This is a genomic window from Catalinimonas locisalis, assembly GCF_038039535.1.
In the GTDB taxonomy this organism is placed as follows: domain Bacteria; phylum Bacteroidota; class Bacteroidia; order Cytophagales; family Cyclobacteriaceae; genus Catalinimonas.
Window position 1 is genome coordinate 1 of the sequence record NZ_JBBPHP010000002.1, and the last position, 57,671, is coordinate 57,671.

The window sequence follows — 57,671 nt, forward strand, 5'->3', positions numbered from 1 at the left end:
ATCATTGCTTTTGAAATCGCTTTCTTTTACATCAACTTTGGTTACGTTTGATCTTTCATACTTTGTGTAACACCACCGATATTTTAAATCCATAAATCAATCATATACTCAAATCATGAAGTCAATCATTGTAAATTTTAAACTTTTAGCCCTCGGACTAATCATTTTTGGCGTGAGTGCCTGCTCTGGTTCACAGGAAAGCGAGTCTGATACGGCCAGCGAGCAAACCACAGATGAAGTAGGAGGGGTGAAAAAAGTAGGGAGTGTGGTAGCTGGTTATCTCAAACTCAAAGATGCTTTGGTAGCTTCTAATCCTGAAGAGGCCAAAGAGTATGCGGTAGCTACGCTGGAAGTGGTAGATGCCGTTGCCATGCCAGAGGTACAGCAGTCAGTTAAAGAAATAGCCGCCACTACCGATATTGAGGAGCAGCGCAGGGTTTTTGAAAACTTCTCAATACACCTTTATAGAAACCTGAAAGCTTCTAATGTCATAGAGCAGACACTTTATAAGCAGTACTGTCCTATGGCTTTTGATGATCAGGGAGCGTATTGGCTGAGTGCACAGGAAGAAATTCGTAATCCTTACTTTGGTGATCGTATGCTGAAATGCGGAAGAGTAGAAGAAGAACTGTCTGTTGATAACTGATCACTCTGCCGATATTTTCAATTGACCTCTCACTAATGATGAGAGGTCTTTATTCTTTTGAAAATAAACTATTTCTACATATACCAGCCTAAAGCCTAAACATGAGTCCCCATTCCACCTGTTCAGCTCTTCCGAGGTAAACCTTCAATCCACCACTTACAGCAATCTTGGGATGGACATAGATTCGTAAACTATACCTTTGAAAAAAATCTCTATACAAGTCATTGTACGGACGGTATACATAATAGCCTAATTGAGTGACGAAAGATATTTTATTGATCATCAGTTCATGCCCTCCTGTAATCGCCACACTTTTATGGTCAATGTTTTCCTCAGGTTTTCTCTGTGCAATCCAATCTTTCATAGCAATATCGTAGCAAGCATCTACCCCAAAATTTAAAGTGCTAATGTGAGAAATTGGTTTATTAATATGTATTCCCAAATTATAAGAGGGTAAAACAGAACTTCCCAAGCCTAGTTCTTTAAAACTTATACTGGGTAAGATAGTGAGGTAGGGCTTCTTTTGTACAAACTCTATTTTGTCCCATTGGTGATATGTCGTATTAGCTCTTGATTTAAGATCGTGATTAATAAAAATTCCCCCCTGAATCAAATTAATACCTGAGTTGGGCTTTTTAAAACCTCCGTTAGAATAGTGCTCAAGGTGAACAAACAATCCGCTGGAGAGAGCCTCATTAATTTTGATTTGATACTTCAGCGCAGCATTTAAGGAGAAGGATAGATGGGAGCCTAAAACTACATTTTCAGTGTTTTTTGTGCTATGGTAGGGATTGGTATGATAAGCCAAACCGATACCAACATGAGCTAAAACACTAGAGATTTCACCCCTATGCATATACAATTGCATAAAAGGCATCAAACCCAGGGATCTTCCAAGTATTGGGTTACGATAATCCTGATAGCTAAAGCTAATCCCAATATCTGGATAAGCATATAATTTTTGCCAGTGATTTTTTCCGTTTGTATGTAACATATAGCTTGCTCTAAAGCCTTGGGGGTGACTTTTGACCAGATGCCCCATACGCTCGTTATTCCTGATGATCATACCCTGATAGAGAGAAATTTCCAGAGCAGAAGTATATGGGGTATCATATTCGTTTACCGATGTTTGTGACTTAACCGGAAAAGGAAAATTTAGCAATATGACAAATACAATAAGAAAAGAAAAGGCGTATAATCTCATAACTCCCTGAAGCCTAAATCATTGATTCTGCTAATGTAGCTATTTGTTTATGAAGTTAAGATCAAGATTTCTTTACAAAATTACAATACCAATTTACTTACGTTCATCATATATTATCATGCTTTTAAGACAGGGCTGCTACTTTCAAAGAATGATATTGAAGAGGTTTTTATACTATTTGCATCAAGTGTAAAACCTCTTTACAAACCTTATAATGTTGTATTTTCAGCCTAACATTTCATTAAAATTAACAGGGCTACACCTCAGACCGAATGGATAATAATTACTATCAGGCAAAAACATGTAATATTTATAATTATAAATACTTAATATATTAGTAATATTTGTTTAACTTAATCAGGTATAATCCTCTGTATTTTTACAGCATTAAATAAAAGTATATTGAAGTTAAAAGACGTGCCATATTGTTTTTTTGAAAAAATAGAACCTCATAAAGCCATATTAATTAAGCTTTGTTTGCAGGATAGCAAGTATGAAGTTTTAACATTTTTCAGAGAGTATGAGTATCTTAATACGGATAACAGAAAACCTAATTTTTACTTATCCGATTTACAAAAATGTACTCAGGAAACCATTTTGCTCAAAGAGGTGAGTTATAATGATTTTTTGCAGGTCTTACAAAAGATGAATTTCAAAGAAAGTTCAAAAGAACGTTTTGAAGTAATAGCTTCGTTTACAGAATAGTTGATTTCATCTTTTTACCTTATTTTAAACCTTACACTAAAGGTCAGTATTCAGATTTCTTTTCCTACTTTAAGCATCAGACTTAAATTGATATCCCCATTAAGATAAGGCTGCATCATAGCTTTCAGGCCCAGTAAAAAACCATTTTTGAGACTGAACTCATTTTCTACGATGGCACTCATTCCCAGGCTAACTTTATGTTCTTCTCTATCACTGTCAATATTATCATATACATAAATTAAAGAAGCGCCAGTGCCAATTTTCAGGTTGTAAATTTTATCATTTCTGAAAGGTGATGCAAAGACATTGGCATCCAGATGTGTAAGAAAGCTTGGGTTAAATTCTCTTTCTCTGTATGTTACATGAGTTGGATCATTTGTAGGTTGAGGAACCATTCTAGAATAAAAATCTCCATAGCCTACTCCCAGTAAAATAGAATTGCTGAGAATCCTGTTCCATTTTCTGGAGACTTCTCCTTCTAATTTTCCAACCAACTTATCACCAGTGCCTAAGTTGGATGCTCCAAAGCCTAATTTGAAATCCATACTGGATTGAGCATAGGCAGTTACTGAAGTAACACTGATGAGTAGTATTATGATTATTTTTCGCATAATAGTTTTTCCTAAACTCATCAAGAATCCTTCCATGTGAAGTTCTTGTAAAAGTAAATTTGGCAAATTGAGTACTTACACTTTAGTATAGTTTTATCAGGCTGTTTTATGAAGCTTTAAATGTCAGTTCATTGACACTATCTGGAAATTTTGCTCTATCTCAATTTATGTCAAAACTACTTACTAACAGAAGCCGTACATTGTAAAAAGCAAAACCCCATAAGAAATGGCAAAAGGTATTTTATATGGAATTTCATTGTTGTTAGCCATGAGCGCATGCGTACAATCGGAAAGCAGCGCTTCAGCCAACAATGCTTCACTTACAGTGTTAGAAACAATAAACGATAATATGGAAATAGCAACTTTTGGAAACGGATGCTTCTGGTGTACAGAAGCTATATTTCAAAACTTAAATGGAGTAGAAAAAGCAGTCTCAGGATATTCTGGTGGACATGTGGAGAATCCGACGTATAAACAGGTTTGTACCGGCACTACCGGTCATGCAGAAGTAATACAGATTACCTACGATCCTTCTATCATAACTTATGATGAGCTTTTGGAGGTATTCTGGAAAACACATGATCCTACTACCCCTAACCGGCAGGGCAATGATGTGGGACCACAATACCGCTCAGCGGTTTTCTACCATAATGAAGAGCAAAAAGAGAAAGCAGAAAAGTATAAAAAGGAGTTAAACGAAGCTGGTGCTTATGACAATCCGATTGTCACTGAAATTACTGCTTTTGAGAAGTTTTATCCGGCAGAAGATTATCATCAGAATTATTATAATCTGAATGGTAGTCAGCCTTACTGCTCCTTTGTGATTCGTCCTAAGGTGGAGAAATTTGAAAAAGTCTTTAAAGACAAACTCAAGAAAGTAAATAATTAGAATTGAGTAGTAGAAAAAGCAAAAGCCACTGGCTAATCTTAGTCAGTGGCTTTTTTATTGTTGAACAAAGTTAATCTTAATCTATTCAGGTACTTCTTCAGCCATCAGGCGGATACGAATACCGTCCATCTCTTCTGTGATGGGCATCTGACAGGCCAGCCGACTACTATCACTGACCACCGGAAGGGTATCCAGCATATCCATTTCGGCATCATTGGCTTCTTCGTTGTAAGTATTGTCCAGTACTTCAATATGACAAGAAGCACAAAGCGCCATACCCCCACAAGTAGCAGCAACCGGGTAATCGGATGCTTTAAGAATTTCCATTAGGCTCAATGCCATATCAGTGGGGGCTTCAATAGTATTAAATTTTCCCTCAGCTTCTTCAATGTGAATTTTGATATCCATATTTTAAAAACTTTGAATTCCGTTTACTGTAGTATATTTCAGACTGGCTTTCTTACCTCCACTAACTACTCTGTAAGCACTTTGTGCCATGAGGGCAGCTTCGTGGAAACCACTTAATATTAGTTTTAGCTTACCCGGATATTGGTTGATATCACCGATAGCGTAAACGCCAGGTACATTAGTAGAATAATCTTCTAAGTTAACATTGATGGCATTACGATCCAGGTTAAGTTTCCAGTTGGCGATAGGTCCCAACTTAGGGCTTAGCCCAAAAAGTGGAACAAAGTAATCACTGGCTACCAGTTCGGCTTTACCTTCTTTGTCTGTGATCAGACACTCTTTAAGGACTCCATTACCATTAAGCGCAGTGACCTGGCTGTTCAGTTTCAGATTAAGCTTACCTTCTTCTGCCAGTTTCAACACTTTCTCAGCGGAGTCGGGAGCACCTCTAAAGCTGCTGCCACGGTGGACAAGCGTCAGTTCCTCCACCAGGTCAGCCAGATAGATCGTCCAGTCCAGCGCAGAGTCTCCTCCACCGGCGACTACTACTTTTTTATTGGTATATTTTTCAGGATTACGTACCATGTAGTCAATACCTTTTCCCTCATAGTTCTCCAGGTTTTCCAGAGCGGGCTTACGAGGTTCAAAACAACCTAAACCTCCGGCAATCACAACTGCTTTGGCATGACATTGTGTACCTTCATTGGTTTCCAGGATAAATGACTCATCTTCCTGTCTCTCAATTTTTTCTACCTTCTCTCCGAGCGTGAAGGTAGGATTAAAAGGTTCTATCTGCTTTGCCAGATTATCTACCAGCTCCTGAGCTAACACCACCGGGTATCCGGGTATATCATAGATCGGCTTCTTAGGGTAAATTTCGGATAACTGACCACCAATCTGAGGTAAGACGTCCATCACATGACATCGCATTTTGAGCAATCCAGCTTCAAAGACGGCAAATAAACCAACAGGTCCGGCTCCAATAATGCAAAGGTCTGTGTGTATCATATTTTTAAGTTTTTATGAGTAAACGAAGTAAGCAATAAAATAGTTGTTATACTAATTATTTGTATACGACTTAATTACATAAATTTTTTTAAGGCTTTAAGTTATCGTAGATAGTATTCAATATTCTGACAAACTGTTTAAAGTCATCTCCAGTAAGATGTTGCCAGGCGTGCATACGAATTTTTCTTACCTCGGGTAGCATTTTAGCTACCGTTTCCTGACCTAATGCTGTTAAACATACATTGACTCTTCGCCTGTCTGTTTCATCATGCTGCCGTAGAATGAGCTCCTTCTGACTTAATAAATCAAGAATCCTGGTAAGGGTAGGGGTATCTTTATGAATCAGCTGAGCGAGACCCACCTGGTTCAATTCCTTGTGCTCTGCCAGTATTTTGAGTACTGCCCACTGGTCAACTGTAACCTCAAAGCCTAAAGCTCTAAACTGCTGTTTAGCATACTGCTTTATCTTCTTATTGGTCTTCTCCAAGAGAAAAGAGTAGTTGCTGTAAATGTCATCTTCGGGTATAGCCATAGCGGCTAAAATAGACTTTTGAGCTGACTAAATAAAATGTGGGGAATATTTGGGGAATTTACTCCCCGGTACACGGGGAATATGTTAGACAGTAGTGTGGAAAATAAGATGATTCTATACCCTCATCCATACTGGCATGGTATTGTTACTTGTATCTGTGTATTCGATTATTTTTTAAACTAAGATTGATATAAATTTTTTAAACTTTACGTGGGGTTACATAAGCGTGAGGGCTGTACTACAGCCCTTTTGCTTTTTGTACCTATTATAGAAAACACGATTTACCCATCATTGTTTTTCCATTCCTTTTTTTATTTTCTTGTCTACGGTATCTTGTTCTTTTGCACTGGTAGGTTCGAGGGGTTCCTGTTCTTCTGTTTCAGTAGGCTGGTAACTTAATGAAAAATAAACAGGAAAATGGTCTGAACCTATATAAGGTAATACCTCTAAAGCATTAAGTTGGAAAGCTTCGGTATGAAACACATGGTCCAGTGACCAACGCATCATAGGTAATTCTGCATTAAAAGTATTATAAAAGCCTCTGCCAATCCGGGGATCAAGCATCTGGCTTGATTTGAGGAACAGACGGGTGGTATAAGACCAGGCCACATCATTGAGGTCACCCATCAGGATAGCAGGTTCCTTGTTTTTCTTTACCAACTCTCCGGCAAGCAAAAGCTCAGCATCTCTCTTGGTACTGCTTTCGCTTTCGGGAGGTACTGGCGGCTTGGGGTGTAGACAGTAAAGCCTTACAAGATGGCCGGAGCGTAGTTTGGCATAAGCATGAATAGAAGGTATGCTGTCTTCCATCATATATCTGACCTCCGTATCTTCAAGTGACAGTTGAGAGTACAAGATCATACCGTAGGTATTGTCTAGCGGTTTGCTTACGATATGGGGATAATCGTTCTTTAAAGTATCCATCTTATCAGCCCACCACTCATCAGTTTCCAGTAGCAGCACCATGTCAGGATTTTTCTGCTCAATGAGTTTGAGCAGCGTCTGATACTCCTGGTTTTTCATATATACATTGGAAACAATAGCGCTGAGATTGGTAGTTGTATCCTGACCCTGGGCTAAATCCGTTTGTATCCCGGAAAAGATAGTGTAGGGAAATATGCGAAAAACCTGGTAGAAAAAAGATGCGCTCAGCAGGATAACCATGATCATATTCAGACCTTTGGGAAACCAGAAAAAAAAGAGCCACAAAACGATCAATAAGATAATGATTATACTGATCTGGATTCTTGGGAACACAAATATTTGTACCCACCATGTATCCATCGGAAGCAGGGGAAGTAATGTTCCAATGATAGAGAATACACTTAAGGCAATCAGAATCGCTTTAAAGATTCGCATGGATAAAAAGTACTAATGATCAGGTTAAAAAATATGAATGTATCTAGGTGATAAATGCCATACAGCCATCAATTGTTTGACTTCTGTGTAAAATTATAGCAGCTGCTTTTAAATTAATAGGAATAACCCTTTCAAGAAAGAATGAAGTCCCGGACAAACTCTTCAAATTTATTCGGGACTTATAAACAAGATGATGCTTATCAAATACTAAGGACGTACCGGAGTGCCATCGGGCTTTCTTAATTGCGTCCAGTTGTAATCAAATTTGTCAGGGAATGGATATTTGAGCGCCAGCTCTTCATTTACATCTACTCCCAGCCCGGGTACTTCATTGATGTGCATATATCCATTCTTCATCTCCGGGCTGCCGGGGAAGATCTCCCTGAGCAAATCAGAGAAATTAACTGACTCCTGTATACCGAAGTTCCACACGGCCAGATCAATATGGGCGTTGGCAGCGTGACCTACCGGAGAGACATCCCCCGGACCATGCCAGGCCGTTTTAACATTAAACCATTCACCCAGTCTGGCCACTTTCATGGCCGGCGTAATCCCACCAATTTGAGATATATGAATCCTGATATAATCTATCAGACGGTCCTTCATAATGTCTACCCACTCATGCTGATTATTGAAAAGTTCGCCCATCGCGATAGGCACGGTGGTATGGTTGCGTAGGGTTTCAAAGTAGCCGATATTCTCCGGTGAAAAAGGGTCTTCAATGAAGAAAGGCCGGTACTCTTCTAATTGCTCTATCATGCGAATCGCCTCCATAGGTTGTACCCGCTCATGGATATCGTGCAGTAGTTCTACCACTTCACCACAGCTTTTGCGCACTTCAGCAAACATATCTACCACACTCTTGGTATAGGCCAGGGTATTCATCACATTATCTTCAGGAGTACCAAAACCGGCCGCTTTAAAGTCGGGTTGCTGATCCCTGTTAGCCCCTTCTCCATAGCCGCCTAATAGCTGTGCCGCCCCGTAGCCCCCCATTTGAATCCGCACATGGCGGAAGCCCTGGTCAATATAACTTTGTACACTTTCGGCTACCTCCTGGGGGCTACTGCCGCTGGCGTGGGCATAACAGTCTACCGCAAAGCGTAGCTTTCCGCCCAGCAACTGGTACACCGGCATACCGGCTCTTTTGCCTTTGATATCCCAGAGGGCCTGATCCAGTCCGCTCAGGGCATTGTTAAGCACCGGGCCATTGCGCCAGTAGGAGCTTACATAGGCCGTCTGCCAGATGTCTTCAATGTTGTCTACGTCTTTGCCCTGGCAGAAGTCGTTCAGGTAGTCATCCACTGCCGAGACCACCGCATGGCCTCGCTGCCTGAAGGTGGCGCAGCCTACACCGTAGAGGCCGGGTTCGGAGGTTTCTACCTTGACTACGATCAGTTCAATACCGTGAGGGCAGGTAGGTATTGCTTTTACTTTGGTGATCTTAACGGGAGGCAAGCCGTTTTTGTAGTTAGGCGTAGCTTGTACTGTGGCAGTGGGTAGTGCAGTTCCCATCAGCCCTGCGGACAGTCCCATGCCCATGTTCTTGAGCAGATTTCTTCGGTTCATGTAGTAGTAGGTTATTGTCAGAAAAACGTTTCCCTGTAAGTTAAAGAAAAATGGGGAAATCTCAGGGCAGGAAAAGATGAGCTGTTTGTATTCCCATTAAAGGGTAAAAGCTTAATGGGATTGATTATTATAATCAAGTGAAAATACAGTTTGCATATACTTTATTATTTGCTGAATTATTTAAAATTGCAAGAGTTTACTGCTGGTAGACTGGAGATTCAAAGGCCGCGACGGCAGATTTGATGTTCATTCATTGTCGGTTAAAGGCCACGACAGCGGACGCGGACCTGAAACAAGACCGTTTACGCGCTGCGCCTGGGGATTTCGTGCCAAACCGAAGTCGGTTAAGGGCTGCGGCGGCGGTCGTGGGGGTAAAACGAAGTCGTTTATGCTCCGCGCCTGGGAATTTCATGTTCAAACGATGTCGTTTACAGGTGGCGACTATGGTCGTGCGTAAGAAACGTGTATGGTTTTGCATTGCGCCCAAAGTTTTCATGCTTATCCGATTTTTGCATAGGTTGCAGTAATGGATTAGGTAGTATGTGAACCAATATTGAAAGTTGAGAGAAGAGCGTTATTAACGTATAGAACTCATCCTGGAGGTATTCCGGTGTGGAGTACTTATCCGCATTCAAAGTCTTTGGTTACAAGGGTGTAGAAGATTCCTCTTTTTTTTGGAAGATGGGTGCTACGGAACGCAGGTTTCGTATAGTTAACGCCTAAAATTACGCTTACCGGGTCTTCCCAACTGGGTCTTCCTGACTGGGTCTTCCTGACCGGGTTTTGTCTGGCGACCTCAAGATTACTCATATTCATTAGGATAGTCTAGCATAAAGGCCTAATGGAATGCGCAGGGTTGGGAATAACTTATTCTTACTATTGACCTTACTTTACCGTCAACTGAATGTCTTCAAAAGTTACTTTGCCTTCTGTTCCTGCCATGAGGCGGAGGAATAAAACGATGAAAGTAGTTTTTCTGCTGTAGCAGGGGATGGTGAGTTCTTCTATATAGTCATTTAATTGCCCCGCAACCGGAGCATCCGTGGTAGTCAGATATAGATATTCTTCACTCTGTGCTCCGTTTCTACCTGCCGGAGCATGGAAGGCCCTGATAGAAATAGCTGCACCCGTTCCGATGAGCTGCTCGGAATTCATCTTTACGCTTAGTGTAACATCTGTACATTCGGGAATATTGGGATTGTCAATCCTCCTGAACCATCTGCCACTTTCGTCCGTAGTGCTTCCCGAACTTAGCTCAAGGGTAATTGCTTCTCCTTCCAGATTGTCTGTCGCACTACTTGTTCCTATATAATTTCCGTCCTGAGCATCAAATACCCAGGAGGTATCCGCTGCTGTATACTGATAAAAAACACTATCATTCACCCAGTCTCTTTCATAATCAATGCATTGATCCAGAGCAGCCATCCTATCAATGAGTTCACTGATATAGTAATCCTTCTTTTCCTCTTCTGTTTCATCATAAATTCCCCAGACATTGGTAGTAGAATTCATGAGGGAGAGGGGAGAACCATCACAGAGTCTGCTTTCATCATGTCCGCGATTAAAAAAAGCATGCCCTATCTCGTGAAAGAAGAAGTTCTCTCTTTCAGTCTCGCTACGTGCTTCCCAATTACAAGAAGCTGAGGTTGAGATCTCAATTCTTCTTATGCCGGTACCTCTGTAGTTTGAATATCCATAGCCACAGTAAGTTTGTCCTCCTACTTTCAGCTCATCCATATAGGCTGTTTCTACACCGGATAAGTCAAAATCATAGCCCCTCAGGCGGGCTTCTTCTTCAAAGCGTTCAAGATAGGTATCAAGGTCAGGTAAGGAAGGTTCTTCACTATCTTCCTGACAAGCCAGCATGAGCAGGCTTAAAAGAGAGAAAATGCATATTACTGTATTACTGTGCGTGTACCAGGACCTGGTGGAGAGGCTTTGTGGCCAGAGGTTTATCAACTTACCCATAGGTTGCTTTAGTATGTTTGCAGGAAGCTTGTTTTCATAATATACCTTTATTTGAAAAGCTTAACAAACCATAAAGCAGGATTGGGTATAAAGACCCTACCACTTTACATTTCCCGGTACTTGCTAATGCAAAAGAAATGACGTGCCAGCATTACCTATTTCCCCAACATTGGAAAAAGCTGCCTGATCATGGCCTCAGTGGGTTGGGTACCGTACTCACAGACTTCAAATGCTTCAGCATGGCTTACCTGCTCGGCTCTTTCCTTTCCGTACCAGCGTACCAATGCTTTTCGCATGCTGGGCGTAATTCTGGTGGTACGAGATGCCTTCAGCCAGGCCTCACGCTGTGCCGGATCATCAGGAACTTCCTGTCGGCCATAAATCCAGGGTAGCCATTCATAAAACTGTGACTCATGGGCATCCAGGGCATGAACCTTCTGGTCAAACACCTCATCTATTGCCACGACGATGTCCGGCTGAAAGGGGTAGGGCTTATCAAATCCATCCTGTAAGTACATGAATACCGGGTTCTTTTCCAGAGGAGGCGTATCCGGACAGATGTTAGGCACAGTTACCATAAAGGCGGCATCCTGCACCAGCACGCCAGTATAGCGGTGGTCAGGGTGGTAGTCATTGGTACGGTGGGAGATCACCAGGTCGGCATCCCACTTTCTGATCTCCCGGATGATCTGCTTACGTACATCCAGGCTGGGTACCAGTTCCCCATCATGATTGTCCAGGACTACATAAGCGTCTATATCCATGCGCTTGGCCGATTCACGGGCTTCCTGCATACGTCGGATAGCCAGCGCGCCACCACCTTCGGTCTGGTGACCGGCATCGCCATTAGTAACAGCTACAAACTTTACGTCATGCCCCATCTTGGCCCAGAGAATGGCAGTACCTCCCGCTTTGATATCGGCATCATCGGGGTGTCCACCGATCACTACCACACGTAGTATATCAGATTGCGCCCATAGCTGACTTGTAGAGCAGATGAAGAGTAGATAGATTAAGGAAACTAGCTTTTGCATGTTATTATAAGGTTGAACATTTAAATATAAAGGCTTTGACACAATTTACTAGTGAATAAGTTATATTGTGTAGATGTTCATTAAGAAAAACCTTAAGAGATGTATATGAGGTGTCTTTGCGTTCTAATCTTTTTATATTGCTTAAGTATTATGAAAGTATTTGCACAGGCAGAGTGGGATTTATTATTTAAAGGGGATTATGATGAGGCGATAGAAGCTTATAATTACCACTTTCAGAATAAAGAATACAAGAAAGCGCTCCCATATTTGGAGTGGATGCTTAGCGAACATCCGGATGCCAATGCTGCGCAGTATACGATGGGTATTGAATTGTATGAAAAGCTAGCAGAAGAAGAAACAAATACTGAAAAAGCTTTTGGCTACGTGCAGTCAGCTCTTAATCTATACGATCAGCGGCTTGAATATTTTGGAGATACGATAAACACACTCAACAGAAAGTTTAATACTGCCTTTAAGCTCCTATATAAAGATAGTAGCAGATATGAATATCTTTACTCATTAAATAATGATGTTTTGGAACGTACAGAGATGCAGTATGCTTATTACAACTTTATGCCCTATGCAATCATCCTTCAGAGTCTAAGCAAAAATGAGGATGTTTTGAAAATTGAAGAAGTCCAAGCTGAACTGCAAAAGTTAGCTAATATTACTGCTTATCATTCACTGTCAAAAGAGAATACTCCTTACGAGAGAGCTTTTCAAAAAGTAAAAATGATACTTAAAGAAGCACAACTACATTAATCATTCGTCATTATTCACCAATCATTCCTCATCCATCATTCGTTAAAACTCATACTGATCCAGAAAGGCTTTGATCTCATGCTGGGTAGGTGCTGAGGGTTGCGCGCCCAGCTTGGTAGTAGATAGGGCAGCTGCGGCATTAGCATATTTGATAGCCTCTGCTAACTTCTTGTTCTGCACAAGTTGGGAGGCCAGCACACCACAAAACACATCTCCGGCAGCGGTAGTATCCACCGGCTTCACCGGATAAGCTTCCACCATCTTTTGTTCTCTTTTGGTCATGTAGAAGACCCCACGGGAGCCCAGGGTGATGACGACCATTTCCGGCCCCATTTCCAGCAGTCTTTTAGCTGCTTCTGTTACCTGCTCGGGCGTTTCTACCGGCAGGCCACTGATCATTGCCGCCTCAGTTTCATTAACAGTCAGGTTGAAAAGCGGTTTCAGGTGTTTTCTTTCCAGAGGACGGGCGGGGGCAGGATTGAGCATAACCTTTTTACCCAGGCTGGCCGCCAGATCAATGACGTATTCTACCGTTTCAAAAGGAATTTCCAGTTGGAGAAGGATAAGCTCCGCCCTGGATAGCAGTATTCTGCATTCGTCAATGTAAGCCGGACTTAGTTTATAATTGGCTCCGGGAGCTACGGCAATGCTGTTTTCTCCCTGCTGGTCTACCCAGATCAGGGCAGTGCCGGTAGGGGTGTTTTTATTCTCTAGTATGTAATCGGTATTGATGCCGCTACGTTTAAAATCCTGTAGCATATTTTGTCCAAAAGCGTCATCCCCCAGGGAAGAAATGAAGCTTACTTCAGCTCCTGCCCGGGCAGCAGCTACTGCCTGATTGGCTCCCTTGCCTCCGTGTGCCTGGCTGAACTCGGCGTCTCCTACCGTTTCCCCCGGTTTAGGCAGGTGACTGAGTTTGGCAATTAAATCTATGTTGGAACTGCCGACTACGACAACTTGCTTGCCCATATAATTTCATCTTTAGGTTGTGAGATGGTAGCAAAATAAGAAAATCGTATCAATCATTTAGTCCATTCGTGAGTTTATTGCTTAATTGCATGTCATGTCAGAAGTATTGCAGGGAAATATAGCCACATACATCCTCAAGCAGTCGGGAGTATTGCTGCTGGGGGTACTGCTGATGGCTTCTTTCATGCTGATAGATGTATACTTTATCAGTCAGCTGGGAAGTGAGGCACTAACGGCCATCAGTTATGCCACTCCGGTCATGACTTTGCTGGTGAGTATGCTGCTTGGAGTAGGAGCAGGCATGGTAGTGGTGGTGTCCAATGCGGTTGGAAGAAACAAAGCCGATCAGCTACATTCACTAATCATCAGTTGTTTGACCTTTGCGCTTAGCTTTGGGTTATTGATGTGGGGCGTACTTGTCTTAGGGGATCGCTTTCTTTTTGAGCAATTAGGAGCTAGAAAAGAAGTACTCACACTGCTATTGGAGTATTTTGAGGTACTGATTCCCGGTATGTTTTTCCTATGCCTGCTTGTAGCCGTAACCAGCCTCGCCCGCGCCCTGGGTAATCATAAACTGCTGACCTATACCATGCTGCTGCTGGTTTCCATCAATGCCCTGCTTGATCCACTGTTGATTTTTGGTTATCTGGGTTTTCCTGAACTGGGTATTGCCGGAGCGGCCTGGGCTACCAGCATTGCGATCTTTATTAGTATGTGGCTTCCACTTCCTTACCTGTGGAAGACTCTGAAAGTAGATAATAACATCAACTGGAAGAAGGTACAGGCTTTTCGCTGGAGGCCAGTAGTGGTCATGGCTTTTCCTATCGCGCTTACCAATGTTATGGTGCCCCTGGGCAATACACTTTTTGTCAAATTACTGAGCCATTTCGGGAATGCGGCAGTGTCAGCTTATGGCGCTGGCTCACGGATAGATATGCTGGTGGTGCTTTCATTTACCTCCTTAACAGCGGTGCTGGCTCCCTTTATCGGGCAGAACCTGGGTGCGGAAAAGACACAAAGAGCTCATAAGGGCTTGCAATACGGTATTACCTATGCTTTTGTGCTGGGCCTGATCGCAGCCGGGCTCATTAGCCTTTTTAAAGAGAATATCAGTAATATTTTCGCTACTGACCCTGCTACCTTCAGGGCATTGAATAATTACCTGGCTATAGTTCCCTGGGGCTATGCAGTCAATGGCTTTGTCATGATCAGCCTGACGGTACTCAATGTTTATCAGCGTCCTTGGTGGGCTACTGCGTTGGGGTTAAGCCATTTGTTTATATTTTACCTGCCCATTGCTTATGCCGCGGTATTAATGGATAGCTTTGATGCTATCCTTTCTGCCTATCCGGTATCCCATTTACTGGCTACCATATTGTCCTACATTCTGGTCAACAAAGTGAGCGCAGTTAAAATGTTGGAGGTAGAAGTTTCCGGGTAAAGGTATTTAATGTATTTTGGTGAACTTTCTGTCTAATAATTGTTTAAGATAAACCGCTCGTGCTTCAACCTTGGAAGCACCTCATTGTAGAGTTGAAGATCTATATGATACATAAATTAGTAAGACAAGCTGAGACTAAATTACCTACTAGCTTTGGTACTTTTAAAATGATTGGATACGCCGGAGAAGCAGACAACCCAATGCCTCACCTGGCAATGGTGAGCGAACAAACGGATTTTACTAAGCCTGTCTTGGTGCGCATACATTCTGAATGCATGACAGGAGATGTTTTTAGTTCCCTCCGCTGCGACTGTGGTGAGCAACTGGATCAGTCTATGAAGATGACTGGTAAAGATGGAGGCGTAGTAATTTACCTGAGGCAGGAGGGCCGAGGTATTGGCCTGATCAATAAGATGAAAGCCTATAACCTGCAGGATCAGGGGTTGAATACTGCTGAAGCCAATGTGCATCTGGGCTTTGAGATAGACGAAAGAGACTACAGCATCGCTATTGAAATTTTAAGGGATCTGCAGATTACCTCGGTGCTGCTTATGACTAACAATCCTGATAAGCTGGAAAGCCTCAAAAAGTCTGGAGTAGAAGTGCTGGGTAGAGTGCCTATTGAGATCAAACCTCATGAGGAGAACCTGGACTACTTGCAAACCAAACAAAATCTTATGGGACACCTTTTAGATATAAGCAAGTAAGTTTAAAGTTGAAGGTTAAAGGTTGAAAGTATGTCCATCTTCAACCTTTAACTTTTAGCCTCCAACCTTTAACTTTATATGGAAATAGACGACTATTGGTCAGGTTTACTTTTACTTTCTGAAGCCATCAAAAATTCAGAAGAAACTATTGACTATTGCTTTTTGCAAGTAGGTGCAGAGCCGGAAGTAAGAATTAATCATCTTCCGGTACCGGTCAAAGGAAGCTTGCTCCTCATGGTTATCACCAATCCTGAACTGGAAATCACTCACGAACAGGCCAATATATTTAGGCTGAATGCCTATTCCGTACATTTGGTCCAGAATATGAGCCTGCCAGATGGTATTCTTGATTTCATCAAAGCCTATTTGCCTTACTGCTTTTTGTCTTTACGAGCGAGGCAGATGCAACGCGCGGTTGCCATCACGCATTTTGCACAGAGTCTGGATGGTAAGATCGCGACGCAGAATGGCGACTCTAAGTGGATTGGTAATCAGGAGAACCTGACCCATGCTCACCGGATGCGAGCCCTGAGCGACAGTATACTGATAGGCGCCAACACATTGAATTATGATCAGCCAGCCCTAACAGTGAGGTTGGTAGAAGGTAAGAACCCCCAAAGAATCGTTATTTGCTCGTCGGATGCTGATTACAGCAGCTTACAAAAACATTGTGAGGATGATGTGATCATCGTAGGTACCTGTGAAGACCCTCAGATTCCTCAAACCGAATATTTCCCTTTTACGCCCAATGCCAATGGCCGGGTAGACTGTCATGAGTTACTTCGCTTTCTTTTTCAGCGGGGGATCTACTCTGTCTACATAGAAGGAGGGGCTACGACTACCTCCGGCTTTATGGAAGAGCGGGCTACTGATATCGTACAGCTTCATATCTCTCCTATGATTTTTGGCTCAGGAATCAACAGCTTTAATCTACCTCAGATCTCTCAGGTTGAGGAAGCCATACATTTTGATAGCTTCTTTTTCCGTCCTATGGGCGATACCTTCATGTTTGTAGGAGCGATGAATATCCCACAACATGGATAAGTCCCACTTGGATAAGTCCCGCTCTCTTTGGCATATCTCTACTGACCAGTCTGTAATTAAAGAATCAGAACACATTTCCGATGAAGCTGAATGTGTGGTAAAAAGTCGGTATAGCCTCATCAGTACCGGAACGGAACGGCTGGTAGCTCGTGGAAAAGTACCGGTGAGTTTGCAGGAGCATATGCAGGTACCCTATATGGAAGGCGACTTTAGCTTACCGATCAAATATGGATATTCTCTGGTAGGTAAAGTAGTGGAAGGACCTACCGAATTGAATGATAAGATGGTACATTTACTGCATCCACATCAGGATATTTGTCACGTAAAAGCCGCTGATCTGAGCATTGTTCCTTTTGATATTCCGGCTGCACGGGCTACACTAGCCAGCAATATGGAAACCGCACTCAATGCAGTCTGGGACTCTGAAGTAAGCATAGGTGACAGGGTGCTGCTGGTAGGGTTTGGCATCATTGGTTCACTTACCGCCAGCCTGTTAAGAGCTATTCCGGGCGTTGAATTATCTGTTTATGATACAAACCAACAAAGATGTGAGATGGCAGCGCAGATGGGTTTTCATGTTGTAGATAATTTCCAGCCTTACGATCTGGCTTTTCATTGCAGTGGAAGCGGTGAAGGATTACAGCTGTGTATTGATCAGATAGGTAAGGAAGGAAAAGTGATAGAAATGAGCTGGTATGGTGAGCAGGAGGTCAGCCTGCAATTGGGTAGAAGTTTTCATTATCAGCGTAAACAAATTATCAGTTCGCAGGTATCCCATATACCTGTTAAAAAACAGCACCGCTGGGATTATCAAAGGCGCAAAGCAGTAGTGATGGAGTTGCTTAAGAATCCTGAATATGATCAGTATATTGGAGCTAGTGTAGCATTTGACAAAGCCCCTGAGCTGTTTAATAAAATAAGAAAAGGTGAACTCAGCGCCTTAAGCTGGGTCATTGATTATACTTAATTTTTTGGAACTACCAGAGATACCTTTTTTACATAACATCTTTAAACTTTTAACCTTAAACTTCAAACTCACTCATGTACACTGTCACGATCCGCGACCATATGATGATTGCCCACTCGTTACCTTCCCAAGCTTTTGGTCCTGCCCAGAATTTGCATGGAGCCACTTATGTGGTGGACGCTGAATTTAAAACCGCCCAGCTTGATGAGAACAACATTGTAATTGACATAGATATTGCCACTAAGAAGTTGCAAAAGGCTTTAGAACCACTGAAATACCAGAATCTGGACGAACTTCCGCAGTTTCAAGGGAAGCTGACCACTACCGAATTTTTGGCAAAGTATATTCATGAAGTAATCAGCCGGGAAATCAAAGATAGCTTTCAGGGTAGTCTTAAAATCACGCTGGGAGAATCGCATGTGGCCTGGGCGGCTTATGAGGGAGAAGTAGCCTAAGTTTTTTTACATCATGGCCGAGCCTGGACCTTTACCCGAAACGTTGCATTTTGTGCTGCCGGATGACAGACATTTGCCCTCGGGTGGTAACGTCTATAATGAGCAGTTGATAGCAGCACTCAGGAGGCTGGGGCAGGGTGTAGAAATTATTAATTTTTCCAGCTTTCGGGAAGCTATTCAGGAGGATAAAGCTGGCATTTATGGAGTTGACAGCCTTTTTGTAAATGATATGAAAAGCCTGGTGGGTAGTAAAACGCAGCAGGCTTTTTCGTTTTTCATACTGCACCATTTGCAAAGTCTGTATCCACCTGCTGGCGTTGATGCCCAGCAGTATTATGAAATGCATGAAAAGGAGGTACTCAATTTCTTCCAGGCTTTTCTTTTAACGAGTGAATTCTCTAAAATCTATTTGCAAGAGAAAGACATCAAAGTTCCTATGATGGTGGTAGAACCTGCTTTAAGTTTTTCGGCTCAGCATACTCAAGCATGCAACTTTCCTCTCAAAGCATTGATGGTAGCCAATGTGGTAGAGCGTAAAGGAATTCTTGCCTTTCTACAGGCTTTAGGCCAGCAGACGCAAAAGAATGACAAATTTATAATTAACATCATTGGCAGAACAGATATGGAAACTGCTTATTATGAAGCCTGCCAGGATGCTTTGGGAACTTCCCAGCTTAGAGGTAAAGTTAAGTTTTTGGGAGAGATGAGGCATGAAAATACATTGAAGCAGTATGCTCAACATCATTTGTTCATTTCGGCTGCACAGATGGAAACTTTTGGGATGGCTATACAGGAAGCTAAATCTTATGGTTTACCCCTTTTACTCTGCAAAGGAGGGAACGCAGAGCAACATTTGACAAAAGGAGCAGGTATGCTTAGCCCAAATATTTTCAAATTAGCCGGAAATTTCATAGAATTATGTAGGAATGAAGCGCGAATGCGAGAATTATGGCAATCAGCTAAAGCTGAAATAAATACACAAAAGGTGTATACCTGGGATCAGGCAGCGGCTGATTTTTTAATGTTGTTTAAAGATTTTTATACCTAAAGCTATGCATATCAATTATGACGACCCCATTATGTGGCTTGACCATCGCTATGCATGTGATGCCGAAGCAAGGAATGCTAATATTGAAAAGAAATTCCTGGAATTTTTTAGCGAAAAAGATACTCTTTCTATCGTAGATGCCGGCTGTGGTACCGGATCAAACTTTCAATATTACTTTGAAAAGCTACCTAATCATCAGGAGTGGGTATTTCTAGATTGTGAAAATAGCCTGCTGGAAGCCTGTAGAGCTAAACTCCATAATTTTGCTAAAAAGAATCACTATCAGTATAAAGAACAAAACGGTTCCATCAGCATCAAAGCGGGTAGAAAGCAAGCCAATATTCGTACTGTTGACGGAGAACTTGCTGAAGTAGAAAAGCACACTGACCTTAAGGAAACAAACGTCATCACCGCCAATGCACTGTTTGACCTGCTCAGTTACGATCAGTTTGATACGTTTGCCTGCAAATTATCGGCTTATAATGTATGCCTGATGGCTACGCTCAACTATTACGAAACTTCTTTTCTGCCATTCTCGGAAGATGACGGACGCTTTGTCCGGTATTTTCATACCCATATGACACGTCCTCAGAAGTTTGGTGCGGCAATGGGACCCAACTGTACTGAAGAAATGCTGGATTTGCTGACCGAACATCAGATGATGATAGAGCAGGAGGGGAGTCAGTGGCATCTGAAAAGATATGATACTACCATGCATCATTACCTGCTGCATTTTTTTGAGCATGCAGTGCGTGATTTGAACCTCAGTGATACCGAAGTCACGGAACTGGAGGTCTGGCTGGAGAATAAGAAAAAGATGTCACAAGATCACAAACTGGAGATCATTGTAGACCATAGCGATATATTTGCTTATCCCTGATGGCGATTTTTTTTCAGCATGAGGTAAATATCTTTCATAAAGGAATATGCTAACATGGTAGTGGCGAAAAGCATCGCGGCAGTATAAAAGGGGCGGGGGAGTACAAAACAGCCCATGATGGTGCCCATGAACCACATTCCTATAAACCGGCGGCGATAGGACTTACTCAAACTGATATTTTCTATGTTGAAAAGGAATAAGATCAGAACAAAAGCATAGCGCATCAGGCCGGGAATCAATACCCAGGATCCGGCGAGTCCTTGTTTCATCAGAATGATACAGAAGGCCAGTACAAAAAAGGCATCAGTCTCTTTATCAAAGAAATCTCCAAATTCAGAAACTGTGTTATACTTTCGGGCAAAATAACCATCCAGCCCATCAGCGATTAAAATCAGGATGCCCAACACGAAAAAGGCAATAGGCGGAAGACTGGCCTGAAAAAATAGTAACAGCAGAATACCGATAACCCGTGCAGCCGTGATGTGATTGGCAAGCCCTCCGGCATTACCCAGGTTCTTCCAAAAGGGCCGTCCGCTGTAAATAAAACAGACGAAAAGTAAACTGCTTAATACTGTAAACAGTGCTACTGAATCCCAGTACATGAGTATTCCCACAAAGAGGCAAGCCGCAAGTGCGAAATACCGGGGCCAGCGGCTAAAAAACCGATTCGTTAAAAAGTTTATAGTAGTATTCGCCTGCATATATATTAAGTGTAAACAAACTTAACCATTCAGGCAAATAATTGTGTTGAAGCGAATAGTAAATGCTTGTTGATTTACCGTTTTCTATTCAATTCAGTAGCATCAATCCATTCAATAGCCTTTTCTAAGATTTCATCCTTACCTTCCCGAATTCCTGTCACTGTAGGATGTACTTCTACATCTGGAATAATACCAATACGCTGGGTTTCTGTACCGTCAGGATTATACACGCCTATGCCGGAAATCATGGTACGTAGCCCTCCAGGTAAGAAAATTTCCGAGACATTGCCATCAGCACCGGCAGTTGTACTACCAAATACTTTGGCCTGAGGTGCCTGTCGGAAAGCCATGGTTGTATATTCTGCCTGGCTTTGTGTGGTTTCATCGACCAAAATAGCCACTTTCCCCTTATAAAAATCAGGATTCTCTTTACCTACAGATAGGGCTTTGCTGAATGAAAATTGCCCTGCCTTTTCCAGATTGCCACTGGTAAATTTGACAAATTCCGTAGGTTCTGGCATCAGATATTCTCCAAAACTAAATACTATAAAAGTAGAAGGGTAGGTGCGCAGATCAATCACTACTCCCTTTGTTTCTTTGAGTGCTTCTTTAATAGTAGGGACATCACTTTCCTGAATTGTACCAGGGAAAATGTACCCCAGATCCTCATCTAGTTTTTTCCAAGGAGCTTTTTGTTCTCTTTGATACATACCTATCATTTGCATAGGTAAACAAGCCAATGTGTCTTCAAACACTTTTCCATTTCTGTCAACTTTCACGCTAAGTCTATCTTCAGTCGTACGCATTAGTTTTCGGGAAATATCTCTGAGTTGCGTTGGGTAATTTGAAGCAGGTGTCAATGGAAGCATTTCCTTTACAATTTCTCCTACAGGCTTGTCATTCACTTCAAGAATAATATCTCCAGGAAGCAGTCCGGTTACTTTTCCATGCTCTTCATCATAAAACCCATTTACTACCGCTTGTTCTTCTACAAAGGTAATTTTTACTGGCACCATTTTACTGCCCCAAGCCTGCTGAAGTTGGTCATTGCCTCCCCAGAGATTAGCGTGGGTATCCTGCACTTTTCCGATAAGTTCCAGAGCGGCCTTTTCGTAGACCAGTTCATCCTCAGCTTCTGCAAAACGCGGAATAAAATCCAGAAGTACCTGATCCCAGTTTTCATCCACGAGATGGCGGTAGGGGAAATAATACTGAATCATGTTCCAGTAACGGTACAAAGCCAGCAGGCGAAAACCAGCATCAGGATACTTCATACTGGCATAAGCGTTTTCATGCATAAATTTAGGATTGCCTACTCCCGGCATAAACCCTATATAATAGTGGTTTTCTGGCAACTCTGAATGACTGATCTGGCGGAGCCTGTCTTTTACTTCTTCTGAGAAGCTGTTCTCATGATCTATCCAGGAGAGATCGGCTTCCAATTTTATATCATTGTTGACCTTTTCCCCTGTCACTTCTTCTATTTCAAAGGGCCCGAGTTCATTGATCCAGTTTAGCAGAAGCTCATTTCTGCTAGACGGATCTTTAGCTTCCAGCATACTTGGTAGAAAGCGGAACAGTTCATAATCCCAGTTCACATCTCCGCTGGCAAGTTTGGGATGGTAATATTTAAGAAAACCCCAGACTTTTCCTGTGACTGCCAATGCCTCCACATTATCTTTATTTAGCTCAATAGACTCAATATTAGAACCCTTATCAAACTCATTATCTTGTTCAGCAAGGCTTAGTTTGGGAGCGATAGGCTCTAGGGATTGAATATCATTTCCGTCTATAAAAAGCTGAAAGTCATCAAACCAGGCTTTTCCTTTGCCAGTGAGTATACCTCCCAGATAAATCTCTTTTGCTCCTTCGGGAAAAGGGAGGTTGATTATATATTCCTGCCAGTCGGCACTACCTTGTAAATTCCTGGACTGCATATTGTCAAAAGCCAAAGGGCGTCCGTCACCATCAATTCTAAGGAGTAGGCCAGCAAATCCACCCTGTACATTTTCTATTTTCATGCGAGCTTTAAGCGCGATCTGTTTGCCTTCATAGTGGGCCGGAATTTTAAAGGCACCACTACCAAAAGATTGCTCGTCTGCATTGGTTTCGGGATAAATAGCCAGAGCAAATTTACCCTGATACACCTGGCTGGTATCGCTCATTACCTGATAGTTTTTGCCCCACTTAATCCACTGTTTGGGAAGCTGATTGGGAGTAGACTCTTCAATTCCTAAATTTAGATAGGGTTTCTCGGTAACAGGTTGGCAGCGTACAGAAAAGACCCATGCCAACATGAGTGAAGAAAGCAGGTAAGGTTTCATGAGTAGAATAGGTTAAGGTTGGAAACAAAGGCTTTAGTCAGCTTCAGATCGTTAATAGTACGCTATCAACCTGATAATGAAGATAATAAAACCACCTAATCTATACAAGCACTAAATGTGCATACTTCATGAAATACTCAGTGTAAGCACAAAAAATGATAGGGAGAACTGAGAGTAGATAAATATTAGCCTGGTTAATCCAGGATAAGTTTTATGTAGACTTACCATTTTTAGACAAGTACTCCGCAATGGTTTTCAAACTTTGAGAGATATCGTCCATTTTGGCAACAGCATGCCCTATTCCATTTTCACCATAACCTTTACTTTGCTGGTTTTTCAGAAAAATACCCTTGATCTCTTTCCAGCGCTGAATTTCTTCAGGGCTAATACGCCCTGTCATCTCTTTAAACTTCAGCAAATTAGCTTCTGCTCCGGTGGTAAGGGTTTGAGCCTCGTTTTCATAATGTGACATGATTAAAGTTTGCAGTTCTTTATCATTCATGACCGGTTCCACCTTTTCGGCAATTTTGTTCATATCACGGTATGAGCCCTGGAGCTTGAAAGGTGGTTCGGTACGGTAAGCATCCGCCTGGGCGGCCGAATGTATGTACTCCATATTCACTCTGAGAACCGCATCTCTTACTAGTAATAATTTTTTGAGTACCGCTACATATTCACTGACTTCTTCCGCCGCGTGATTGGCTTCAAAGCTGATACCTTCCCGACTATCTGTTTCCGCAATTTTGATCATGGAATAGATATCTTTCTGGCTTTTGCTAGAAAGTTTATGCAGCACAGGGTTGGCCGTCAGGCAGTTTTCCACATAGCTCAGTTTAAAATCATTCGCAGAGTCGCCGATAATATCGCCCAGATTGTAAATGTCTGCCCGGTTTGAGAGCATATCCGGGATCTGAAACTTTTCTCCGCTCTCGGTATAAGGGTTGCCGGCCATTACTACACAGACTTTCTTGCCACGGAAATCATAAGTTTTGCTTTTGCCTTTGTATACGCCTTCAATCTTGCGCTGCGCATCGCAGAGAGAGATAAATTTTTGCAAAAATTCAGGATGGCAGTGCTGTATGTCGTCCAGGTAGATCATCACATTATCCCCCATTTCAAAGGCCAGGTTGAGTTTGTGCAATTCTTCTCTGGCCGCTGCATTGGGAGCAGCTTCAGGGTCAACGGAAGTCACGGCATGTCCGATGGCCGGCCCATTGATCTTCATAAAAATGATCCCCAGGCGGTTGGCAATGTACTCCATCAGCGTGGTTTTACCATAACCGGGAGGTGAGATCAGCAGCAACATACCCATGCGATCAGTGCGCTTATTGTCTCCGGATGCACCGATTTGTTTGGCGAGGTTGGCACCGATAAGCGGAAAGTAGACCTTGTCAATGAGGCGGTTGCGCACAAATGAACTCATCACTTTAGGCTTGAAGGATTCCAGTTTCAGTGCTTCTTCAAACTGATGGGTAAGTTTTTTCTTGAGCGTTTGATAATGGGTAAAAGCAGGGACATCTATGGTGCTGAAGTCTTGCTGCTTTTTCATAAAACTGATGTAGTGCAGAGCATAATTTCCCTGCTCAATCAGAGGGTGACTGCCCTGCATGTTATTTACCTCTATTTCCAGGCTGGCGGTCTGAAACTGATGCTTTTGCTTACCTTCCGCGAACAGCAAGTAAGCCGTTTCTTCCGCATAATTTTCCGGATATTTACTATCTTGATTCCAGGAAAGCACCCACTTACAGATCAATTCAAACTGGGTAAAGGGATGTGCTTCCAGGCTTTTAACCGAATTACGGTAGGCTTCCTGACTTTTACTTTTTTCCAGATGCTTAAGAAATGCTTCTCTCTGTGTGGCTGCTTCCTGTGCAAAGACAAATTCATCGTCACTGGCCAGTTCTTCAAACAGATAATGAGCTGCTTCCTCTGCCAGATTGATATCAAATAAGCGATTTTCCTGTATAAACTGATGAAGTTCGGTAGTGAGGAGTGCGATTAACTCGGCAAAAGCGGAACTGTTGGGAAATACTTTCAGAATGGCTCCCGCACCTTTCAGTTGATGGTTGATAAAATTCTTTTGTTCATCCTTGAGGTAGTCATTCCAGCAGAGCGCGGCACACACACGGGCGAGAGAGGAGTAGCGCAGCAACCCAGCCTGTTGATGGATATTGAGCAGATTTCTGAGTATCAGGCTGGCATCCTGATCATGTATACCCTTGACATAACCTTCTTCGTAGCGGGAAGACATGAACTGCTGCACATGGGTTTTTAGCTCATCATCTGAAAGGGCAGCGAGTTCAGAGAGGGAAGCTTTTTTTCTTTCCTGGGCTTCTTTGAAAACCTGATAAGCCAGATATTCTCCTCGGTATACAGCTTCATTTTCCGAAACTAGCGACTGCTCCCAGTATTTACGGTAATTCAGAAGCTCATCATTATCAACTGGCTCATAAAAGTTGGTGCCGGTAAGATGGTAATACAACTTTTCATTTTTGATCACGGTGGTCAGTGCCAGGCTGGAAGTGGTGACCAGAAAAGTATGGTTGCCAAAACGAATGGTATTTCCGCCTTCGGCAAAAATCTCCGAACGGTCGCGAATCTGCCGGATAGTATCTTCTTTCAGACCCTTGAGCTTGCTGAGTATATCTTCTGCCTTGGTGGTATCTTCCAGCGTTTTGAGTTCTTCAATGACACTATTCACCTTGCTCACCATCAGATCGGAAGCGAAGTAGCCATTTAGCTCATTGACAGAAGTAATATTTTGTACCCGATTGGTAATGGCTTTCAGAATGCGTTCAGCCGACTGAGCCAGCGCATTGGCCCTTTTGTTCCGGGCTTCTATCAACTGTATCTTACGTGCTTCAAAGGCATTGTAGAGTTCTTCCCGCAGATCGTTGATTTGGGTGATGAACTCGTCAAATTCTGCAAACTTCCCTTCCAGTTCTTCCAGTTGGACCATCAGCTTGTTGAGGTATTCATCACAGCGAGCGGGCGTATCTGCCACATCCAGGTAATTGAGCATGGCCTGGCTCACCAGCTTTTTTTGTGCTTCAAACTCTGCTTTACCTTCTACACTCAGCAGTTCTTTCCGCTTCCGCTTCTGATAAGCTTTGACCTTGTTGAATTCTGAAAAGAGCAGTGATATCCGATCAATGATTTGGGTGGTCAAGGTAGCATCTTCAATCTTGAGATTGCTGACAATTTCCACCAGCATTTCCAGGTCGGCAGAGCTTTGCTGAATGTCTTTTTCTATCTGATCGGCATCTACTACTTTGCTGAGCTTATCTATGGCCTGCTGTATTTCCTCAATTTTCTTCTGATAGGGAAGCAACGCATTTTCTTTGGATAAAAAACGGATACAGTCATGGGCTACTTTCTCAGTGCTTTCCTGGAGCTGTGTTTCGTATACTTTGACAATCTTGAGGTCTACATAGCGCAAATCTGACAGAGAAACGACTTCACCTCGTATTTGCCGAAGTGCGTTCAGATGACTGACAAAATCATTGATATGCTCATAGCGGGCAAGTTTTACTTTTTTTAGTAATTGCTCAGTCGCCTGAGTGGTTTTGGTAAGCTGCTCATTTGTTTGCCGGCGAATGCTAATCACTTTTTCGTATTCTTCAATGGCTGCCGCCGCTGTATCCCTGATCTGACTGATAGGTTCTCCCACTTGAAAAGTATCGGCTTTATCCAGCCAGTAGTAGGCTTCCAGAATGGTAGAAGCCTGTTTTTTCAGGTCAGCATACAGGTTTTCATAATTTTCACCTTTGTCAATTAACTTGATCAGCGATTGGCTTTCGGCCATCAGACGGACAATATCTTTATTACCTACTTTGAAGAGGTAAGAATCATTTTGCTGGGCAATGGTAAAATCCGGTGCCACAAAAGGAGTCTGCCAGATACGGATGGCATGATGCTTTTTAGGTTCCTGATCGGCATTAAAGTAGCAGAGTTCCCCGTTTTCAAAAATAGCGTAGCCGTGGCAAATGATAGGTGTACCGATTTGCTGGGTAATCACATTGTAAAACAACAACTGATAAATACCCTGAGCACGGTTATAAAAAACATACAGAAAATCTTCTCCATTGGGCGAAAGGATTTTTTTCTCAAACCGCAGGTTGGTCAGGTCATTGTCAAAAGTTTTGATGGCTCCGGTTTGCAGATAGTAGCCATTAGGAAATAAAACACCCTGGTCATCCGGCAACAAGAGACAGGCATCTTCCAGCGCATCTATCCTTTTGACTTCCTGCAACTTGGTGTTGAAGACCAGATAGCGATACTCTTTTTCCTGATACGGCCTGATTTTGAGCAACACCAGGTTTTCCAGTATAGCATAATAAATTTCAACATCGTCCAGCGTCTGGTCAGGATCTTCCACTGCTTCCTGATAAATACCTTGCCCGCTGTCAGTATTGTCTTCCACTTTGATGGTAAGATCACCATTCAGGGTTTCTACAAACACTTTATCTTCAATGGAAATATGGGGAAACTTCCCTTTGCGGTGCGCATCCCGGGAAACGCGTTGCCAGCGAAACTCATGCTGCTCCGCAGCTTTGATCTCCAATTCACTGCGATCATCCAGATACACCATTGCATTGCCTTGTATCTGCCACTTAAAAGCCTTGATGTCGTCCAATCCATTGCTGATGCGAAATACCATGTAGAGATAGGGGCCGGACAACACAAAGCGAGTAAAGATGGTATCTTTGTAATACTTATACAGCTTCTGGAAGTCATCTGCAAAGCCGGAGTGATTGATCAGGTCGTACCCCTGCTCCTGAAAGCTATGTTCCTGATAGGTGTAGATGCTGAACACATCTGATAGTTCCACCTGTGTTTTTAACCCCAGATGTACATTGTAGCCGAAAATAAAGCTGTCACCCAAAGCCACCATGTCGTGAGGGACACAGTTGTTAGCAGTATGGATTCTCTCGGTGGTGAGTAAGGTAGTCTCTAACGAACCAAAGACTTCTTTTCGGGCTTCATTAAGCTGCTCCAGTCTTTTCCGAAGCTCATCTTTACTTTGGTTCAGGCGATTTTGCAGCACTTCATAAGCACCGTTTTCTATCTGGGTTTCAGTTGCTGTGGCTATAGGATTTTGCATGATTGAAGCAGGGTTGGCGTACAGGTTTAAAGCTAAAAAAGGAGAAAAGTAGAACGACTGATCTCAATGAGTCTATCGTTCTACCAACACTTCATCTATGGGTCAGAGCTTAATGTTTTTTACCGGCTCATCGGCCATACCGGCTGTACGGGCTACTGCCAGCAGTCTGTTCAACTCATCTTTGATGTTAGGCTGTTCTGCCTGATTTATCATTTTAAAGAGTAGAGCCGATACTGTCAGGTTTTTCAGGTCTTCTGAATTCATCCCAAATTGACCGATGAACTTTTTGAGGTTTTCCCCAAAAGAAGCATTTCCGTTAGCATTTCCCAGGAGATTATTTTTGAGTCCGGTAAGGGCCTGACTATTGCCAATCATGCCGTCAATGGCTTTGCCTTTGGCAATGGAGCCCATGATCTGGTCAAAAAGCATGGTTTCACCACCGATAATGTCAATTTTGGCAGTTTTCAGCGCATCTCCAATCACCTGTGCCTGAGCATCGGCAATGTCTTTCTGGATATTAATCTTGGCCATTTCCAACACCTTTTCAGTTTCCAGTCTTAACCTGAACTCTTCGTGATCTTTGCCTGCACCATCCAGGGCCTGCATAGCCTGCGCTTTCTCTTTGATGCCACTCGCTTCTGCTTTCATTTTTTCCTGAAGTACACGGGCTTCTGCCATGCCATGCTTTTCTTCGGCCACAGCTTTTTCCTGAATCACATCGGCATCTGCTTTACCTTTTTCACGATTCACTTTGGCGGCTACCAAACCGAGTTTCTCATCGGCTTCAGCCTGGGCTTGTGAACGCATGCGAATGCCTTTGGCTTCGGCTTCGGCCTGAGCTTCAATCACCCCAGCTTCTGCTTCACCTTCTTTCTCTCTGGCGGCAGCTTTAGCCTCCATCACCTGGGCTTCGGATAAACCTATGGCTGCCTTCTGAGCGGCTTCGGCTTCGGCCATCGTTTTAATCGCTTTTGCTTTGTGAGCAGCAGAGTCTTCTTCGGCCTGTGCATCAATCATGAGTTGCTTGGCCCGGTGTTCGGAAGCTTGTTTGGCAGCTTCGGCAGACTTAATTTCTTTAACTAAAGCTTCCTGGGCATCACGCTCGGCATTCTTGATGGCTACCAGTTTGTTTCTTTCTGCTTCGGCCATCGCCCGTGTATCTTTGATCTTTTCTTCTTCTTCTACCGTAGCTTTTTCTACGATTACCCGTTCACGAATCACATCCTGTATATTTTTACGCTCTTCTTCCAGCGCTTTTTCTTTCTCTATTCTAGCCAGTTCTACTACACGCTCACGCTCAGTAGCTTCCAGCATACGGGCCTGCTCCACTCTCTCCTGCTCAATGGCATCGGCACGTTCCTTATTGCGTTGGGCTACCAGTATCTGACGCTCTTTATTTTGCTCGGCAATACCCACTTCCTCTTCAGTGAGGATACGGGCATGTTCCGCTTTTTTATGCTCTTCCTGCCTTACTTTTTCCCTTTCAGCAGCCTCTCTGGAACGGATATTTGAAACCTCACGCTGCTGTCTTTCCTGCTTTTCAATCAGTTGCCTTTCCAGTTCCAGTATGGTTTCTTCCGCTTCTACATCCTGCTTCTTAAGAGTTTTTCTTTTCTCGTTTTCAATCAGGTTGGATTGGATTTTCTGCTGGGCAGTGAGGTCAATGATCTTTTTGATACCTTCAGAATCCAGAATGTTTTCAGCGTTCAGATGCTCAATGGGTGTTTGTTCCAGATAATCTATCGCACAGTCATCCAGAATGTAGCCATTGAGGTCAGTACCGATTTCTTCAAGGATTTTCTCTTTAAATTTGGCGCGTGAATTATACAGTTCTACAAATTCAAAGTGTTTGCCCACCGTTTTAAGGGCTTCAGAGAATTTGGCATCAAATAGCATTTGCAACTGTTCCTGGTCAGAGGCACGGACACAGCCGATGGATTGAGCCACATGTATGACATCTTCGGTAGTTTTGTTAACCCGAATGAAAAATGAAACTTTGATGTCTGCCCGTAAATTATCGCGGCAAATCAGGCCATCTCTTCCCAAGCGAGATATTTCCATGGCTTTCAGTGTGATGTCCATGAATTCCAGCTTGTGCAGTACAGGTACTACAAAAATACCTGAGAAGGAGACTTTTACGTCACCCAGTCCTGTCCGCACCAGGGCTTCCCCCTGTACGGCTTTGTTGTACATTTTGATGACAAAGGCAATAAGGCCAATGATAAACACTGCCCCTATGATGAGCAATGCGAAGAGCATTTGTTGTTCCATGATGGTATGGTTTTTAGGATGTTATGATGAGCGTTAAGCTATATAAGGTTCTATGAGATAGACATTTCTGTCCGGGATGTATTCCAGTACGATGGCAGTATCTCCGCTGAACAAATTGACACCATCATCGGTAACGACATTCAAAAGCAAAGGAGCGCCACTGGTATTGATTCTGGCCTGTCCGGCTTTGATGTTAGTGGCAGTAGTCATCAGGGTGCAGATTTTACCAATCTGTCTTTCCCCACGGTCATAATTGTTGTCCAGATGACTGAAAAGTTTGACGAAGGGCTGGGTAGCAAATTTTGCAACGAATGCACTGACGATAAGAATGGGAATCAATAATATCAGCGACAAAATGAAAGATTGATTTCCCAAATAGTAATTGGTCATCACTGAGATAGCCCACAGCGGGACGATCAGGAAAGTCATGAAAACCATGAAAGGTACCTGGCCCAGGTTGAAAAAAGCCAACACATGGTTGAGCCAGGATACCGATATTTCTCCATCAACGTCCGTCTCCATATCCACATCAATGTCAATGGAATCTACATCTATCGCACCTAAAATCACTACAATCCAGTAGACCAGCACAAAAATGAGCAGGGCAGTAGGAATAATGTTAGGTGCTGCAACGGCAGCGTTGAAAAGATCATTCATGACTAGGGTGTGTTAGGGTTAATACCTAATTTTTGTTTAAGTTCCTGTAATTTTTGTGAAGTTCCTACCTCGTCTTCACCTATCGCTTTATCTATTTCGTCATCTAATGACTTCGGTTCGGCCGCGATTTCCCCGTAAGACTGTGCCAGGGCTTCTTCCTGTTCTACTTTGTCCTTCATCCGCTCCAGCATAGATACAGTGCTTGATGAGTCTATTTTTGCCAATTGCTTATTCATAGTCTTGGTGGCAGTACTTACTTTCATACGTGCTTTAAGCGTGCGTAGCTCATTCTCCCACTGGCTGATATTAGATTTTAGTGAATTAATATTGTGTTCCAATTTTAGCACAGATTCATCATATTTTTTCTTTTCAGTAGTCAGATTTCTTACCTGCTGCTCTGCCTGTTCTTTTTTGTTCAAAGCTTCAGAAGCCAGGCGGTCTGCTTCATTCTGATCCAATTCACCTCTCTGTGCTTTTTGTAGTAGAAGCACAGCTTTCTTTTCATATTGACCCGTAACATCCTGCTGCTGGCTGAGCTCTCGCTGAGTACGTATCGTAAGTGCTTTTACTTCTGCCAATGCATGCAAAGCTTTGTCCAGGTCAACGCGCATATCGCGTATACCTTGTTCAGTGAGTTTGATAGGATCTTCAAGGTTATCAATGGCAGAATGGGCTTCAGCTTGTCCTACTTTTAAAATTCTTCTAAAAATGTTCATGTCTATATTGATTAGGGTTAATAATTTTGAATTACTTTTTTGTTGAAATTTCTATGATTTGCTGTGTAAACTCACTGAGTAAAAGTCCCAGAGAATTGAAAGTGGATTCCAGTTCGTCCAGATCCAGCGTTTCCAGCACCAGCGTGTCGCGGAAGATCAGTTTGGTACCCGAAACATCCAGCGCAAAAGCGCCATGGATGATGTCACGGTTCTTCTGCAACAGCAGCCGATAAGTCTCCAAACTAATTTGTTTGATTTCGCAGAGGTACTGTTCCATGATTAGTATTGGCTCTGCGCAGCAAAGTACCATATGGCTGACTCCTGTATCTTCATTGTCAATGATCAGGATGCCTTCTTTTTCGTTTTCCTCAACTATTTCATAGTTAAGTTCGGTCAGGTAGTTTTTAACTTTGGTAAATGAAGGGTTCATTGTATTTGTCATTTACATAGTGTTTACGTATTATTGCTAATAAAGTTAGCATAACTAATATAATTTGCAAAATAAAATGTCTACTATAGGTAAAAACATTAAAAAAATAAGGGCTGTAAAGAAGATCAGCCAGGCTGCTTTTGCTGAAATGTTCAACTTGTCAAGAGGAACAGTAGGTTCTTATGAAGAGGAGAGAGCAGAGCCTAAGATTGAAACCATCATACAGATTGCTCAAAAATTTGGCTTGTCTATTGACATTTTACTAACCAAAGAGCTGACGGTCAATGAGCTTTTTAAATTTGATTTGTTCAAACACGACAAAACCAATCATAAAACCTATCTAGAAACAGATAAAGATGAACAGGAAGAAGCAACTCCTCTGATAAGGAGTGACCAATACATTGAATATATTGTTAATTACCAGAACAAAGATTTTATCAATCGGCTACCTTTTATAAGGCTGCCCAACACCAGCCAGAAAAAATCAAGAGCCTTTGAAGTACAGGATGATAGCATGAGCTGGTTAGAAAAAGGGTTGCAGCCCGGGGATATACTTTCTTGCTATCCAATAGACCGGCTATCTGGCAAAAAGCTTGAAAAGGGAGCTGTATATGTGGTGGTTACTGATAAGGATATCTACACCAGACGTTTCAGCAGGTTTGAGAAACATTTATATTTTGGATCCGATAATCCGCAGGCAGGTATTTTGAAACTTGAAGAAAAAGAAATGTTAGAATTATGGAAGGTTGAAGGTTTCTATAGTACCTTCCTCAAACCACCAGTGTTGATTGAAGAACGTATATCTATCCTGGAACAAAAAATGATGGCTATTGAAAAAAAACTTAATCTTTAGTATAGAAAGATTGTAAACAGTATGTTATTTTTTGCATAATTTTTATGTTTAAAGATGCATAAATGCAGTTTTATTTGTTTTTATCAGTATTGAAATTACTTGTTCTTCAAGATGCTAATTTTTCATACATCAGGTATCTGAAAGGTAAAGAATTGAAGATAATAATTCTTGATATTTGGAATCTATTTTTCTCAATTGTCTTTCCTTTAATATGCGTATCTACCAGTTGAAACTTTCATAAATTCATGCATCAATTACATAGGGACTTTATTGGTAGTTGAAAACTAATTTTACTACGTTTATACATTATTCAGGGCTCATTTTATATGAGGAGTTATGAATCATCAATTTGATCATCTACATAAGCTTTCCAAAGAGCAACTTATTAGCTTAGTTCAACAGCAGAGGGAAGCCGGTCCTTCTGAGGTTTCTAATAAATCAGAGTCATTTTATCATCAACTATTTGAAGCTTCTCCTGATGCATTGCTTCTTATCCGGGAGGATGATAAAATTGTAAAAGTATGCAATGAGCAAGCGATAAAACTTTTTGATCTGGATTGTAAAACTCAGCTTATTGGTAAGCAGGAAAGTTTGTTTTTTCGTAAAAGTCAGCCATTTATTCACGAAGAGGGGCCGGAAGAGGTAGAGTATATCAGTCATCAAAACAGACTTTTTTGGGGACTCAGGGAAGCACGAAAAATACACCTTGACCGACAAAATTTTTTGTTGGTCAGGATTACGGATATCACCGTAAAAAAAACAATTGAAAATGATTTGGTCTTTGATAAGGCTAGGTTGAAAATGTTGATTGAGTATACGGATGATCTTGTATGGTCAATTGACAAAAAGCGCTATGTAACTGAGTTTAATGCCAAAGCTAAGGCTAGCGCACAAAAGTTTGCTGGTGTACAGCTTAAGTTAAACCAAGCTTTTTTCCCTCCAGGTGCCAAACAAAGAAGTAGACAGGAGGTGTGTTGGAGAAATTATTTTAGCAGGGTATTGTCAGGAGAAAAGTTTACAGTTCAATATTTTTTTCATCATGACGACAAGGATCATTACTATGAATTTCACTTTCATCCTATCCGAAAAAACAAGCAGGATGTAATAGGAGCCACAATATTTGGACGGAATATTTCTGAAAGAAAAGAGCATGAAGAAAAGCTTAGATACACAGAAAATCTCTATAAAAGTGTTGTAAATACTCAGCATGAGATGATCTGCCGGTTTAAGCCTGATACTACCATAACCTTCGTCAACCATGCTTGTGTCAGGCATTTAGGTAAGCCGGTTAAGCAGTTGCTTGGAAAAAAATTTTTGGAACTGATTCCAGGTAGTGAGCAACAGAATTTTGCGAAAGGACTTAAGCAAACTGCTAAGGAAGGGAAGCTGTCAACTTATAAATATATGATGGAAACCCTTGAAGGTCAGCGTTACTGGCACCATTGGACCATCATTCCGGTATATAGTCACGATGGGATTCTTGAGGAATATCAGGCAGCAGGTTTGGATATCACCTCTAAAATGATGGCTGAGCATAAGCTTAAGGCCAGCGAAGAGAAATTTCGCACTCTGGTACTGGCTGCTCCGGTAGGCATCTTTTTGACAAACAAAGAAGGTTATTGTACCTGGACGAATAAAAGACTTCAGGAAATTGGAGGTTTTTCGTTTGAAGAAGCTCTGGGCGAAGGCATTTTTCAAAATTTACATCCTGATGATAAGGCACAGATTTTCAGACTATGGCATGAGTCAAAAGATAAGGACGTGCTGCTTCATAAAAAGGTAGAGTGCAGGTATCTGCGTAAGTCAGGAGAAATGCGATGGATATTCGTAACCTTTACTCCATTAACTTCGGAGAACGAACGGGTAATAGGCTTTGTAGGGATTGTAGAAGACTTTACTGACAGAAAGAAATATGAAAATGAGCTGATCACTACTAAAGGAGAACTTGAAAAAGCACTCAATGCAAAGGATGAGTTTTTATCAGTAATGAGCCATGAAATCAGAACTCCACTAAATGCTATCATCGGGCTGTCGCATTTATTAAAGGAACAGCAGCATTTGCCTAAGCAGGAAGAAGAGCTTAATACGCTAAGCTTTTCAGCAAATCATTTGCTTACCCTTGTCAATGATATATTAGACTTCTCTAAGCTCCAGGCAGGAAAACTTAAATTAGAAGATATATCTTATGATATCCATGATCTGGTTAAGCAGACTGCACAGCTATTCCAGGTACAACTTAAAGATAAAGAAGTAGCCTTACATCTGGAGATTGATGATCAATTGCCTGCCATGTTAACCGGAGACCCTACCCGCCTAAGTCAGATACTCAATAACTTGTTGAGCAATGCGGTGAAGTTTACTGAGCAAGGGGAAATAAATATTCTCTTGAAAAAAGAAAAAGGAGATAGGTTTAGCATTAGGGTAAAGGATAGTGGAATAGGTATGTCTGAAGAGGAGCAAGGTCAGATATTTGAAGCATTCACTCAAGCCAACTCTTCTACTAATAGAAAATATGGTGGGACCGGCTTAGGACTTACCATTACCAAAAAATTGGTAACATTGCTGGGGGGAACTTTATCCTTAGAAAGTGAGTCGGCAAAGGGTACTGTCTTTACGGTAGATCTTCCACTGACTCTGGCCAATCCAGAAGATGCAAAGATTGATATTGAGCGCAAACTGGATGAAAAACAACTTGAAGGTTTGCGTATTTTGTACGTAGATGATATTCAGGCTAACCAGTTTTTGATGCAGAGCTTTTGTAATCACTGGGGTATTACTTTAGAGTTGGCTTCAAATGGTCATCAGGCATTAGAAGTGATGGAATCTTCACAGAAATTTGATGTCGTTTTGATGGATATCATGATGCCGGTAATGGATGGCTATGAAACTTCTCAGCGCATCAGAAAAATGAAAGATGCATATTATAAAAATATACCCATCATAGCGGTAACTGCTTCAGTATCTAATAAAGAGGCAAAGAAGTATTTGCGATATGGGATGAACGACTTTCTGGAGAAACCTATCAAGCCACGTGACTTACTTCAAAAGCTCACTACAAATCTTCCCAGCCTGGAAAAAAAGAACCTCAAGGTCAGTGACAATGGTAATAAGAACATGTTTATGCTGTTGGATGAATTTCATGCTCAAAACCCCAAAGAGTATGTAAACTTATTGGAGACCTCACGAAATTATATTCAATATTATCGTAAGTTGATACTATCCGCGCTTGATAAAAAGAGGATAGATGAATTCCGAAATCAAAGCCATAATCTCATTAACCTGTTGGCCCATTTTAAACAGGATGCTTTTATAGATTTGCTGAGAAATAATGTGCATAGAATTGAAACTGATGCTTGGAGCTTAAGGAAAGAATTAGAGCAGGCATTTCAGAAGGTGTTTGCTTATTTGGATCACCAAACCTTAAAAAGTAAAAACCTGCTCAAATGAGCAGGTTTTACTCCTAAACTACCTAAACTATGAGAAACAATTCTGTGTGCTCTGTTCATATGGGATATGAACTTGAGTACCTTACAAAGGTGGCTTGGTTTTTAGTATTTTCATATTGACGAAAACACATAATATCACAAGTGTAAGGCATTGTTGATATTTTTCACTTTTTAAAAAGTCAGCCAGACTACAGAACTAGTAAATCTTGCGAGAACCGGGTATCATGGTTTATTTTGTGTGCCCTATCGCTTTTCAAAGTTTAGCAAGCTAGCTGTTTAGCTCAAAAATTTACCAGAAACGAGCATCAAGCCTTGAAGGGCGAACAACATTAGCATTGATACTTGAAATAAAAAACATGTAACTTTTTTGCTAAATCTCTCACTTACATTCTTTTTTCCATCAAATGGACATTACTAACTACCAAATCAGTTGAATGTACTCGTTATTACTGAAGTCTAGGCTGGATGAATTGAAAGTAGGCAAGCTTGTTTTGAAAAAATGGCGCAAAGAAAAAAAGTATTTGCCAACTCTTTTGGAGGCACTCTGTTTAACTACACAAAATCAATTTAATGTCAAACCACGCTTAAGAGGAATCCCTATTGTTAATTACCTCTTAATAAATTTTTATGAATGAGCAATATATCCGAGGTCAAAATCCATCAGTCTGTTGCAATCTTAGTAGACGGAAACAATATTGAAATTAGTCTGCATAACTTGTTTAAGAGTGATGATATCATGATCAATTTTGATACACTTATACCCAAATTACTGAGTGGGCGCGGTCTCAACCGCTTAATTTATTTCAGGGAAGGGGAAAGTATTTCTTCTAAGCTTGCCGACAGACTGCACAAATACTACTATGGTTCAGTGGTACCTTGCTATAAAGGGGCAGATATACCCCTCAGTATCAAAGCCACTCAGCTTGCTCATAAGGTAGATACTATTATTATTCTTTCCGGAGATGCAGACTTTGTAGAATTAGTAAGACATCTTAAGTCTGAAGGAGTAAGGGTGGAAATAGCTGCTGTGGAGCAAACCACCGCTGAGATTCTTGTAGAAGAAGCGGATTATTTTACGGCGATTACCAAAGCAGATTGTTTTGAATATAAACCCGTAGGAAAAAAAGGGTAGTAAAGTAAATCAGATCAATGTACGTTTGGTAATACTTTTATCGTGTGCTTTAGGAATTGATTTGTGAATTATTGAATAAAATAGAATATTTCACAAGTATATATATGATTTAGTAGAATTAAGTTTTATTAATTGCATAATTTATTCCCTCTTTAATACAAGCTAAGAGTAAGTTTTTTGAAAAAAAATTATCATATTGAATAAAGCTCCCTGTCTTTCTGTTCTATCTTGAGAGATTAACAATCTACACTTACCGATTTGAATACATTTAACAATACAATTTAATCGTACTATCATGAAGCAACGCATCAATCTTAACCCAAGTCTTCTGGCATTGCTCCTGAGTATTATTTGTACCTACTCATGGGCACAGGAGTATCCAGACAATCTAGAAGCAGATATACCAACTGATTTAAGTACTGAAATACCTCTTGACTCTAAGATCATCAAAGGCAAACTGGATAATGGACTGACTTATTACATTCGTCAAAACAGTCGTCCTGAAAATAGAGTAGAGCTAAGACTGGCAGTCAATGCCGGCTCTCTGATGGAAGATGATGACCAGTTAGGTCTGGCGCACTTCACTGAGCATATGGCATTTAACGGGACCAGAAACTTTGAGAAAAACGAACTGGTAAACGTGTTGCAAATGGCTGGAGTAAAATTTGGTGCTCACTTAAATGCTTATACCAGCTTTGATGAAACAGTTTATATGCTGACTGTACCTACTGCCGATACCACCCTGGAAAAGTCATTTCAGATACTCGAAGATTGGGCAGACGGTATTTCTTTTGAAGACGAGGAGATTGACAAAGAAAGAGGCGTAGTGATTGAAGAGTGGCGCATTGGACAGGGTGCTCAGCGCCGTATGCTGGATGAATACCTGCCAGTATTACTTGCCGACTCTCGTTATGCCGAACGCTTGCCAATTGGTACCAAAGAAATATTGGAAAATTTTGACTACCAAACCCTGAAACGTTTCTATGAAGATTGGTACCGTCCTGATCTTATGGCAGTAGTGGCAGTGGGGGATATAGATCCCGCTGAGATGAAAGCTGAAATTGAGCGCCGTTTTGGGGATCTTAAAGCACCAGAAAAAGAAAGAGAGAGAGAAATCTTTGATGTGCCAGCGCATGAAGATAATAAAGTAGTAGTCGTAACCGATAAAGAAGCTACTTTCAATCAGATTCAACTTTTTTACAAAGAAGAAGGCTTACCTGAAAAAGAAGAGACATTTAGAGATTACCTGGAAATGACTAAGCATAATCTTTTTACAGGCATGTTAAGTCAACGGTTGAATGAGCTGACTCAAAAAGCTGATCCTCCCTTCATGAACGCCGGGGCATATTATGGAAATATTGTACGGACAAGTAATGCTTTTCAACAATATGCAGTAGTTCCTGAAAACGGAATTGAGCGAGGTTTGCAAGTCCTGTTAGAAGAAAATGAAAAAGTGAAGCGGTTTGGGTTTACTGAAACTGAGTTTGAGCGCTACAAAAAACGTATGCTTACCAATTATGAAGCTTCATATAAGGAAAGAGAGAAAACGGAATCATCAAGCTATGCCGCGGAGTATATACGCAACTTTTTGGAGAACGAACCTGTACCAGGTATTGCGTTTGAGTACAAGTTTTTACTTCAGTTTTTATCTCAGATAAATTTAGATGAAGTAAATGCTCTAGCTGAAGAATGGATGGCAGACGGAAATATGGTCGCTGTCGTAATGGCACCTGAAAAAGAAGGTGTTCAAGTTCCTGATGAAGCAGCCATTGAAAATATTATTCAGCAGGTAGCTGAGTCTGAAGTTGAAGCTTATAAGGATGAAGAAATAGCTTCAACACTTATGGAAGATGTGCCTGCTCCGGCAGAAATTACCAACGAAAAAGTAATTGAGGAAATCGGTGTAACTGAATTTACTTTTGCCAATGGAGTAAAGGCTGTCATAAAATCTACCGATTTTAAGGATGATGAGATACTGATGACAGCGCACAGTCCGGGAGGTCATTCTGTATATAGTGATGAAAAATACTTTTCTGCGGCAAATGCAGACGGGATTGTACAGCAAAGTGGTGTCAAGGATTTTTCAGGCATAGCGCTGCAAAAGTTTTTGTCAGACAAAAATGCGGCTGCAAGTCCATACATCGGAGAACTGAAAGAGGGTGTTTCAGGAAGTGCTGCTCCTGAGGACTTGGAAACTATGCTTCAGCTAACGCATCTATATTTTACTGCTCCCCGTGAGGATCAGGAGTCTTTTCAGTCTTATATTAGTAAGTACAAGTCTTTATATCAAAACCTGTTATCAAACCCTCAGTATTTCTATCAGGATAAGGTGATGCGTATTATGTCGCAAAATAACCCAAGAGGTGGAGGCTTTCCTACTCAGGAAGATTGGGAGAGTGTTAGTTTTGATGAGGCTATGAACGCTTACAAAGACCGTTTTGCTGATGCCAGTGATTTTACATTCTTTTTTGTGGGTAATATTGATACAGAAGAAGCCAAGCCTTTATTAGCTACTTATCTGGGTAATTTACCTGCTACAGACCGGGAAGAAGATTGGAAAGACGTAGGAGTTAGACCTCCCAAAGGTATAGTGAATGAAAAGGTATACAAAGGTTCTGACCCTAAAAGTATGGTAAGAATTTCATTTACTGGAGAAATGCCATATAGTAAAGAGGAGGCTTATGAACTAAACTCATTAATTCAGGCGCTGAATATCAAATTGATAGAAGAGATAAGAGAAAAGAAAAGTGGCGTTTACGGAATAGGTGCTAACGCAAATGCTTCAAAGTATCCTTACGAACATTATACGATTACTATTTCATTTCCGTGTGCCCCTGAGAATGTAGAAGATTTGAGTCAGGCTGTATTTACCGAGATCAAAAAACTTCAGGAAAATGGTCCCACACAAGAAGATTTAAAAAAGGTTAAAGAAACGCAGCGTAGAGAAATGGAGATAAGTTTAAAACAAAATAATTACTGGCTGCAAGCTTTAGAGAGGGCATATTTTACAAATGTTGACCCTGTTAACATAGTAGAATATGAGGAGGCTGTAGAACAGCTCAATGCTGAAGATTTAAAAGAAACCGCCAATAAGTACTTTAATTTTGACCAGTATGTAAAGGTCGTACTTTATCCTGAGGAAACTACCGAGACTGCAGATGAGTCAGGACAATAAGTAGAGCATGCAATAAAGCAGTGTATTTCTATAGGAAGCCCTTTGTGATGCTATTCACGAAGGGCTTTTTTTGATATAGGTTTTGCATAAGATAAGTCTTTAAAAGGTATGATATACTTAGTAAAAAATAAATTAGTGGACTTGCTATTGTAACTCATTATACTAACGGTGTGCATAAATAAAAAACCCGCCAAAAAGGCGGGTTAGTAGTTGATCTTGACTACTGCTTTCTTGGAGGAGTCTTGATCTGATCTTTTGGCGGCATTGCACTAGGATCCATGACATCTTCGCTACAACTGCTAAACATAAATGTTGCAGGAATCAACAAGGCCAGTGACAATTTTGCCAATCCTTTGAAGGAAACTCTCATAATTAAGGTAGTTTGGTAGTTAAGAAAATATACAAGTATTAATCACAAAGACTCATATGTAAGATTCCCATGAATTAATACTCACACAATATATGACAATAAATATATAATAGCAATTTTTTGTGATATTTTAGTGTGAAATGTATAATTTTTACTTAAAAGTTACACAAAAGGCTAAGGGAAAGCTACTTGCTTACTTAAATAGAAGATATCCAGATTCTTTCCTGTAATTTAACTATTTTAAGAAGATGTAAATTTTAAAATGCCAATTGAACCAGATCTTTATCTACCATCCTTAGTCAAAAATTTCACTAGAATATTTTTTATTGTACTTGAGCTATGTGTGGAGCCATAATAGCAGAGGCTTTACTAAAATCCATATGTATCTTTTTTCGTACTTGTCATACATAACTAGTATGTGTAGTCAAATTGTACTAATAGATTAGAGTGGATATACTCCTTATATCTTCAGTAGTGTATTCCATAAGTAATCTTACATGTTTGAGAAGACGTAAGTTTTTTAACGAGTATTTACATTTTTCTGTTAAATAAGTAAGCTTTTTATCATTAAATTGATTGAATTTGCAACTAATAGTTTAGATTTAAAGGGAAAACATTCACTTGATAACACTTTAATACATATAGGAATACACTATATTATTATTTGGAGAATAGTATTGTTATATTTGAATATTGGGTAGTTAGTGAAGTATGTATACAAAATTAATTCAATCACCAATTATAGAGCTTACTGCTAAGGGTATTCAGTTTACCTTTAGAGATGGTAGAAAGTTAGCAAGCTTGATTATTGTAGTACTGTTGCCTTTTATTGGTAAACTATGGGAAATGGTACCGCAAAATGTTGAATTCCCTTATTACGGTTACTTGCACTTATTTCTCTACCCCTTCTCTATTAATTTTATTTGCGTATTGATTTCTGTTGCCTGGTTTCTTACTATCCACCGTAAGGATTTTGCATTACAGATCATCGCATTGGCTGCTATATTTTATTCAGTCTTCATGACTTATGATACCCTTCCCTTTACACAAACAACTTCACTTTGGATAGATTTATCTGCTATCTTTTGTATTTTCAATGGGGTGGCAATATATCTCTTCTACATTCACAGAAACTATCTAAGTCGGTTCTCTGATTATAAAGTGCTTCATGATGGTATAGTCCATGATTTACATCATCAGCGCTTTTTAAGCGATATCAGCCGTATTGAAGGTTTGATTGAGATCGCTGAAATGGAAGAACCATATCATAGTATGTGTAAAAAGGAGATAAGCAAACTAAAAGAATCAGTCACCTATATTGCTGAAAAGTACAGCGAACTGAAGTAGGCCCTATTTCTTTAGCTTTGTTACATACTCTTTAAGGTCACTGATACTTTCTACCTTTAATGCTTGCGCATCTTCTCTTCTCATCATTAAAGCAGTGGTATTATTAAACCCTAAAGGCTGTAACCAGCTTAAATTAAATCTTGATTGAGATTTCTCCTGTACATACTCATATACTTTTTCCCTGCTCTTGATAAGACTGTCTATCACCTGAGTTGAAGGCTGTAGCATAACTAATAGTCCCGTACCAGTATACTCAGGGTATACATCAACAGCTCCGCTTTTTATAGCATCCATCAATAATTTAGTACCTCCGAACCCTTGTCTAAGTTCTACTACCAGATTGGTTTGACTTTCAACAAGGGCAGCAAACATTTCAGCTAGAATAAAATTTTCAGTAAAACTTTTAGAACCTACCACAATGTTAGCCTCACCTTCCTTTTTAGTAACAGGCTGAATTCCTAAACTATCTAAAAAGTTTCTGGCCACCTGGGCAGGAGATTTCTTCTCTTGGTCAACTTCGTAGTTCATCTGCATCATAGCTTCAGATGAAATTGCTCCTTCCAGTTTTCCAAAGACTTCACGAAGATTAGGGTATTGTTGGAGGGTTTCGGTACGAATCAGAGGGGCTGCATAATAAGGTGGGAAGTAATTCTGATCATCTTCCAGCACCTTAAGATCGTAGGCTGGAATTCTGCCGTCTGTTGAAAAACCACTGATCACATCTACCTTTTTACTGCGTAAAGCCTCATACATTAAGCCTATCTCCATTTCCATTGCATTCATTGAAAAGCCATAGGCTTCCTGTAGGCCTGGGTAACCATCTTCTCTTTCCATAAACTCAGCGTTAAATCCGGCAGTAAACTGTTCTGTTTCTGAGGTAAAAGTTGGGAGTAGAAACTGATATACAAGTAGAATAATAGATACAATTCCGCTAACTATCAGAAGAGGACGAATCATTTTTTGAATATGTTTCTGTAATAGACCAAGTATTGTATCAAACAGGATCGCCAGAAGCGAAGCCGGAACAGCACCCGCCAGTATCATGTTTACATTATTCACTGCAATTCCTCTAAAAATGTATTCTCCCAGGCCTCCTGCTGCGATTAATGCGCAGAGTGTGGCTACGCCTATGTTGATCACCATTGCAGTTCTTACGCCTGCAAAAATTACTGGTACTGCCAAAGGAAGCTCTACGCGTATCAAAATCTGGCGGTCGCTCATACCTAAGCCTCTAGCTGCTTCAATAACAGAATCTTCTACGCCGCTGATGCCAGCATATGTATTTCTTACAATAGGTAGTAAGGCATAGAGAAAGAGGGCTATAATTGCCGGTGTAACGCCAATGCCAAAAAAAGGTAACAAAAACCCCAGCAAGGCTACACTTGGGATAGTTTGAACGATGTTAACAAACCCAAGTATTCCTCTGGAAACCTTTTGATAACGAGTGATGAGAACTCCGACAGATATTCCTATTGCTGAAGCCAAGACCAATGAAATTAGCGTAATCCAGATATGTTCTGAGGTTTGTTCTAAAATTTCACTTTTGTGATCAATAACAAAGGAGAAAAAATCTTTAAGCAAAGTATTATAAGATTAAAGAGGATGGCTTCATCTAATAGTTAAAATTTCATCATAGTTTTATTCAAGGTACACATCATCTAATAAAACCAATGGCTTAAAATATAATATGACTACTAAATTTCTCTAAAATTTGATCATAAATTGACTACATCTTGCTGATGATACCTGGTTATTCATCTTATCCTATATGAAAGTAACATAAGAAATTCAGGATTGGATACCTCCAGAATTATAAATAGAGGTTAATTATCGTGTTTTTTTTATTGTGGAGCCTGGAAATTTTCTATAGAAGCAAGTTGAATATTAAGCTGTGGCCATTGATAATCAACCTCAATGATGGAAAATTCTACAAACATTTCTTCTGTGTACCAATGGAGATCCCTTGTCTTCCGAATCATCTCCTGATGCTTTTTACCTTGATAAGCGTACTCTACCATCTTTTTTCGAGACTGCCACATGCTGAAAGTAGCCTGTTGTATTAGTGGTAGCTCTCCTATCCCTTTAGAAAAAATCAGCCTTTCATCATATTCAGAGAAAATTTTACTGACCTTAGGCACATTTTTCCAGAATGAAAACAGCTTAGAAGTAGCTATTGAAGCTCTTGTTAATACTGCAATAGGCTGCCTTTCTTGGTACTCCACAAATTCATTGAATGGCTTTTTACCTGCCCAGGAGCCTTTGCTGCGAGCAACTTTCAAATACACATGCAGATAATGCATGGCTTTGGATTGCATGGTACAAAATGGCTGCTCTCTGCTTAAGCTATCTTTTGCAGACTCATATGACTTCCAAACACAGAGGACTGCATAGACAGAAAGGTTAGGTAAGATACTGAAGCCGTTCCCTGCACCAGTCCCCAGCATTTTAAAAAATTGCAAATCTTTGACCTTATCAAGTTTTGGGAGGGCCATTTTCATCTGTCCAAAAGCCCACCACATTTGTTTACCTTGATATTGAAAAAAAGAAATAGTAGTTACCTGTCCCCTCAAAGCTTCAAAAGTTAAAATGAAAGTAGGGTGTCCCCTACACATCATTCAAAATAACTTAGGTTCAATAGTAAGTGTTTAGATATTTCTGAATTCTATTATTGTTCGCTCTATAATATCACAGCATTCATGTAATTGTTCCTCAGTGATAATTAATGGAGGAGCAAAGCGGATGATGTTTCCATGCGTGGGCTTAGCCAATAAACCATTTTCTTTAAGATTCAGACAAATATTCCAGGCAGTGTCACTATCTTCATCATCATTGATTACGATGGCATTTAATAACCCTTTGCCCCGTACCAAAGAGACTAAATCACTTTTGGCAACCAACTGTTCCATTCTATGTCGGAATATTTCACCAAGCATTTCAGCATTTTCTGATAGCTTTTCATCTTCAATTACTTGTAAAGCTGCCATAGCTACCGCACATGCAAGCGGGTTACCGCCAAAAGTTGACCCATGTTCGCCAGGCTTAATACAAAGCATAACCTCATCATCAGCTAGTACAGCCGACACAGGCATAACGCCACCGGAAAGCGCTTTTCCAAGAATTAAGATATCGGGCCTGAAGCCTTCATGCTGGCATGCGAATAGCTTACCTGTACGTGCAATGCCAGTCTGAACTTCATCAGCTATGAAAAGGACATTCTTTTGTTTGCAGAGTTCGTATGCTTTTTTCAGGTAACCAGCATCAGGCACTACAACACCGGCTTCACCTTGAATGGGTTCAACCATAAAACCAGCCACATTGGGGGCTTCCAATGCTTTTTCCAGTGCATCCAGATCATTATAAGGGATCAATTCGTAGCCAGGCATATAAGGCCCAAACCCATCCCGGCTTGAAGGGTCAGTAGAAGAAGAAATAGCTGCCAGCGTTCTACCCCAAAAATTACCTTCAACAAATACGATTTTTGCCTTATTATCAGGAATACCTTTCACAGTATAAGCCCATTTCCTGCACAATTTCAGCGCGGTTTCTCCTCCTTCAACACCAGTGTTCATCGGTAGTACTCTGTCAAACCCAAAGAGCTCAGTGATAAACTTCTCGTAAGTTCCTAGTATATCATTATGAAAAGCCCGAGAAGTGAGGGTGAGCTTCTTTGCCTGCTCGGTTAGCGCATTTAATATTCGGGGATGGCAGTGCCCCTGATTCACTGCACTATATGCTGAGAGGAAGTCATAATATTTTTTTCCTTCCACATCCCATAAATATACCCCCTCACCTTTGGATAAAACCACGGGAAGGGGATGATAGTTGTGCGCACCGTATTTATCTTCTAATGAAATTGCTTCCTGACTTGTAGTAATATGATCAATCATTCATTTTCAATGTTTCAATAATTAAAATAATTAAATGTCACTCCCTAAAGTGTCAAAAACTTTGTTGCTCAGGTGAACAAAGGCAAAATCTAGTTAGTTTGAGGGTAAATCCAAAGTCCTCTACCAATAAAGTATAATACTGTATATTTTAATCTTATTTGAACTGTCTATATTTTATTACAGTTAATATTTAACTAAAGCAACAAACCACATAATATGCAGTTCAAAAAAGCCTAAGTAACTTTTTTGAATGTGGATTATTTTATTGATATTTGCAACCTTAAATATCAGGACGAAGAAATATTGAGATAAAATGGCTAAAGTTTGTCAGATCACCGGTAAAAGACCAAGAGTTGGAAATAACGTTTCCAAAGCAAATAATAAGACGAAGCGTAAATTTTACCCTAATCTTCAGAAGAAGCGTTTTTACTTACCTGAAGAAGATCGTTGGGTAACTATTAAAGTGTCTACCTCTATATTGAGAACTATCAATAAAAGAGGAATCACTTCTGTATTAAAAGAAGCAAGAGAAAAAGGTACAGCTTTAGTATAAGTTTAAGGCAAAGAATTTATGTCAGTCTGGGCTGACTATTAAAAATATTATTTGAAAAATGGCTAAGAAAAGTAAAGGTAATCGTGTACAGGTAATCCTGGAATGTACTGAGCACAAGAACAGTGGTCAGGCCGGTACTTCACGCTACATCACTACCAAAAATCGTAAAAACACGACTGAAAGATTGGAGCGTAAAAAGTACAATCCTATTTTAAAAAAATATACTGTTCACAGAGAAATTAAATAACCATGGCAAAGAAATCAGTTGCATCAATGCGAAAAGAAGGTGGTAAGACCGTTGCTAAGGTAATTAAGGCGGTTAAATCACCCAAAACCGGTGCTTATACTTTTAAAGAAGAGATGGTACCAGTGGATTCGGTAAAAGATTATTTGGCTAAGAAATAATTATAAATTATTTCTTCAAAGTTTTTTTAAAGCCCATTAAGGGCTTTTTTTGTATATTATTATTTCACTTTTTACTCATTGATCTTATGGCACTGTTTGGTTTATTCTCTAAAGAAAAAAAAGAATCTCTGGACAAGGGGCTTGAAAAATCAAAAGAAAGCTTTTTCTCAAAGATGGGAAAAGCAATAGCCGGAAAGTCAACTGTTGATGATGAGGTTCTGGACGAATTAGAAGGCATATTGGCTACCAGCGATGTTGGGGTAGATACTATTATCAAGATCATAGATCGCATAGAGGCTCGTGTTGCAAAGGACAAGTATCTGAGTACTTCTGAATTAGATAAAATATTAAGAGAAGAAATTGCTGGTTTGCTGGCAGAAAACGATGATTCGTCTACTGCCAAAGCAACCGACTTTTATATCCCTGAAGGAAACAAACCTCATGTAATATTAGTGGTAGGAGTGAATGGGGTGGGTAAGACCACTACGATTGGAAAACTTGCTTATCAATTCAAAAAGCAGGGTAAAAGTGTATTGCTCGGTGCCGCTGATACTTTTAGGGCTGCAGCTGTTGATCAAATTAAGCTGTGGGGAGAAAGAATAGAGGTACCAGTGGTAGCTCATGGTATGAATACTGACCCCGCTTCAGTAGCATTTGACACTGCCAAACAGGGCAAAGAAAATGGCGCCGACGTAGTGATTATTGATACTGCAGGGCGTTTGCACAATAAAGTAAACCTGATGAATGAGCTTTCTAAAATAAAACGAGTCATTCAAAAGTTTATTCCCGAAGCCCCTCATGAAGTCTTGTTAGTATTGGATGGCAGTACAGGGCAAAACGCTTTCCTTCAAGCCAAAGAATTTACCAAAGCTACAGAAGTAACTGCTTTAGCCATTACCAAATTGGATGGAACAGCTAAGGGAGGAGTAGTCATAGGAATATCAGATCAGTTTAATATACCTGTTAAATACATTGGTGTTGGAGAAAAAATGGAAGATTTGCAAGTGTTTAACAAGATGGAGTTTGTAGACTCCTTGTTTGGTAAGTAGCCTATGCTTACAGAAAAAAGATAATAGACCCTAAGCTAAAAGATAAGCCTAAAACACTTCCAATTAGTACTTCTATTGGTCGGTGTGTATCAAGGTAAAGTCTGGCGGACATAACTAAACCGCCCAGCAATAATGTTAGCAGGAGTGGCCAGACTAATTTTTCCTCGGGATATTTAAGCCCTAAGCCTACTAAAAACCCGATAAATGCTGAAGCGCTAGCGCTATGAGCACTTACTTTAATAAAAAGGGTGAAAAAGCTTACTAAAAGTATAATGAGCGTAGTCGCTGCTAATATTACTACCAAAACCTGACTTACCTTGAACTTTGAAAAAAACATGTAGGTCGTGATGATGTAAAAGAGCGAAGTAAAGAAGAAAGGTATGACCCTGTCCTTACGCCGAGGTATACTAAGTGCTGTGATTTTACCTTTTTGAAGAAAGTCTGAAAAGCGAAGCGCAGTAATGCTCACCATAGGTAGCAGAAAAGTAGTAATAAACACTGCCAAAAGCAGATAGTTAGCTGCCTTAATATTAATAGGTTGAGTAATAACAGGCGAATAATAAAAAAGCAAAGCAAACAGCAGCGTTGGCATGAGCAATGGGTGCATAAGAACGGATATGGTAATAGATAATTTTCTTACCATTTATAGTTCCTTTCTTAACCTTGCAACCGGAATTTGTAATTGCTCTCTGTATTTTGCAACGGTTCGTCTGGCAATGTTATACCCTTTTTCTTTAAGAAGCTTCTCCAGTTTGTCGTCTGAAAGTGGTTTCCTTTTGTCTTCATTATCTACCAAACCTTTGAGGTAGTTTTTTACCTCTCTGCTACTTACGTCTTCTCCTGAATCAGTAGCGATTCCTTCCGAGAAAAAATATTTTAAAGGATATACTCCAAACTCGGTTTGTACAGACTTACTATTAGCCACCCTTGATACTGTAGAAATATCCATTCCAATTTCGTTAGCGATATCTTTAAGAATCATGGGCTTAAGCTTACTTTCATCACCGGTAAGAAAAAAATCATACTGATATTTAATGATGGTTTCCATGGTAGTAAGCAAAGTATGTTGCCGCTGGCGAATAGCATCTATGAACCATTTAGCAGAGTCCAGTTTCTGCTTCACAAAAGTAACAGTTTCTTTTAATTTTTTGTCCTTCTTGTTTTTATCATATGCCTGAAGCATATCTGAGTACGATCTGCTAATCTTAAGGTCTGGAGCATTCCTGGAATTTAAAGAGAGCTCCAACTTACCGCTATTATTATTAAGGATAAAATCGGGAATCAGGTATTGAGTACGGACATTGCTATCAACGAAGCCACCTGGTTTTGGATTTAGCTTTGTAATGATACTGATTGCTTCCCGTAAAGCATTCTCATCTACTCCCTGCTTGCGGCAGATTTTGTCATAGTGCTTCTTAGTAAACTCTTTGAAATGACCTCTAAGGATTTCAATCGCAAGTTTGTGATATTTATCCGGGTCGGGTTTACGTTCCAACTGAAGAAGCAGACATTCCTGTAAATTGCGGGCTGCAATGCCAGGAGGGTCAAAATTCTGTATTTTATTAAGTAGATCTTCTACCTCATCCAGATCGGTGTCTATATTTTGGGAAAAAGCAAGGTCATTAATGATTGCTTCTAATTCACGACGAATGTACCCATCACTTTCAATACTACCAATAAGTTGCAAACCGATCTGGTACTGTCTGTCACCCAAACCCAGAAAATTGAGTTGAGAGATCAGTTGTTCACCCAGTGTAGTATTTGTAGGAATGGGCATATCACGGTCTTCCTCTTCTGAGTAGTTTCCATCCCCATACATTTTATATCCACCAAATTCATCTTCAGACAAATAATCATCTATACTTAATTCATCATTAAGTTCTTCTCTTTCAGAGTCACTTTCAAAATCATCTTCACTACTAGTGATTCCTTCATCTTCGTCTCTTCCTTCTTCCAAAGCAGGGTTCACTTCAAGCTCCTGTTCAATCCTGGCTTCAAGCTCAGCCGTAGGAATTTGTAAGAGCTTTATGAACTGAATTTGCTGAGGAGAAAGTTTCTGACTTAAGGTCTGGCTTAAACCAAGCTTCTGCATGTATTTTCTCCGTTAATCTTCTGTACCAAACTGTGTCCAAATTTATTATATTCTATCAAATCTTTGATAAAAAGAGCAAAATATCGTTGCTTTGCAAACACTATTTAGTACACTAGTAAGATAATATTTCATTAAATCAAAAGTTATTTACTGCTATTTATTTTTGACTTTTTAGTCTTAAATTTTTGCTACGGCTTATGCGATTAACGAGGACCAAAATCAATTTATTATTGCAGGAAATGCCCCTTGATCAGGAGGTATTAGTGAAGGGTTGGGTAAGGACAAAACGAGGCAGCAAAAATGTTGCATTTATTGCGCTTAATGATGGTTCCACTATTCACAATTTGCAGATTGTAGCAGATCCTAACACAATTGGTGAAGAAATACTAAGAAAAGTTACATCGGGTGCCTGTATTTCTGTAAAAGGTAAGCTCGCAGCTTCCCAGGGGCAAGGACAAAAAATTGAACTTCCTGCTGATAGTATTGAAATATTAGGAGAGGCTGATCCTGAAGCTTATCCTCTTCAGCCTAAGAAACATTCCTTTGAGATGCTGCGTAAGCACGCGCATTTACGTCCACGTACTACTACGTTTGGGGCTATCTATCGTATACGACATGCGATGACTTTTGCGGTTCATAAGTTTTTTAATGACCGTGGCTTTTACTGTGTACATACCCCCATTATTACGGGTTCCGATGCAGAAGGGGCAGGAGAAATGTTTAGAGTCACTACTTTAGATTTGAAAAATCCTCCTCGTAACGAAGAGGGTGAAATCAATTACAAAGAAGATTTCTTCGCCAAAGAAACCAACCTTACGGTTTCTGGACAGTTAGAAGCTGAGTTGGCAGCTTTAGCTTTATCAGATGTTTACACCTTTGGACCAACCTTTAGGGCTGAGAACTCTAATACTTCTCGCCACCTGGCTGAATTCTGGATGATAGAGCCAGAGATGGCTTTCTATGATATCAACGATAACATGGAGCTGGCCGAAGCATTTCTTAAATATCTGGTTCAGTATGCCCTGGACTATTGTAAAGATGACCTTGACTTCCTCAATAATAGAGCACTAGAAGAAGAAAAGGATAAGAAGAAAGAAGAGAGGAATGAAATGTCATTGTTAGAGCGATTGAAATTTGTGGTTGAAAATGAATTTGCAATTGTAACCTATACTGAAGCTATTGACATCCTGAGAAACTCAAAGCCTAATAAAAAGAAGAAATTTCAGTATTTGATTGATGCCTGGGGCGCTGATTTACAATCAGAGCATGAACGCTTTCTGGTAGAGAAGCATTTTAAGCGCCCTGTAATCTTATATAATTACCCTAAGGATATCAAAGCCTTTTATATGAGGCAAAATGAGGGAGAAGATACTGTGGCAGCAATGGATGTACTCTTCCCCGGTATAGGTGAGATCATTGGAGGCTCTCAGAGGGAAGAGCGGTTGGATAAGCTGACTAAAAGGATGGAGGAAATGAGTATTCCTCAGGAAGAGATGTGGTGGTATCTGGATACCCGCAGATTTGGATCTACGCCTCATAGTGGTTTTGGCCTCGGCTTTGAAAGACTTCTACTGTTCGTTACTGGCATGGGTAATATACGGGATGTAATACCCTTTCCAAGAACACCAGAAAGTGCTGATTTTTAGAAATTTCTTATGGTAACAAGCTTTCGCTTTGCCTAAACCTTCTCAAATTATTCAGAAAAAGTTTCCCTTTAGTCCTACCGAAGGACAGCGGAAACTTTTTTTGCTTTTTGACCAATTTCTCACCAGTAACCAGGAGCCACGTATGACACTCTTGCTCAGAGGCTATGCTGGCACCGGTAAGACCAGTGTGCTGAGTGCCTTGGTGAAAGCCTTACCTGCTTTTGACTTCCGTTCAGTTTTGTTAGCACCTACCGGTAGAGCAGCAAAAGTGATGGCCAGTTATACTGAGCGCACTGCATTTACCATACACAAGATTATCTATCAGCGAATTGCTGATCCGGGAACTGGCAAAATCCAGTTTAAACGTAGGCGTAACTATCATCAAAAGACACTTTTTATAATTGATGAATCTTCCATGCTCTCTGACGAAGCAGGCATGGATAATAAAAGCCTGTTGGCTGATGTTATAGATTTTGTGTTTGAGAATGATAGTAATAAGTTGATGCTTATTGGGGATGCTGCCCAACTTCCTCCCGTAGGCCAGGTGCTAAGTAGGGGGCTGGATGCAGCTTATCTTGCATCATTTTTTAGGTTGTCACTACTAGAAACAGAGCTAAAAGAAGTAATGCGCCAGGACTTGGCTTCAGGTATTCTCTACAATGCGACTTCTATCCGCGAAGAAATAGGTAAAGAGAAATTCAACATTGCTTTTCAAACGCGGAAGTTCAAGGATATCTACCATATGACCGCTGAGAAATTAGAGGATGGACTCAGGTATGCCTATAACAAATTTGGAAGGGAAAATACCATCATTGTTTGTCGCTCCAATCGTGAAGCCGTACAGTACAATCAGTATATTCGTAGAAACATTTTTTTCTACGATAATGAGTTGGAAGCCGGAGATTATCTGATGATTGTCAAGAACAATTACTACTTTTTAGGTGATGATGCTCCGGCTGGTTTTCTTGCAAACGGTGATTTTGTGGAAATTTTGAGGGTGGTGGATTTTGAAGAGCAATATGGTTTAAGGTTTGCCACACTGGAACTGAAGCTGCTTGACTACCCCGAGCAAGTTCCTTTCGAAGCAAAGGTAATTCTGGACACTTTGCACTCACCGAACCCAGCACTTGCAGAAGAAGACTATCACAAGCTTTACCAACAAGTATTTACTGATTATCAGGATGCTGAAACCAGAAAAGAACAACTAGAAATGGTACGCAGTGATATGTATCTCAATGCTTTACAAGTAAAGTATGCCTATGCACTTACCTGCCATAAGTCTCAGGGAGGACAATGGGATGCAGTATTTGTTAGCCAGGGTTATCTCAAAGATGATATGATTAATCAGGAATACTTGAGATGGTTGTATACTGCTGTGACACGAGCAAAATCAGAACTTTATTTAATGAACTTTAAGGCTGAATTTTTCGAGTAAAAACGGCTGGATCTTACCAGCCGTTTAATAATCTCTTTAAGCTGATAATTTATTCTTTTAATTCAACTTCAAATATAAGTGTTTTAAAAGGAGCCATCAGATCTCTACCATAGAGTTTGGTAAGATAATCTTTCTTAATCACCCCGGGAATTACTTGCGGAACTTTACTATAAGCCAACTCTGAAGGAATAAAGATACGCCCTTTTTCACCTTTCTTCATCAGTTTAATGCCTTCTACAAAACCAGGAATCACATCGTCATACCCCACAGCGAAGCTGAAAGTTTTCCCGCTGTCTGTTTCGTCAAATACATCACCATTTAAAAACATACCTTTATATGCTACTTTGACAGTTTGCCCGGCTTTTACTGTTTCTCCAGTACCCTCTTCAAGTCTTTGATAGTAAATTCCTGTAGATTTTTTTGAGACTCCCTCCAACTGATGATTTTCAATATAATCCTCAATGGCCTGCTCTTCTTCGGTTTGTAAATCGTCTAAAGATTCTACTTTAACTACTTCAGCTTCCACCTCGAGTATAGCTTCAGAAGGTAGAAGGGTTTTATAAGAATAGTTGTTAAATGCCAGATAGGAAGGAATAAAAAAACGGAATTTTTCACCTTCGTTCATCAATCTAACTCCCCAACTAATACCCTCAGGATAAAAGGTGGGATTGACTGCACCAGGAGCATGTAGATAACGTACGACCGTATCTGCTTCACCGCTCATACTTAAGCTATCAATTAGTTTACCTGATAAAGTTTTCATCACATAACGAATAGAAACCACATCTCCCTGCTCTACAGGCGTGCCGCTAGCGTTATTCTCAAGGGCCTGATAGTATATACCAGTATTATCTTTGGTAGCTGTGATACTGTTTTGTTCCAAGTGTTGAGAAATAAGTTGATCTTCAAATTTTGCTTGCTTTTCAAATTCAGTATCTTCAGTCTCCAGGCAGCTACTTAAAAATACTGCCATCAATGGAACGGTAAGAAAATACTTTTGCATAAAAATCTTTTTCATAAAAGTGTCCGATTCTTTGAGTTAATTTTTGTGTTAAGTTGTGCGATCGCATTTATCAGCATAGACACTGGGAAAAAAAAGAAGGTTGGAAAGGAGATAAAGTTTACTATTGATGACTTGAAAAAGATGCATCAACAGAAACATTTCGCACAAGAGTGAACTTAATAAGCACTATATGCACTTTCTTAACAGGAATGGTTTTTGTACAAATACCTAAAAATCTACATTAAGCATCATGAAAAAAATTTTCTTACTATCCGCCGTATTACTTTTTTCTTCCCAGCTTTTTGCGCAAGATGAAAACAAAAAAAATGAGCCTGTAGATGGGCCTCAGATTGCCTTCGCAGAAAGTTCACATGACTTTGGTGACATTGAACAGGGAGATAAAGTAAATTATGTGTTTGAATTTGAGAATACTGGTACTGAGCCGTTGATTCTTTCTAATGTGCTAACTACATGTGGTTGTACAGCAACTTCCTGGCCTCGTGAGCCGATTGTACCGGGTGAAGGAGGAGAAATTGCCGTTTCTTTTAACAGCGCAGGAAAAATGGGAAAGCAAAACAAAGTGGTAACAATTGTTTCAAATGCAGTTAACGCACAAGAAAGAGTAAAAATCATTACCAACGTGCTACCCAAAAAAGATAGTACTCAGTAAAAAATTGCAGTAAACAGGTTTATTTATATATGCGTCTCTTCGGAGGCGCTTTTTTTTTTGTTTTTACTAATCAATTTATCTTACAAATTGAATATAAAAGCAAAGAAAGAGAGAGGGGCTAGGGCTACCACCGAACTTTATTTCAATCAGCTTTCGGGTTGTCATTTGCAATAGGTGGATCAGATGAATGAAATAAGAGAGCTATTCAGAAAGGATAGAAATATTAATTTAGCAAGTAGATCAGATGACAGAGACATAAAAAAAGCCGGAACACTAAATGAACCGGCTTTCTTGCTAATAATCAATATTAACATCTAAATCAAAATCTTCTATCCCAGTTTGAAAGTAATAGGCAATACCATTCTTACCCTTACTGGTCTACCACGCTGCTTTCCAGGCTTCCATTTAGGAGCTTCTTGCAGTACACGAACAGCCTCAGCATCACAACCAGCGCCAATACCTTTGATAGCTTGTACTTGAGTGATAGAGCCATCAGTATTTACAACAAACTGAACAAATACTTTACCTTCAATTCCCATTCTACGGGCCTGAGAAGGGTACTTTAAATTTTTACCAACGTATTCGTAGAAAGCCTGCATACCACCTTCAGGTTCAGGTTGGTCTTCCACAACCATGAAGATTTCATCAGTTGCTTCTTCTTCGGGGGCTTCCTCAAAGACCATTTCTTCAATCTGAGTATCTTCGGTAATCTCTACATCGAGGTCAATTTCAATTTCTTCTTCAATCTCTTCTTCATCAGGAACCTCAATAATTTCGGGTTGTTGAATTTTTGGTGGTGGTGGCGGTGGCTGCTCGGTTGGCGGTATTTCCATCACATCCTCAAAGTCATCATCCACAACACCTAAGTCAACTAGAGAGTTATCGTCGTATGACTTCCACTCGAAAGCAAGCGTCACAACGGCCAAACTAATCACTAAACCTATGCTTAGGTGAAGTCCGGTCCTATTATTCAGATCGGCTTTGGGTGTTTTCTTAGATTCCATAAACAAGTTTTTAATATTATTACCATGTAATATTAGCACTTAAATTACAAAATTGAAACCGGATGTACAAGAAAATTGAATGAACAACCGATTTAAAGTCTGTAAATCGCTAAAAAAATTAAATAACCAGAAATACAACCTACAAGATTTGCGGTAGCATCCAGAAATTCGACCATTCTTTCGCTACTCAAAAATTGAAGTATTTCTAGAGTAACTGCATAAATCGTCGATATGATTAACGAATATCTTACCGCATTGTTTCTAAGTGCAGGATATCTGAACTGTTTGGTGAAGCCAACAATCATGAGGAGTACCAGTACACAAAAGACGAAAGCATGTGCAAGCTTATCTATGCTTAAGAAAAATTCAACACTAATTTCTGGCATCTGTTGTCCAGGAAGTAGAATTAAAGCCAGGATGAGCAGTGCCCAAACTATTGTGTAAAAATTAAACCTTAAAAACATAAAAAGCTGATATACCTGAAGAGGTTGAATTCACCGCTAGCAATTAATTTCCAATTAATTCCTGATAAGCTTTTACGTCTAGCAGTTCATCAAGCTTAGATGCATCTTCCAGGCTGATTTTGATCATCCAGCCCTTTTCGTAGGGATCTTCGTTGACCAGTTCGGGAGAAGATTCAAGCTCACTATTAAATTCTAAAATTTTTGCATCAATCGGCATAAAAAGGTCAGAAACAGTTTTTACTGCTTCTACAGTACCGAAGACTTCCCCTTGACTCAGTTCTTCGCCTTCAGTTTCAATTTCAACAAAAACAATATCGCCCAGCTCACCCTGAGCAAAATCAGTAATCCCCACATAAGCTTCGTTTCCTTCAACTCTAACCCATTCGTGGTCTTTAGTGTATTTTAAATTTTCAGGTAGATTCATAGTATTAATTTGAATTTTGGTCAAATGTAAGTGCTTTTTCAGCAAAGCGCAAAGCCAGTTTATACAATAATGAGCTGATACGGAAGTTTGAAATTACGCTTTATTGGGCGAGATTGAAACGTGCCTGCACTCCAAACTCTGTAGTGGTACGTTTAAAAGAATTGGTTACCCGTGGATCATTGAGCGTACGGGCAAAATAAAGCTGAATATTTAACTTCTCATTGACATTATAATCTAGTGTAGGTCTAAGCTGAAAATTGATGTTTCCGTTGGTTACGGTGCTCTCTTCGTCCAGCTTCCTTTGTAC

52 protein-coding genes (1 of these 52 running past the window's edge) are annotated in these 57,671 nt (G+C 40.5%); 23 read left to right on the forward strand and 29 right to left on the reverse strand.

All coding sequences use genetic code 11. From position 1 onward, the window contains the following. Nucleotides 1–115 precede the first annotated feature (115 nt). Entirely contained in the window at nt 116–646 is a 531-nt protein-coding gene (locus WJR50_RS03540; RefSeq protein ID WP_341291848.1) for a DUF3347 domain-containing protein, read from the forward strand. Nucleotides 647–734: 88 nt separating this feature from the next. Here WJR50_RS03540 and WJR50_RS03545 read toward each other — a convergent pair whose 3' ends face one another. Next, nucleotides 735–1,850, reverse strand: coding sequence for an acyloxyacyl hydrolase (locus WJR50_RS03545; protein WP_341291849.1), 1,116 nt, complete (start codon nt 1,848–1,850; stop codon nt 735–737). Between the two features lie 402 nt (nt 1,851–2,252). Between WJR50_RS03545 and WJR50_RS03550 the strand changes: the two genes are divergently transcribed. Beyond that, nucleotides 2,253–2,555, forward strand: a complete 303-nt coding sequence (locus WJR50_RS03550; protein WP_341291850.1) for a hypothetical protein — start codon at nt 2,253–2,255, stop codon at nt 2,553–2,555. Between the two features lie 50 nt (nt 2,556–2,605). Here the strand turns inward: WJR50_RS03550 and WJR50_RS03555 are convergent, their stop codons facing one another. Further along, entirely contained in the window at nt 2,606–3,166 is a 561-nt protein-coding gene (locus tag WJR50_RS03555; protein ID WP_341291851.1) for a hypothetical protein, read from the reverse strand. 349 nt (nt 3,167–3,515) lie between these two features. Between WJR50_RS03555 and msrA the strand changes: the two genes are divergently transcribed. After that, nucleotides 3,516–4,055, forward strand: a complete 540-nt coding sequence (gene msrA / locus WJR50_RS03560; protein ID WP_445223451.1) for a peptide-methionine (S)-S-oxide reductase MsrA — start codon at nt 3,516–3,518, stop codon at nt 4,053–4,055. An 81-nt stretch (nt 4,056–4,136) separates the two neighbouring features. Here the strand turns inward: msrA and WJR50_RS03565 are convergent, their stop codons facing one another. From WJR50_RS03565 to WJR50_RS03600, 8 genes are all read right to left on the reverse strand, one after another. Then, entirely contained in the window at nt 4,137–4,463 is a 327-nt protein-coding gene (locus WJR50_RS03565; protein ID WP_341291853.1) for a 2Fe-2S iron-sulfur cluster-binding protein, read from the reverse strand. A 3-nt stretch (nt 4,464–4,466) separates the two neighbouring features. Further along, nucleotides 4,467–5,471 carry an NAD(P)/FAD-dependent oxidoreductase gene (locus WJR50_RS03570; RefSeq protein WP_341291854.1) on the reverse strand — a complete coding sequence of 335 codons (1,005 nt, stop codon included), beginning with the start codon at nt 5,469–5,471 and terminating at the stop codon, nt 4,467–4,469. An 88-nt stretch (nt 5,472–5,559) separates the two neighbouring features. Further along, a complete protein-coding gene (locus WJR50_RS03575) occupies nt 5,560–6,003 on the reverse strand; it encodes a MarR family winged helix-turn-helix transcriptional regulator (protein WP_341291855.1) in 444 nt (147 codons plus the stop codon). A 288-nt stretch (nt 6,004–6,291) separates the two neighbouring features. Further along, nucleotides 6,292–7,362 carry an endonuclease/exonuclease/phosphatase family protein gene (locus WJR50_RS03580; protein ID WP_341291856.1) on the reverse strand — a complete coding sequence of 357 codons (1,071 nt, stop codon included), beginning with the start codon at nt 7,360–7,362 and terminating at the stop codon, nt 6,292–6,294. A gap of 207 nt (nt 7,363–7,569) precedes the next feature. Continuing rightward, nucleotides 7,570–8,931 carry an enolase C-terminal domain-like protein gene (locus WJR50_RS03585; RefSeq protein ID WP_341291857.1) on the reverse strand — a complete coding sequence of 454 codons (1,362 nt, stop codon included), beginning with the start codon at nt 8,929–8,931 and terminating at the stop codon, nt 7,570–7,572. A gap of 621 nt (nt 8,932–9,552) precedes the next feature. After that, nucleotides 9,553–9,741, reverse strand: a complete 189-nt coding sequence (locus WJR50_RS03590; RefSeq protein ID WP_341291858.1) for a hypothetical protein — start codon at nt 9,739–9,741, stop codon at nt 9,553–9,555. A 75-nt stretch (nt 9,742–9,816) separates the two neighbouring features. Further along, nucleotides 9,817–10,899 (reverse strand): hypothetical protein, encoded by a 1,083-nt coding sequence (locus tag WJR50_RS03595; RefSeq protein ID WP_341291859.1) that lies wholly within the window; start codon nt 10,897–10,899, stop codon nt 9,817–9,819. 155 nt (nt 10,900–11,054) lie between these two features. Then, nucleotides 11,055–11,933 (reverse strand): PIG-L deacetylase family protein, encoded by an 879-nt coding sequence (locus WJR50_RS03600; RefSeq protein WP_341291860.1) that lies wholly within the window; start codon nt 11,931–11,933, stop codon nt 11,055–11,057. 150 nt (nt 11,934–12,083) lie between these two features. Between WJR50_RS03600 and WJR50_RS03605 the strand changes: the two genes are divergently transcribed. After that, nucleotides 12,084–12,695 carry a hypothetical protein gene (locus tag WJR50_RS03605; protein ID WP_341291861.1) on the forward strand — a complete coding sequence of 204 codons (612 nt, stop codon included), beginning with the start codon at nt 12,084–12,086 and terminating at the stop codon, nt 12,693–12,695. Between the two features lie 42 nt (nt 12,696–12,737). On the opposite strand, the gene rbsK is transcribed toward WJR50_RS03605, so the two are convergent. Beyond that, nucleotides 12,738–13,664 carry a ribokinase gene (gene rbsK / locus WJR50_RS03610; RefSeq protein ID WP_341291862.1) on the reverse strand — a complete coding sequence of 309 codons (927 nt, stop codon included), beginning with the start codon at nt 13,662–13,664 and terminating at the stop codon, nt 12,738–12,740. A 94-nt stretch (nt 13,665–13,758) separates the two neighbouring features. Between rbsK and WJR50_RS03615 the strand changes: the two genes are divergently transcribed. From WJR50_RS03615 to WJR50_RS03645, 7 genes are all read left to right on the forward strand, one after another. Further along, nucleotides 13,759–15,105 (forward strand): MATE family efflux transporter, encoded by a 1,347-nt coding sequence (locus WJR50_RS03615; protein WP_341291863.1) that lies wholly within the window; start codon nt 13,759–13,761, stop codon nt 15,103–15,105. A 104-nt stretch (nt 15,106–15,209) separates the two neighbouring features. Beyond that, a complete protein-coding gene (gene ribA / locus WJR50_RS03620) occupies nt 15,210–15,812 on the forward strand; it encodes a GTP cyclohydrolase II (RefSeq protein ID WP_341291864.1) in 603 nt (200 codons plus the stop codon). Nucleotides 15,813–15,890: 78 nt separating this feature from the next. Beyond that, the gene (locus WJR50_RS03625; protein ID WP_341291865.1) at nt 15,891–16,856 is read left to right on the forward strand and encodes a RibD family protein; all 966 of its coding nucleotides are present in this window, start codon (nt 15,891–15,893) and stop codon (nt 16,854–16,856) included. Next, nucleotides 16,849–17,823, forward strand: coding sequence for a zinc-dependent alcohol dehydrogenase (locus WJR50_RS03630; protein ID WP_341291866.1), 975 nt, complete (start codon nt 16,849–16,851; stop codon nt 17,821–17,823). Before WJR50_RS03625 ends, WJR50_RS03630 begins: the two co-directional genes overlap by 8 nt. A 74-nt stretch (nt 17,824–17,897) precedes the next feature. Further along, nucleotides 17,898–18,278: a 6-pyruvoyl trahydropterin synthase family protein gene (locus WJR50_RS03635; protein WP_341291867.1), complete on the forward strand. Its 381-nt coding sequence runs from the start codon at nt 17,898–17,900 to the stop codon at nt 18,276–18,278. A gap of 13 nt (nt 18,279–18,291) precedes the next feature. Beyond that, nucleotides 18,292–19,326 carry a glycosyltransferase family 4 protein gene (locus tag WJR50_RS03640; protein WP_341291868.1) on the forward strand — a complete coding sequence of 345 codons (1,035 nt, stop codon included), beginning with the start codon at nt 18,292–18,294 and terminating at the stop codon, nt 19,324–19,326. A gap of 4 nt (nt 19,327–19,330) precedes the next feature. After that, nucleotides 19,331–20,206, forward strand: a complete 876-nt coding sequence (locus tag WJR50_RS03645; RefSeq protein ID WP_341291869.1) for a hypothetical protein — start codon at nt 19,331–19,333, stop codon at nt 20,204–20,206. Here the strand turns inward: WJR50_RS03645 and WJR50_RS03650 are convergent. From WJR50_RS03650 to WJR50_RS03680, 7 genes are all read right to left on the reverse strand, one after another. After that, nucleotides 20,197–20,808 (reverse strand): CDP-alcohol phosphatidyltransferase family protein, encoded by a 612-nt coding sequence (locus tag WJR50_RS03650; RefSeq protein ID WP_341291870.1) that lies wholly within the window; start codon nt 20,806–20,808, stop codon nt 20,197–20,199. The two genes, WJR50_RS03645 and WJR50_RS03650, sit on opposite strands and share 10 nt — an antisense overlap. A gap of 173 nt (nt 20,809–20,981) precedes the next feature. Further along, nucleotides 20,982–23,231, reverse strand: a complete 2,250-nt coding sequence (locus tag WJR50_RS03655; RefSeq protein ID WP_341291871.1) for a S41 family peptidase — start codon at nt 23,229–23,231, stop codon at nt 20,982–20,984. A gap of 211 nt (nt 23,232–23,442) precedes the next feature. Beyond that, a complete protein-coding gene (locus tag WJR50_RS03660) occupies nt 23,443–28,335 on the reverse strand; it encodes a DNA repair ATPase (RefSeq protein ID WP_341291872.1) in 4,893 nt (1,630 codons plus the stop codon). 102 nt (nt 28,336–28,437) lie between these two features. Then, nucleotides 28,438–30,606: a flotillin family protein gene (locus WJR50_RS03665; protein ID WP_341291873.1), complete on the reverse strand. Its 2,169-nt coding sequence runs from the start codon at nt 30,604–30,606 to the stop codon at nt 28,438–28,440. Nucleotides 30,607–30,639: 33 nt separating this feature from the next. Further along, the gene (locus WJR50_RS03670) at nt 30,640–31,263 is read right to left on the reverse strand and encodes a hypothetical protein (protein ID WP_341291874.1); all 624 of its coding nucleotides are present in this window, start codon (nt 31,261–31,263) and stop codon (nt 30,640–30,642) included. 2 nt (nt 31,264–31,265) lie between these two features. Beyond that, nucleotides 31,266–31,979, reverse strand: a complete 714-nt coding sequence (locus WJR50_RS03675) for a PspA/IM30 family protein (protein WP_341291875.1) — start codon at nt 31,977–31,979, stop codon at nt 31,266–31,268. Nucleotides 31,980–32,010: 31 nt separating this feature from the next. Next, nucleotides 32,011–32,421: a YbjN domain-containing protein gene (locus WJR50_RS03680; protein ID WP_341291876.1), complete on the reverse strand. Its 411-nt coding sequence runs from the start codon at nt 32,419–32,421 to the stop codon at nt 32,011–32,013. 52 nt (nt 32,422–32,473) lie between these two features. Here WJR50_RS03680 and WJR50_RS03685 point away from each other — a divergent pair, with 52 nt between their 5' ends. The 4 genes from WJR50_RS03685 (at nt 32,474) to WJR50_RS03700 (ending at nt 41,015) form a co-directional block, all read left to right on the forward strand. Beyond that, nucleotides 32,474–33,262 (forward strand): XRE family transcriptional regulator, encoded by a 789-nt coding sequence (locus WJR50_RS03685; protein WP_341291877.1) that lies wholly within the window; start codon nt 32,474–32,476, stop codon nt 33,260–33,262. A 336-nt stretch (nt 33,263–33,598) separates the two neighbouring features. Beyond that, nucleotides 33,599–36,709: a PAS domain-containing hybrid sensor histidine kinase/response regulator gene (locus WJR50_RS03690; protein ID WP_341291878.1), complete on the forward strand. Its 3,111-nt coding sequence runs from the start codon at nt 33,599–33,601 to the stop codon at nt 36,707–36,709. A gap of 630 nt (nt 36,710–37,339) precedes the next feature. Beyond that, nucleotides 37,340–37,840 carry an NYN domain-containing protein gene (locus tag WJR50_RS03695; RefSeq protein WP_341291879.1) on the forward strand — a complete coding sequence of 167 codons (501 nt, stop codon included), beginning with the start codon at nt 37,340–37,342 and terminating at the stop codon, nt 37,838–37,840. 295 nt (nt 37,841–38,135) lie between these two features. After that, nucleotides 38,136–41,015 (forward strand): M16 family metallopeptidase, encoded by a 2,880-nt coding sequence (locus tag WJR50_RS03700; protein WP_341291880.1) that lies wholly within the window; start codon nt 38,136–38,138, stop codon nt 41,013–41,015. 220 nt (nt 41,016–41,235) lie between these two features. Here the strand turns inward: WJR50_RS03700 and WJR50_RS03705 are convergent, their stop codons facing one another. Next, a complete protein-coding gene (locus WJR50_RS03705) occupies nt 41,236–41,385 on the reverse strand; it encodes a hypothetical protein (protein ID WP_341291881.1) in 150 nt (49 codons plus the stop codon). 711 nt (nt 41,386–42,096) lie between these two features. On the opposite strand from WJR50_RS03705, the gene WJR50_RS03710 reads away from it, so the two are divergent. Beyond that, nucleotides 42,097–42,732, forward strand: coding sequence for a hypothetical protein (locus tag WJR50_RS03710; protein WP_341291882.1), 636 nt, complete (start codon nt 42,097–42,099; stop codon nt 42,730–42,732). 3 nt (nt 42,733–42,735) lie between these two features. Here WJR50_RS03710 and WJR50_RS03715 read toward each other — a convergent pair whose 3' ends face one another. The 3 genes from WJR50_RS03715 to rocD form a co-directional block, all read right to left on the reverse strand. After that, nucleotides 42,736–44,313: an ABC transporter permease/substrate-binding protein gene (locus WJR50_RS03715; protein ID WP_341291883.1), complete on the reverse strand. Its 1,578-nt coding sequence runs from the start codon at nt 44,311–44,313 to the stop codon at nt 42,736–42,738. Nucleotides 44,314–44,573: 260 nt separating this feature from the next. Beyond that, entirely contained in the window at nt 44,574–45,347 is a 774-nt protein-coding gene (locus tag WJR50_RS03720) for a spheroidene monooxygenase (protein ID WP_341291884.1), read from the reverse strand. 30 nt (nt 45,348–45,377) lie between these two features. Next, complete coding sequence (gene rocD, locus WJR50_RS03725; RefSeq protein ID WP_341291885.1) at nt 45,378–46,619, reverse strand: ornithine--oxo-acid transaminase; 1,242 nt, start codon at nt 46,617–46,619, stop codon at nt 45,378–45,380. Nucleotides 46,620–46,932: 313 nt separating this feature from the next. Between rocD and rpmB the strand changes: the two genes are divergently transcribed. The 4 genes from rpmB to ftsY all read left to right on the forward strand — a co-directional run bounded on the left by rpmB (nt 46,933) and on the right by ftsY (nt 48,626). Continuing rightward, a complete protein-coding gene (rpmB, locus tag WJR50_RS03730) occupies nt 46,933–47,172 on the forward strand; it encodes a 50S ribosomal protein L28 (protein WP_341291886.1) in 240 nt (79 codons plus the stop codon). A gap of 58 nt (nt 47,173–47,230) precedes the next feature. Then, on the forward strand, nt 47,231–47,419 hold the full coding sequence (gene rpmG, locus WJR50_RS03735; protein ID WP_341291887.1) for a 50S ribosomal protein L33: 189 nt from the start codon (nt 47,231–47,233) through the stop codon (nt 47,417–47,419). A gap of 2 nt (nt 47,420–47,421) precedes the next feature. Further along, on the forward strand, nt 47,422–47,577 hold the full coding sequence (locus tag WJR50_RS03740) for a DUF4295 domain-containing protein (protein ID WP_341291888.1): 156 nt from the start codon (nt 47,422–47,424) through the stop codon (nt 47,575–47,577). An 86-nt stretch (nt 47,578–47,663) separates the two neighbouring features. Next, nucleotides 47,664–48,626 carry a signal recognition particle-docking protein FtsY gene (ftsY, locus tag WJR50_RS03745; protein ID WP_341291889.1) on the forward strand — a complete coding sequence of 321 codons (963 nt, stop codon included), beginning with the start codon at nt 47,664–47,666 and terminating at the stop codon, nt 48,624–48,626. 7 nt (nt 48,627–48,633) lie between these two features. Here ftsY and WJR50_RS03750 read toward each other — a convergent pair whose 3' ends face one another. Continuing rightward, nucleotides 48,634–49,269, reverse strand: a complete 636-nt coding sequence (locus WJR50_RS03750; RefSeq protein ID WP_341291890.1) for a phosphatase PAP2 family protein — start codon at nt 49,267–49,269, stop codon at nt 48,634–48,636. Then, nucleotides 49,270–50,718, reverse strand: coding sequence for an RNA polymerase factor sigma-54 (rpoN, locus tag WJR50_RS03755; protein ID WP_341291891.1), 1,449 nt, complete (start codon nt 50,716–50,718; stop codon nt 49,270–49,272). A 197-nt stretch (nt 50,719–50,915) separates the two neighbouring features. Between rpoN and asnS the strand changes: the two genes are divergently transcribed. Next, nucleotides 50,916–52,364, forward strand: coding sequence for an asparagine--tRNA ligase (asnS, locus tag WJR50_RS03760; RefSeq protein ID WP_341291892.1), 1,449 nt, complete (start codon nt 50,916–50,918; stop codon nt 52,362–52,364). A gap of 28 nt (nt 52,365–52,392) precedes the next feature. Beyond that, nucleotides 52,393–53,799 (forward strand): ATP-dependent DNA helicase, encoded by a 1,407-nt coding sequence (locus tag WJR50_RS03765; protein ID WP_341291893.1) that lies wholly within the window; start codon nt 52,393–52,395, stop codon nt 53,797–53,799. Between the two features lie 49 nt (nt 53,800–53,848). Here WJR50_RS03765 and WJR50_RS03770 read toward each other — a convergent pair whose 3' ends face one another. Further along, nucleotides 53,849–54,817 carry an FKBP-type peptidyl-prolyl cis-trans isomerase gene (locus WJR50_RS03770; protein ID WP_341291894.1) on the reverse strand — a complete coding sequence of 323 codons (969 nt, stop codon included), beginning with the start codon at nt 54,815–54,817 and terminating at the stop codon, nt 53,849–53,851. A 235-nt stretch (nt 54,818–55,052) separates the two neighbouring features. On the opposite strand from WJR50_RS03770, the gene WJR50_RS03775 reads away from it, so the two are divergent. Then, on the forward strand, nt 55,053–55,472 hold the full coding sequence (locus WJR50_RS03775; protein ID WP_341291895.1) for a DUF1573 domain-containing protein: 420 nt from the start codon (nt 55,053–55,055) through the stop codon (nt 55,470–55,472). Nucleotides 55,473–55,801: 329 nt separating this feature from the next. Here the strand turns inward: WJR50_RS03775 and WJR50_RS03780 are convergent, their stop codons facing one another. The 4 genes from WJR50_RS03780 to sov form a co-directional block, all read right to left on the reverse strand. Beyond that, a complete protein-coding gene (locus WJR50_RS03780; protein WP_341291896.1) occupies nt 55,802–56,476 on the reverse strand; it encodes an energy transducer TonB in 675 nt (224 codons plus the stop codon). Nucleotides 56,477–56,568: 92 nt separating this feature from the next. Continuing rightward, nucleotides 56,569–56,940 carry a VanZ family protein gene (locus WJR50_RS34180; protein ID WP_445223449.1) on the reverse strand — a complete coding sequence of 124 codons (372 nt, stop codon included), beginning with the start codon at nt 56,938–56,940 and terminating at the stop codon, nt 56,569–56,571. Between the two features lie 43 nt (nt 56,941–56,983). Beyond that, nucleotides 56,984–57,364, reverse strand: coding sequence for a glycine cleavage system protein GcvH (gcvH, locus tag WJR50_RS03785; protein WP_341291897.1), 381 nt, complete (start codon nt 57,362–57,364; stop codon nt 56,984–56,986). Between the two features lie 100 nt (nt 57,365–57,464). Next, nucleotides 57,465–57,671: the 3' portion of a T9SS outer membrane translocon Sov/SprA gene (sov, locus tag WJR50_RS03790; protein WP_341291898.1), read on the reverse strand. The gene runs 6,954 nt beyond the window's last position; 207 of the gene's 7,161 nt are visible here — the last part of the coding sequence; its start codon lies off the right edge, out of view — the gene reads right to left on this strand; it ends in the stop codon at nt 57,465–57,467.

What these genes read in the sequence shown, in the direction of transcription:
- WJR50_RS03540 (WP_341291848.1), top strand. Translation starts at nt 116, where the DNA reads ATGAAGTCAATCATTGTAAATTTTAAACTTTTAGCCCTCGGACTAATC.
- WJR50_RS03545 (WP_341291849.1), bottom strand. Translation starts at nt 1,850, where the DNA reads ATGAGATTATACGCCTTTTCTTTTCTTATTGTATTTGTCATATTGCTA.
- WJR50_RS03555 (WP_341291851.1), bottom strand. Translation starts at nt 3,166, where the DNA reads ATGCGAAAAATAATCATAATACTACTCATCAGTGTTACTTCAGTAACT.
- msrA (WP_445223451.1), top strand. Translation starts at nt 3,516, where the DNA reads ATGGAAATAGCAACTTTTGGAAACGGATGCTTCTGGTGTACAGAAGCT.
- WJR50_RS03565 (WP_341291853.1), bottom strand. Translation starts at nt 4,463, where the DNA reads ATGGATATCAAAATTCACATTGAAGAAGCTGAGGGAAAATTTAATACT.
- WJR50_RS03570 (WP_341291854.1), bottom strand. Translation starts at nt 5,471, where the DNA reads ATGATACACACAGACCTTTGCATTATTGGAGCCGGACCTGTTGGTTTA.
- WJR50_RS03575 (WP_341291855.1), bottom strand. Translation starts at nt 6,003, where the DNA reads ATGGCTATACCCGAAGATGACATTTACAGCAACTACTCTTTTCTCTTG.
- WJR50_RS03580 (WP_341291856.1), bottom strand. Translation starts at nt 7,362, where the DNA reads ATGCGAATCTTTAAAGCGATTCTGATTGCCTTAAGTGTATTCTCTATC.
- WJR50_RS03585 (WP_341291857.1), bottom strand. Translation starts at nt 8,931, where the DNA reads ATGAACCGAAGAAATCTGCTCAAGAACATGGGCATGGGACTGTCCGCA.
- WJR50_RS03590 (WP_341291858.1), bottom strand. Translation starts at nt 9,741, where the DNA reads ATGAGTAATCTTGAGGTCGCCAGACAAAACCCGGTCAGGAAGACCCAG.
- WJR50_RS03595 (WP_341291859.1), bottom strand. Translation starts at nt 10,899, where the DNA reads ATGGGTAAGTTGATAAACCTCTGGCCACAAAGCCTCTCCACCAGGTCC.
- WJR50_RS03600 (WP_341291860.1), bottom strand. Translation starts at nt 11,933, where the DNA reads ATGCAAAAGCTAGTTTCCTTAATCTATCTACTCTTCATCTGCTCTACA.
- WJR50_RS03605 (WP_341291861.1), top strand. Translation starts at nt 12,084, where the DNA reads ATGAAAGTATTTGCACAGGCAGAGTGGGATTTATTATTTAAAGGGGAT.
- rbsK (WP_341291862.1), bottom strand. Translation starts at nt 13,664, where the DNA reads ATGGGCAAGCAAGTTGTCGTAGTCGGCAGTTCCAACATAGATTTAATT.
- WJR50_RS03615 (WP_341291863.1), top strand. Translation starts at nt 13,759, where the DNA reads ATGTCAGAAGTATTGCAGGGAAATATAGCCACATACATCCTCAAGCAG.
- ribA (WP_341291864.1), top strand. Translation starts at nt 15,210, where the DNA reads ATGATACATAAATTAGTAAGACAAGCTGAGACTAAATTACCTACTAGC.
- WJR50_RS03625 (WP_341291865.1), top strand. Translation starts at nt 15,891, where the DNA reads ATGGAAATAGACGACTATTGGTCAGGTTTACTTTTACTTTCTGAAGCC.
- WJR50_RS03630 (WP_341291866.1), top strand. Translation starts at nt 16,849, where the DNA reads ATGGATAAGTCCCACTTGGATAAGTCCCGCTCTCTTTGGCATATCTCT.
- WJR50_RS03635 (WP_341291867.1), top strand. Translation starts at nt 17,898, where the DNA reads ATGTACACTGTCACGATCCGCGACCATATGATGATTGCCCACTCGTTA.
- WJR50_RS03640 (WP_341291868.1), top strand. Translation starts at nt 18,292, where the DNA reads ATGGCCGAGCCTGGACCTTTACCCGAAACGTTGCATTTTGTGCTGCCG.
- WJR50_RS03645 (WP_341291869.1), top strand. Translation starts at nt 19,331, where the DNA reads ATGCATATCAATTATGACGACCCCATTATGTGGCTTGACCATCGCTAT.
- WJR50_RS03650 (WP_341291870.1), bottom strand. Translation starts at nt 20,808, where the DNA reads ATGTACTGGGATTCAGTAGCACTGTTTACAGTATTAAGCAGTTTACTT.
- WJR50_RS03655 (WP_341291871.1), bottom strand. Translation starts at nt 23,231, where the DNA reads ATGAAACCTTACCTGCTTTCTTCACTCATGTTGGCATGGGTCTTTTCT.
- WJR50_RS03660 (WP_341291872.1), bottom strand. Translation starts at nt 28,335, where the DNA reads ATGCAAAATCCTATAGCCACAGCAACTGAAACCCAGATAGAAAACGGT.
- WJR50_RS03665 (WP_341291873.1), bottom strand. Translation starts at nt 30,606, where the DNA reads ATGGAACAACAAATGCTCTTCGCATTGCTCATCATAGGGGCAGTGTTT.
- WJR50_RS03670 (WP_341291874.1), bottom strand. Translation starts at nt 31,263, where the DNA reads ATGAATGATCTTTTCAACGCTGCCGTTGCAGCACCTAACATTATTCCT.
- WJR50_RS03675 (WP_341291875.1), bottom strand. Translation starts at nt 31,979, where the DNA reads ATGAACATTTTTAGAAGAATTTTAAAAGTAGGACAAGCTGAAGCCCAT.
- WJR50_RS03680 (WP_341291876.1), bottom strand. Translation starts at nt 32,421, where the DNA reads ATGACAAATACAATGAACCCTTCATTTACCAAAGTTAAAAACTACCTG.
- WJR50_RS03690 (WP_341291878.1), top strand. Translation starts at nt 33,599, where the DNA reads ATGAATCATCAATTTGATCATCTACATAAGCTTTCCAAAGAGCAACTT.
- WJR50_RS03695 (WP_341291879.1), top strand. Translation starts at nt 37,340, where the DNA reads ATGAGCAATATATCCGAGGTCAAAATCCATCAGTCTGTTGCAATCTTA.
- WJR50_RS03700 (WP_341291880.1), top strand. Translation starts at nt 38,136, where the DNA reads ATGAAGCAACGCATCAATCTTAACCCAAGTCTTCTGGCATTGCTCCTG.
- WJR50_RS03705 (WP_341291881.1), bottom strand. Translation starts at nt 41,385, where the DNA reads ATGAGAGTTTCCTTCAAAGGATTGGCAAAATTGTCACTGGCCTTGTTG.
- WJR50_RS03710 (WP_341291882.1), top strand. Translation starts at nt 42,097, where the DNA reads ATGTATACAAAATTAATTCAATCACCAATTATAGAGCTTACTGCTAAG.
- WJR50_RS03720 (WP_341291884.1), bottom strand. Translation starts at nt 45,347, where the DNA reads ATGATGTGTAGGGGACACCCTACTTTCATTTTAACTTTTGAAGCTTTG.
- rocD (WP_341291885.1), bottom strand. Translation starts at nt 46,619, where the DNA reads ATGATTGATCATATTACTACAAGTCAGGAAGCAATTTCATTAGAAGAT.
- rpmB (WP_341291886.1), top strand. Translation starts at nt 46,933, where the DNA reads ATGGCTAAAGTTTGTCAGATCACCGGTAAAAGACCAAGAGTTGGAAAT.
- rpmG (WP_341291887.1), top strand. Translation starts at nt 47,231, where the DNA reads ATGGCTAAGAAAAGTAAAGGTAATCGTGTACAGGTAATCCTGGAATGT.
- WJR50_RS03740 (WP_341291888.1), top strand. Translation starts at nt 47,422, where the DNA reads ATGGCAAAGAAATCAGTTGCATCAATGCGAAAAGAAGGTGGTAAGACC.
- ftsY (WP_341291889.1), top strand. Translation starts at nt 47,664, where the DNA reads ATGGCACTGTTTGGTTTATTCTCTAAAGAAAAAAAAGAATCTCTGGAC.
- WJR50_RS03750 (WP_341291890.1), bottom strand. Translation starts at nt 49,269, where the DNA reads ATGGTAAGAAAATTATCTATTACCATATCCGTTCTTATGCACCCATTG.
- rpoN (WP_341291891.1), bottom strand. Translation starts at nt 50,718, where the DNA reads ATGCAGAAGCTTGGTTTAAGCCAGACCTTAAGTCAGAAACTTTCTCCT.
- asnS (WP_341291892.1), top strand. Translation starts at nt 50,916, where the DNA reads ATGCGATTAACGAGGACCAAAATCAATTTATTATTGCAGGAAATGCCC.
- WJR50_RS03770 (WP_341291894.1), bottom strand. Translation starts at nt 54,817, where the DNA reads ATGAAAAAGATTTTTATGCAAAAGTATTTTCTTACCGTTCCATTGATG.
- WJR50_RS03775 (WP_341291895.1), top strand. Translation starts at nt 55,053, where the DNA reads ATGAAAAAAATTTTCTTACTATCCGCCGTATTACTTTTTTCTTCCCAG.
- WJR50_RS03780 (WP_341291896.1), bottom strand. Translation starts at nt 56,476, where the DNA reads ATGGAATCTAAGAAAACACCCAAAGCCGATCTGAATAATAGGACCGGA.
- WJR50_RS34180 (WP_445223449.1), bottom strand. Translation starts at nt 56,940, where the DNA reads ATGTTTTTAAGGTTTAATTTTTACACAATAGTTTGGGCACTGCTCATC.
- gcvH (WP_341291897.1), bottom strand. Translation starts at nt 57,364, where the DNA reads ATGAATCTACCTGAAAATTTAAAATACACTAAAGACCACGAATGGGTT.